52 protein-coding genes, 2 rRNA genes and 2 pseudogenes (1 of these 56 running past the window's edge) are annotated in these 56,629 nt (G+C 62.5%); 35 read left to right on the top strand and 21 right to left on the bottom strand.

Going from position 1 to position 56,629, the window contains the following annotated elements:
* Positions 1-61 precede the first annotated feature (61 nt).
* Positions 62-1,069, bottom strand: a complete 1,008-nt coding sequence (locus tag I6L37_RS04950; protein ID WP_042070623.1) for a substrate-binding domain-containing protein — start codon at positions 1,067-1,069, stop codon at positions 62-64.
* 202 nt (positions 1,070-1,271) lie between these two features.
* Between I6L37_RS04950 and galE the strand changes: the two genes are divergently transcribed.
* From galE to mgtE, 21 genes and pseudogenes are all read left to right on the top strand, one after another.
* Positions 1,272-2,285, top strand: a complete 1,014-nt coding sequence (gene galE / locus I6L37_RS04945; protein ID WP_216993416.1) for a UDP-glucose 4-epimerase GalE — start codon at positions 1,272-1,274, stop codon at positions 2,283-2,285.
* Between the two features lie 57 nt (positions 2,286-2,342).
* Positions 2,343-3,401, top strand: coding sequence for a UDP-glucose--hexose-1-phosphate uridylyltransferase (locus I6L37_RS04940; protein WP_216994123.1), 1,059 nt, complete (start codon positions 2,343-2,345; stop codon positions 3,399-3,401).
* Positions 3,398-4,387: pseudogene (gene galK, locus I6L37_RS04935) on the top strand (galactokinase); the annotation flags it as partial. The gene I6L37_RS04940 and the pseudogene galK, both read left to right, overlap by 4 nt.
* Positions 4,388-4,443: 56 nt before the next feature.
* Positions 4,444-5,865, top strand: a complete 1,422-nt coding sequence (locus tag I6L37_RS04930; RefSeq protein WP_032495448.1) for an IS66-like element ISKpn15 family transposase — start codon at positions 4,444-4,446, stop codon at positions 5,863-5,865.
* A gap of 7 nt (positions 5,866-5,872) precedes the next feature.
* Positions 5,873-6,088: pseudogene (locus I6L37_RS04925) on the top strand (galactokinase); the annotation flags it as partial.
* Positions 6,085-7,065, top strand: coding sequence for a galactose-1-epimerase (galM, locus tag I6L37_RS04920; protein ID WP_216993415.1), 981 nt, complete (start codon positions 6,085-6,087; stop codon positions 7,063-7,065). The pseudogene I6L37_RS04925 and the gene galM, both read left to right, overlap by 4 nt.
* Positions 7,066-7,197: 132 nt before the next feature.
* Positions 7,198-8,013, top strand: coding sequence for an undecaprenyl-diphosphate phosphatase (gene bacA / locus I6L37_RS04915; protein ID WP_026457483.1), 816 nt, complete (start codon positions 7,198-7,200; stop codon positions 8,011-8,013).
* Between the two features lie 416 nt (positions 8,014-8,429).
* Positions 8,430-10,175, top strand: coding sequence for an arginine--tRNA ligase (gene argS, locus I6L37_RS04910; protein WP_042070632.1), 1,746 nt, complete (start codon positions 8,430-8,432; stop codon positions 10,173-10,175).
* A gap of 3 nt (positions 10,176-10,178) precedes the next feature.
* Positions 10,179-10,988, top strand: coding sequence for an SPOR domain-containing protein (locus I6L37_RS04905; RefSeq protein ID WP_216993414.1), 810 nt, complete (start codon positions 10,179-10,181; stop codon positions 10,986-10,988).
* Between the two features lie 176 nt (positions 10,989-11,164).
* Positions 11,165-11,698, top strand: coding sequence for an ATP-dependent protease subunit HslV (hslV, locus tag I6L37_RS04900; protein ID WP_216993413.1), 534 nt, complete (start codon positions 11,165-11,167; stop codon positions 11,696-11,698).
* 60 nt (positions 11,699-11,758) lie between these two features.
* Positions 11,759-13,087, top strand: coding sequence for an HslU--HslV peptidase ATPase subunit (gene hslU, locus I6L37_RS04895; protein WP_042070635.1), 1,329 nt, complete (start codon positions 11,759-11,761; stop codon positions 13,085-13,087).
* 162 nt (positions 13,088-13,249) lie between these two features.
* The gene (locus I6L37_RS04890) at positions 13,250-13,882 is read left to right on the top strand and encodes a TetR/AcrR family transcriptional regulator (RefSeq protein WP_216993412.1); all 633 of its coding nucleotides are present in this window, start codon (positions 13,250-13,252) and stop codon (positions 13,880-13,882) included.
* The gene (gene hlyD, locus I6L37_RS04885) at positions 13,879-14,847 is read left to right on the top strand and encodes a secretion protein HlyD (protein ID WP_216993411.1); all 969 of its coding nucleotides are present in this window, start codon (positions 13,879-13,881) and stop codon (positions 14,845-14,847) included. The genes I6L37_RS04890 and hlyD overlap by 4 nt, the downstream gene beginning before the upstream one ends.
* Complete coding sequence (locus I6L37_RS04880; protein ID WP_216993410.1) at positions 14,844-16,616, top strand: ATP-binding cassette domain-containing protein; 1,773 nt, start codon at positions 14,844-14,846, stop codon at positions 16,614-16,616. Before hlyD ends, I6L37_RS04880 begins: the two co-directional genes overlap by 4 nt.
* Positions 16,613-17,728 (top strand): ABC transporter permease, encoded by a 1,116-nt coding sequence (locus I6L37_RS04875; protein ID WP_216993409.1) that lies wholly within the window; start codon positions 16,613-16,615, stop codon positions 17,726-17,728. The genes I6L37_RS04880 and I6L37_RS04875 overlap by 4 nt, the downstream gene beginning before the upstream one ends.
* A 2-nt stretch (positions 17,729-17,730) precedes the next feature.
* Positions 17,731-18,819: an ABC transporter permease gene (locus I6L37_RS04870; RefSeq protein ID WP_216993408.1), complete on the top strand. Its 1,089-nt coding sequence runs from the start codon at positions 17,731-17,733 to the stop codon at positions 18,817-18,819.
* 300 nt (positions 18,820-19,119) lie between these two features.
* Positions 19,120-21,666: a nitrite reductase large subunit NirB gene (gene nirB / locus I6L37_RS04865; protein ID WP_216993407.1), complete on the top strand. Its 2,547-nt coding sequence runs from the start codon at positions 19,120-19,122 to the stop codon at positions 21,664-21,666.
* Entirely contained in the window at positions 21,666-21,983 is a 318-nt protein-coding gene (nirD, locus tag I6L37_RS04860) for a nitrite reductase small subunit NirD (protein WP_182934228.1), read from the top strand. The genes nirB and nirD overlap by 1 nt, the downstream gene beginning before the upstream one ends.
* Positions 21,984-22,040: 57 nt before the next feature.
* Positions 22,041-22,853 carry a nitrite transporter NirC gene (nirC, locus tag I6L37_RS04855; protein ID WP_216993406.1) on the top strand — a complete coding sequence of 271 codons (813 nt, stop codon included), beginning with the start codon at positions 22,041-22,043 and terminating at the stop codon, positions 22,851-22,853.
* Positions 22,854-22,865: 12 nt separating this feature from the next.
* Positions 22,866-24,272 carry a siroheme synthase CysG gene (cysG, locus tag I6L37_RS04850; protein WP_216993405.1) on the top strand — a complete coding sequence of 469 codons (1,407 nt, stop codon included), beginning with the start codon at positions 22,866-22,868 and terminating at the stop codon, positions 24,270-24,272.
* 146 nt (positions 24,273-24,418) lie between these two features.
* The gene (mgtE, locus tag I6L37_RS04845) at positions 24,419-25,843 is read left to right on the top strand and encodes a magnesium transporter (protein ID WP_216993404.1); all 1,425 of its coding nucleotides are present in this window, start codon (positions 24,419-24,421) and stop codon (positions 25,841-25,843) included.
* 60 nt (positions 25,844-25,903) lie between these two features.
* Here mgtE and I6L37_RS04840 read toward each other — a convergent pair whose 3' ends face one another.
* Positions 25,904-26,116 carry a hypothetical protein gene (locus tag I6L37_RS04840; protein ID WP_156130576.1) on the bottom strand — a complete coding sequence of 71 codons (213 nt, stop codon included), beginning with the start codon at positions 26,114-26,116 and terminating at the stop codon, positions 25,904-25,906.
* A gap of 170 nt (positions 26,117-26,286) precedes the next feature.
* Here I6L37_RS04840 and I6L37_RS22175 point away from each other — a divergent pair, with 170 nt between their 5' ends.
* The gene (locus tag I6L37_RS22175) at positions 26,287-26,418 is read left to right on the top strand and encodes a hypothetical protein (RefSeq protein ID WP_268856164.1); all 132 of its coding nucleotides are present in this window, start codon (positions 26,287-26,289) and stop codon (positions 26,416-26,418) included.
* Between the two features lie 143 nt (positions 26,419-26,561).
* On the opposite strand, the gene lexA is transcribed toward I6L37_RS22175, so the two are convergent.
* The gene (gene lexA, locus I6L37_RS04835) at positions 26,562-27,185 is read right to left on the bottom strand and encodes a transcriptional repressor LexA (protein ID WP_042027239.1); all 624 of its coding nucleotides are present in this window, start codon (positions 27,183-27,185) and stop codon (positions 26,562-26,564) included.
* Between the two features lie 205 nt (positions 27,186-27,390).
* On the opposite strand from lexA, the gene plsB reads away from it, so the two are divergent.
* A complete protein-coding gene (gene plsB, locus I6L37_RS04830; RefSeq protein ID WP_216993403.1) occupies positions 27,391-29,814 on the top strand; it encodes a glycerol-3-phosphate 1-O-acyltransferase PlsB in 2,424 nt (807 codons plus the stop codon).
* Positions 29,815-29,872: 58 nt separating this feature from the next.
* Here the strand turns inward: plsB and ubiA are convergent, their stop codons facing one another.
* Both ubiA and I6L37_RS04820 read right to left on the bottom strand, forming a co-directional pair.
* Complete coding sequence (gene ubiA / locus I6L37_RS04825) at positions 29,873-30,742, bottom strand: 4-hydroxybenzoate octaprenyltransferase (RefSeq protein ID WP_201982746.1); 870 nt, start codon at positions 30,740-30,742, stop codon at positions 29,873-29,875.
* The gene (locus I6L37_RS04820; protein ID WP_042027235.1) at positions 30,739-31,275 is read right to left on the bottom strand and encodes a chorismate lyase; all 537 of its coding nucleotides are present in this window, start codon (positions 31,273-31,275) and stop codon (positions 30,739-30,741) included. The genes ubiA and I6L37_RS04820 overlap by 4 nt, the downstream gene beginning before the upstream one ends.
* Before the next feature lie 145 nt (positions 31,276-31,420).
* Between I6L37_RS04820 and I6L37_RS04815 the strand changes: the two genes are divergently transcribed.
* Positions 31,421-31,852: a flagellar basal body-associated FliL family protein gene (locus I6L37_RS04815; protein ID WP_216993402.1), complete on the top strand. Its 432-nt coding sequence runs from the start codon at positions 31,421-31,423 to the stop codon at positions 31,850-31,852.
* Between the two features lie 112 nt (positions 31,853-31,964).
* The gene (locus I6L37_RS04810; RefSeq protein WP_216993401.1) at positions 31,965-32,132 is read left to right on the top strand and encodes a hypothetical protein; all 168 of its coding nucleotides are present in this window, start codon (positions 31,965-31,967) and stop codon (positions 32,130-32,132) included.
* 19 nt (positions 32,133-32,151) lie between these two features.
* Here I6L37_RS04810 and I6L37_RS04805 read toward each other — a convergent pair whose 3' ends face one another.
* The 5 genes from I6L37_RS04805 to waaF form a co-directional block, all read right to left on the bottom strand.
* Positions 32,152-32,484: a DUF2799 domain-containing protein gene (locus I6L37_RS04805; protein ID WP_026458168.1), complete on the bottom strand. Its 333-nt coding sequence runs from the start codon at positions 32,482-32,484 to the stop codon at positions 32,152-32,154.
* Positions 32,485-32,621: 137 nt separating this feature from the next.
* On the bottom strand, positions 32,622-32,744 hold the full coding sequence (locus I6L37_RS22170; RefSeq protein ID WP_260391510.1) for a hypothetical protein: 123 nt from the start codon (positions 32,742-32,744) through the stop codon (positions 32,622-32,624).
* A 74-nt stretch (positions 32,745-32,818) separates the two neighbouring features.
* Positions 32,819-33,799, bottom strand: coding sequence for an MDR family oxidoreductase (locus tag I6L37_RS04800; protein WP_216993400.1), 981 nt, complete (start codon positions 33,797-33,799; stop codon positions 32,819-32,821).
* Positions 33,800-33,871: 72 nt separating this feature from the next.
* Positions 33,872-35,137 (bottom strand): lipid IV(A) 3-deoxy-D-manno-octulosonic acid transferase, encoded by a 1,266-nt coding sequence (gene waaA / locus I6L37_RS04795; protein WP_216993399.1) that lies wholly within the window; start codon positions 35,135-35,137, stop codon positions 33,872-33,874.
* Position 35,138: 1 nt separating this feature from the next.
* Positions 35,139-36,173, bottom strand: coding sequence for a lipopolysaccharide heptosyltransferase II (gene waaF / locus I6L37_RS04790; RefSeq protein ID WP_216993398.1), 1,035 nt, complete (start codon positions 36,171-36,173; stop codon positions 35,139-35,141).
* A gap of 240 nt (positions 36,174-36,413) precedes the next feature.
* On the opposite strand from waaF, the gene I6L37_RS04785 reads away from it, so the two are divergent.
* On the top strand, positions 36,414-37,190 hold the full coding sequence (locus I6L37_RS04785; protein ID WP_026457506.1) for a glycosyltransferase family 2 protein: 777 nt from the start codon (positions 36,414-36,416) through the stop codon (positions 37,188-37,190).
* Positions 37,191-37,249: 59 nt separating this feature from the next.
* Here the strand turns inward: I6L37_RS04785 and I6L37_RS04780 are convergent, their stop codons facing one another.
* Positions 37,250-38,299 carry a glycosyltransferase family 9 protein gene (locus I6L37_RS04780; RefSeq protein ID WP_026457507.1) on the bottom strand — a complete coding sequence of 350 codons (1,050 nt, stop codon included), beginning with the start codon at positions 38,297-38,299 and terminating at the stop codon, positions 37,250-37,252.
* Between the two features lie 232 nt (positions 38,300-38,531).
* On the opposite strand from I6L37_RS04780, the gene coaD reads away from it, so the two are divergent.
* On the top strand, positions 38,532-39,014 hold the full coding sequence (gene coaD / locus I6L37_RS04775) for a pantetheine-phosphate adenylyltransferase (RefSeq protein WP_201942396.1): 483 nt from the start codon (positions 38,532-38,534) through the stop codon (positions 39,012-39,014).
* Between the two features lie 48 nt (positions 39,015-39,062).
* Here coaD and I6L37_RS04770 read toward each other — a convergent pair whose 3' ends face one another.
* The 6 genes from I6L37_RS04770 to radC all read right to left on the bottom strand — a co-directional run bounded on the left by I6L37_RS04770 (position 39,063) and on the right by radC (position 42,746).
* Positions 39,063-39,962 carry a VirK/YbjX family protein gene (locus I6L37_RS04770; RefSeq protein ID WP_254203545.1) on the bottom strand — a complete coding sequence of 300 codons (900 nt, stop codon included), beginning with the start codon at positions 39,960-39,962 and terminating at the stop codon, positions 39,063-39,065.
* A 175-nt stretch (positions 39,963-40,137) separates the two neighbouring features.
* Positions 40,138-40,950 (bottom strand): bifunctional DNA-formamidopyrimidine glycosylase/DNA-(apurinic or apyrimidinic site) lyase, encoded by an 813-nt coding sequence (gene mutM / locus I6L37_RS04765; RefSeq protein WP_201982767.1) that lies wholly within the window; start codon positions 40,948-40,950, stop codon positions 40,138-40,140.
* 23 nt (positions 40,951-40,973) lie between these two features.
* Positions 40,974-41,429 carry a hypothetical protein gene (locus I6L37_RS04760; RefSeq protein ID WP_026458337.1) on the bottom strand — a complete coding sequence of 152 codons (456 nt, stop codon included), beginning with the start codon at positions 41,427-41,429 and terminating at the stop codon, positions 40,974-40,976.
* Between the two features lie 90 nt (positions 41,430-41,519).
* Positions 41,520-41,687 carry a 50S ribosomal protein L33 gene (gene rpmG, locus I6L37_RS04755; protein ID WP_005307500.1) on the bottom strand — a complete coding sequence of 56 codons (168 nt, stop codon included), beginning with the start codon at positions 41,685-41,687 and terminating at the stop codon, positions 41,520-41,522.
* An 11-nt stretch (positions 41,688-41,698) separates the two neighbouring features.
* Positions 41,699-41,935, bottom strand: a complete 237-nt coding sequence (rpmB, locus tag I6L37_RS04750; RefSeq protein WP_005307492.1) for a 50S ribosomal protein L28 — start codon at positions 41,933-41,935, stop codon at positions 41,699-41,701.
* 136 nt (positions 41,936-42,071) lie between these two features.
* Positions 42,072-42,746: a DNA repair protein RadC gene (gene radC, locus I6L37_RS04745; protein WP_042070659.1), complete on the bottom strand. Its 675-nt coding sequence runs from the start codon at positions 42,744-42,746 to the stop codon at positions 42,072-42,074.
* 148 nt (positions 42,747-42,894) lie between these two features.
* Here radC and coaBC point away from each other — a divergent pair, with 148 nt between their 5' ends.
* The 5 genes from coaBC (at position 42,895) to pgi (ending at position 48,305) form a co-directional block, all read left to right on the top strand.
* A complete protein-coding gene (coaBC, locus tag I6L37_RS04740; protein WP_216993396.1) occupies positions 42,895-44,097 on the top strand; it encodes a bifunctional phosphopantothenoylcysteine decarboxylase/phosphopantothenate--cysteine ligase CoaBC in 1,203 nt (400 codons plus the stop codon).
* A 103-nt stretch (positions 44,098-44,200) separates the two neighbouring features.
* Entirely contained in the window at positions 44,201-44,659 is a 459-nt protein-coding gene (gene dut, locus I6L37_RS04735) for a dUTP diphosphatase (RefSeq protein WP_216993395.1), read from the top strand.
* A 69-nt stretch (positions 44,660-44,728) separates the two neighbouring features.
* A complete protein-coding gene (gene slmA / locus I6L37_RS04730) occupies positions 44,729-45,325 on the top strand; it encodes a nucleoid occlusion factor SlmA (RefSeq protein WP_042027216.1) in 597 nt (198 codons plus the stop codon).
* A 157-nt stretch (positions 45,326-45,482) separates the two neighbouring features.
* The gene (locus I6L37_RS04725; protein ID WP_042070663.1) at positions 45,483-46,319 is read left to right on the top strand and encodes a mechanosensitive ion channel domain-containing protein; all 837 of its coding nucleotides are present in this window, start codon (positions 45,483-45,485) and stop codon (positions 46,317-46,319) included.
* Positions 46,320-46,655: 336 nt separating this feature from the next.
* The gene (gene pgi / locus I6L37_RS04720) at positions 46,656-48,305 is read left to right on the top strand and encodes a glucose-6-phosphate isomerase (RefSeq protein WP_216993394.1); all 1,650 of its coding nucleotides are present in this window, start codon (positions 46,656-46,658) and stop codon (positions 48,303-48,305) included.
* A gap of 164 nt (positions 48,306-48,469) precedes the next feature.
* On the opposite strand, the gene ilvC is transcribed toward pgi, so the two are convergent.
* Positions 48,470-49,951: a ketol-acid reductoisomerase gene (ilvC, locus tag I6L37_RS04715; protein ID WP_216993393.1), complete on the bottom strand. Its 1,482-nt coding sequence runs from the start codon at positions 49,949-49,951 to the stop codon at positions 48,470-48,472.
* A gap of 226 nt (positions 49,952-50,177) precedes the next feature.
* Here ilvC and ilvY point away from each other — a divergent pair, with 226 nt between their 5' ends.
* On the top strand, positions 50,178-51,071 hold the full coding sequence (gene ilvY, locus I6L37_RS04710) for an HTH-type transcriptional activator IlvY (protein WP_216993392.1): 894 nt from the start codon (positions 50,178-50,180) through the stop codon (positions 51,069-51,071).
* Here the strand turns inward: ilvY and I6L37_RS04705 are convergent.
* Positions 51,053-51,919 (bottom strand): hypothetical protein, encoded by an 867-nt coding sequence (locus tag I6L37_RS04705; protein ID WP_216993391.1) that lies wholly within the window; start codon positions 51,917-51,919, stop codon positions 51,053-51,055. The genes ilvY and I6L37_RS04705 overlap by 19 nt on opposite strands.
* A gap of 177 nt (positions 51,920-52,096) precedes the next feature.
* Here I6L37_RS04705 and I6L37_RS04700 point away from each other — a divergent pair, with 177 nt between their 5' ends.
* Both I6L37_RS04700 and I6L37_RS04695 read left to right on the top strand, forming a co-directional pair.
* Complete coding sequence (locus I6L37_RS04700; RefSeq protein WP_026457435.1) at positions 52,097-52,288, top strand: hypothetical protein; 192 nt, start codon at positions 52,097-52,099, stop codon at positions 52,286-52,288.
* A 73-nt stretch (positions 52,289-52,361) separates the two neighbouring features.
* Positions 52,362-54,935 carry a bifunctional acetate--CoA ligase family protein/GNAT family N-acetyltransferase gene (locus tag I6L37_RS04695; RefSeq protein WP_216993390.1) on the top strand — a complete coding sequence of 858 codons (2,574 nt, stop codon included), beginning with the start codon at positions 52,362-52,364 and terminating at the stop codon, positions 54,933-54,935.
* Positions 54,936-55,109: 174 nt separating this feature from the next.
* Here the strand turns inward: I6L37_RS04695 and rrf are convergent.
* Positions 55,110-55,224, bottom strand: a 5S ribosomal RNA gene (gene rrf / locus I6L37_RS04690).
* A 107-nt stretch (positions 55,225-55,331) separates the two neighbouring features.
* Positions 55,332-56,629: ribosomal RNA gene (locus tag I6L37_RS04685) — 23S ribosomal RNA — on the bottom strand; it runs 1,591 nt beyond the window's last position.

The raw sequence follows: 56,629 nt of genomic DNA, 5'->3' as shown, positions 1-56,629 counted from the left end.
AAAACCGGTAAAACTACAGCGCCATCAGCCGGGATGGTTAACCATGGCTCACTCATTCCCCCTATCCGGCCCGCACCGGCGCGACCGAATGGCGGTTGATCAGGGTCGGGGTGTAGATGCGGTTCTGCTGCGCCTCACCCTCCCCCGCGGCCAGCTGCAACGCCAGCTTGGCTGCCTGGGATGCCATCAGTTCAATGGGATAGCGCATGGTCGAGAGCTTGGGTCTGAGGTATCTGGCATAGATGATGTCATCGAAACCCACTACCGAGACCTCCTCCGGCACCCGCAGGCCATTGTCAGCCAGCACCGAGATGGCCCCTGCCGCCATGGCGTCGTTGTAAGCCACCACGGCTGTCACCCGAACCCCTTTTGCCAGCAGATTGAGCATGGCCTGCTCGCCCCCTTCCTCGTTGGGAGGCCCGCTCTCGACAAGCTCCGGATCGGCGACCAGACCCGCGTCATGCAAACCATCCTGGTACCCCTGTTGCCGCAAGGTGGAATCCTCGATGGCATGATCCGAACTGATGAAGGCGATATGGCGATGCCCCAGCTCGATCAGATGACGGGTGGCCGTGGCCGCTCCCAGCCGGTTGTTGAGGGCGATGCAACGCCCGCGAAGGGCGGGAATATCTCGGTTGATCAGCACCATGCCGGGCACCCGCATGGCGTAATCGCAGAGCTCCTCGTCGCCGAGTGCCTTACTGTGCACCACCAGCGCCTCGCAGCGCTTGCCGATCAGCAGCTCGATCGCCTCGCGCTCCTGGCGTGCCTTGTGAAAACCGTTGCCCATCAGCAGATGCAGATTCTGCTCGACAGCCACGGCAGAGACCCCCTTTACCAGGGCGCCGAAGAAGGGATCGGCCACGTCGCCCACCACCACACCCATGGTGTCGCAGGTCTGGTTCACCAGTGCCCGTGCGTTGGCATTGGGGGTATAACCCAGCTCCGCCATGGCCTGTTGTACCGCAGCACGGGATGCCGCACTGGCCTTGGGCGAGTTGTTCATCACCCGTGAAACCGTTGCCACCGACACATTCGCCAAACGGGCGACATCCTTGATAGTACTCATGCTGTTTTCACTTATTTCACAGTCCACAATGGCGCCATTATACCCAGCAAACTCATTGAAAATAGTGACGAAAGGAATATCTGTCATCATTGGGATCATAAAAACAGTGTAATCGTTTACACCGTTTTGCAAGCAAGCTCACAGTTTGCTCGCCGTCCCCTCGGCTAGACTCCTTCCAGACACGTTTTCAGTGGAGAGCAAGATGAAGGTTCTGGTCACCGGCGGCTGCGGATATATCGGCAGCCATACCTGTCTGGCCTTGCAGGCTGCAGGCATGATCCCCGTGGTTGTCGACAACCTCTGCAACAGCAAGCCCGGCGTATTGACTCGGGTAGCTGCGATCAGCGGTCAATTACCCGTTTTTTATCAAGGGGATATTCGCGACCAGGCCCTGCTTGATCGCATCTTTGCCGAACACAGTATCGATGCGGTGATCCACTTCGCCGCCCTGAAGGCCGTGGGCGAATCGACCCGCATTCCCCTCGACTACTACGAGAACAACCTGAGCGGCACCCTCACCCTGCTGCAGGCGATGAAGCGGGCCGACGTCCACAACTTGGTGTTCAGCTCCTCGGCCACCGTCTATGGCGATCCCGCCAGCCTGCCCATCCGGGAGGATTTCCCCCGCAGCGCCACCAATCCCTACGGGCGATCCAAGCTGATCATCGAGGAGATCCTGGAGGATCTGCAGGCCGCCGAGCCCCACTGGAGCATGACGCTACTGCGCTATTTCAACCCGGTCGGCGCCCACGAGTCGGGCACCATGGGGGAAGATCCCCAGGGGATCCCCAACAACCTGATGCCCTACATCACCCAGGTAGCCATCGGTCGTCGTGACTGCCTCTCGGTCTTTGGTAACGATTACCCTACCCCGGATGGCACAGGAGTACGCGACTATATCCACGTGATGGATCTCGCCGAGGGACACGTCAAGGCGTTGCAGCGCTGCGCCGGTCATGGCGGCGTACATGCCTACAACCTGGGCACGGGCCAGGGCCAGAGCGTGCTGCAACTGGTCACTGCTTTTTCTGCCGCCTGCGGCAAGCCGCTCCCCTACCGCATCGAGCCAAGACGCCCGGGCGACATCGCCGCCTGCTGGGCCGACCCGTCCAAGGCGATGTGCGAGTTGGGCTGGAAGGCCACCCGGGATGTCGCCGCCATGTGTGCCGACAGCTGGCGCTGGCAAGCCAACAACCCCAATGGCTACGAGGAGTAGGCATGCCGGCTCCCGCGGAACAATGACCTTATTTTCAATACCTTATCAGGAGAGATGATGTTCAACCCCGTCGATCATCCCCATCGCCGCTTCAATCCGCTGACCGGCCAGTATGTGCTGGTCTCTCCCCACAGGGCCAAGCGCCCCTGGCAGGGGCAGATGGAGAAGGTGAGCCAGGCCCCCCAACAAGCCCACGACCCCGACTGTTTCCTCTGTGCAGGCAACAAGCGGGTCACTGGTGACATCAACCCCGAGTATCAGGGCACCTTCGTCTTTACCAACGACTTCGCCGCCCTGATGCAGGACACCCCGGCCGCCGACACTGCCGGTGACCCCTTGCTGAAACTGGAGGCCGCCCGTGGCACCAGCCGGGTCATCTGTTTCTCGCCGGATCATGGCAAGACGCTGCCCGAGCTGCCCCTGCCTGCCATCGAGGGGGTGATCACCACCTGGATGGCGCAGGTCGCCGAGCTGTCAGAGCAGTGGGAATGGGTGCAGGTGTTTGAAAACAAAGGGGCCGTCATGGGCTGCTCCAACCCTCACCCCCATGGCCAGCTGTGGGGCAGTGACTTCCTGCCCAACGAGATCGCCCGCGAGGATCAACATCAACGCGACTGGCTGGCCGAGCACGGCCGCCCCATGCTGCTGGAGTATGTGGAGCGGGAGCTGGCCGACCGATCCCGCATCGTGGTGGAGACCGACCACTGGCTGGCGGTGGTGCCCTTCTGGGCCGCCTGGCCGTTCGAGACCCTGCTGCTGCCCAAGACTCATATTCCTTCCATGCTGGATATGACCCCGGCCCAGCAGCAGGATCTGGCGATAGCGCTCAAGGAGCTCACCAGCCGCTACGACAACCTGTTCGAATGCAGCTTCCCCTACTCCATGGGTTGGCACTTCGCGCCGCCCCGCTCGGATTGCCCCGAGGCCTGGCAGTTGCACGCCCACTTCTATCCGCCGCTTTTACGTTCAGCCAGCGTGCGCAAATTTATGGTGGGCTTCGAGATGCTGGCCGAGACCCAGCGCGACCTGACTCCGGAGCAGGCGGCCGAACGACTGCGAGCCCTCTCTTCCGTTCATTACAACCAGATCACCCCAGCCAATGAGGAAACCCCATGACCCCGAGCCAACGCGTCAGCGCCGTCTTTGCCGAACAGTTTGCCAAAGCGCCCTCCTTGCTGGTACGCGCCCCCGGCCGCGTCAACCTCATCGGCGAACACACCGACTACAACGACGGCTTCGTGCTGCCCTGCGCCATCGACTATGAAACCTGTGTCGCCATCGGCCTGCGGGATGACAGCCTGGTGCAGGTGATCGCCGCCGACTACGACAACCAGCGCGATCAGTTCGACCTGAACCAGCCCATCGAGCACCACCCCGGCCAGCGCTGGAGCGACTACATCCGCGGGGTGGTGAAATACCTGCAAGAGCGTGGTCATGCCCTGCGCGGCCTCGATCTGGTGGTCTCCGGCAACGTGCCCCAGGGGGCCGGGCTATCCTCTTCCGCCTCGCTGGAAGTAGCCATCGGCCAGGCCTTCAAGGAGGCCCAGAGTCTCGCCATCAGCCAGGCCGAGATCGCTCTCAACGGCCAGCAGGCAGAAAACCAGTTCGTCGGCTGCAACTGCGGCATCATGGATCAGATGATCTCCGCCAGTGGCAAGCAGGATCACGCCCTGCTGCTCGACTGCCGCTCGCTGGAAACCCGCCTCATCACCATGCCGGCCGATCTGGCGGTGCTGATCGTTAACTCCAACGTGCGCCGCGGCCTGGTGGACAGCGAATACAACACTCGCCGCCAGCAGTGTGAAACCGCCGCCCGTCACTACGGGGTCAAGGCGCTGCGCGACCTGGATCTGGCCGCCCTGGAGGCGGGCAAGGCCGGGCTGGATGAGGCCTGTTATCGCCGCGCCCGCCACGTAGTGGGCGAAAATGCGCGCACGCTGGCTGCCGCCGATGCGCTGGAGCGCGACGATCTGGTGCGTCTCGGCGAGCTGATGGCCCAGTCCCATGCCGCCATGCGCGATGATTTCGAGATCACGGTTCCCCCCATCGACGGCGTAAGTATTCACCGGAACAGTATTGACACAGGAAAAATGAGACGATCGTCTCTTGATCCCACTTTCCTGCTTGCTTGATCCTGCTCCTTAGATACGCTCCCCCCATGAGCAAAAACACCATGCATTCCGCGGGAATGCCCACCACTCTGGAGCAGGCCAACGAGCTGATTTATAAGCTCCTCGACCGCATCGCCGAGCTGGAGGACCGCCTCAATCAGCACAGCGGCAACTCCTCCAAGCCGCCTTCCAGCGACGGCCCCGGTGCACCGCCGCCGGCCCGCAAGCGTCCGGCGTCCGGCAAGCAACGGGGGGCGCAGCCCGGTCACAAGGGACATCGCCGCGAGCGGCATCCGCTTGATGCCCGCCTGACCCTGGTCCCGCATTACCCTGCCGCCGATTGCGCTTGCTGTGGCGGGGACATGGTGGCCCATGCCAAACCCTATCAGGTTCATCAGGTGTTCGAGCTGCCCGAGGTGAGCTATCTCGTCACCGAACACCAACTGTATCGTGCGACCTGCTCACGGTGTATCGGCACGACCCAGGCCGCACTGCCAGACAACGTCAGCAGCAGCCAGATGGGGGCCAATCTGCTCAGCTACATCGCGCTGCAAAGCGGCCAGTTTCACCAGAGCGTCAGCCAGATACAGCAGCAGCTCAAACAGCATTTCGGCCTGAGTTTTAGCCGGGGCGCCATCAGTGAGGCGCAGGGGCGGGTGAGTGCCATGCTCACCCCGACCTACCAGGCCATCAAGCAGCAGGTGCAGACGGCCACCCACGTTCATGCCGATGAGACCCGGCATCAGCGGGGTGGAGAGCGCCGCTGGATGTGGCTGGCGCTGAGCAAGATAGCCGTCTGCTTCATGACGGCCTATGGCCGTGGTCAGGAGGCGGCCAAGCGGCTGCTGGGCGCCGAGTTTGACGGGGTGCTGGTGACCGACCAGTACGCCGGCTACCGGTTTATCGACGCCGACCAGCGGCAACTGTGCTGGGCCCACGTGGCCCGCAATCTCGTGGCCATCGCCGAGAGTAGCGAGCAGTGCAACCAGCCCATCGGTGCCCGGTTGGTCTTGCTGGCGGATGCGGTGTTTCGTACCCGGCACCGTTGGGAAAGCGGTGCGTTGAGCAAGCAGAAATACCTGCGCAGGCTCGCGCGTTACCGGCAAAGCTGGCGAAGCCAGTTGGAGCGCGGCGCCCTGTTGTGCAGCAAACGCTACCGTGGACGATGCCAGTTGCTGCTGCGGGATGACGAGATGCTGTGGCGGTTTATGACTGACGACGAAATAGCGCTGACCAACAACGAGGCGGAGCGGGCGCTGCGTGGCTATGTGCTCTGGCGCAAGGGTAGCTACGGCGTGTGGTCTCACCGGGGCGAGCTGTTTCGCCAGCGCATCCTGTCGTTGGTGGAGACCGGCAAGCGATTGGGCCGCTGCCCACAGGAGTGGTTGAGGGCCGTGGTCAGGGCGTGCATCGAGAAGACAGATTATCCCATCCCGGCAGAACTGATGCCGTCAACCCCGTCCTGGTGAATAGATACTCGACGGCCTGGTGGAACTCATCAAGGCAAATATCGGCGACGAAGGTGGCGTGCGGATGACCGGCGGCGGCTTTGGCGGCTGCGTGGTCGCCCTGCTGCGCCCGGACAAGGTGGCCAGCGTGATCGCGGCGGTCGATGCCGAGTACCCGGCCCGCTTCGGCCTCAAGGCCGATTGCTATGTCTGCCGCGCCAGTGCCGGAGCAGGCAGGCTATGACGGCCTTCGAACTGGAAAACGAGGAGGGGCTGCGCCTGCGCGGCCTCGACTTCGGAGCCACCCTCACCTCCCTCACCCTGCCGGTCGCGGGGGAGCGGCGCGAGGTGTTGCTGGGCTGCGCCGATCAGGATTACCCCGACCAACAGGTGTGGCTGGGGGCCGTGGCAGGGCGCTTTGCCAACCGCATCGGCGGGGCCGAGCTGGTACGAGGGGGCGATCGCTGGCCCCTCGATGCCAACCAGCCGCCCCATTGCCTGCACGGCGGCAGGGAGGGCTTTCATCGCCGTACCTGGCAGATCAGGGAGCTTGAGGCGGATCGGGTCAGGCTGGCTTTGCTATCAAAGGCGGGGGATCAAGGCTTTCCCGGCAACCTGAGGGTGACCCTGGAGTACCGGCTGGAGCAGAGCGATCTGGTGGTGGAGTTTCGTGCCAGCACAGATGCGCCGACCCCGGTCAGCCTCACCAGCCACGCCTACTTCAATCTGGATGGCAAGCGTCCGGACGGCGGCGACGTACTCGGTCACACCATCAACCTCAATGCCGATCATTTCCTGCCCACCGACCCGAGCGGCCTGCCGCTCACGGTCACGCCGGTGGCAGGCCCCTTCGACCTGCGCCATGAACGCCCCATCGGCCAGGATTGGCTGAGCCATCCCCAGCAGCGCCAGGCCAAAGGCTACGATCACGCCTTTGTGCTGAATGGCCCCGAGCAGGAGTGGGCGGCCCGGGTGGTTTCCGCAGATCGGCAACTGGCGATGGAGGTCTACACCAACCAGCCTTCGCTGCAGTTCTACACCGGCAACTGGCTGGCCGGCACGGCGGGTCGCGATGGCCAGATTTTGCGGGATCACGACGGCTTCTGTCTGGAGGCACAGCAGTTGCCGGACAGCCCGAATCGTCCCGAACTGGGGGATGTCTGGCTGCTGCCAGGCCAGCAATACCGCCATCAGACCCGCTACCGATTCATCCGCGACTGACTTAAAGGTTTCATCATTTTTACATAGCCACCTTACTGACAATCGAGCAAGATAAGCCGCCCCGGGAGCACTCTCGGGGATTTTTTGCATCAACCCGGCTTTTACATCAACGAAGTAAGGACTTTTTGTTCGATGACTGATACCTATAGCCTGCTGGTCGCCTTTATTCTGGGCGTCGTCGAGGGGCTGACCGAGTTCCTCCCCGTCTCCTCTACCGGCCACATGATCATCGTCGGCCATCTACTGGGCTTTGAAGGGCCCAAGGCTGCTACCTTCGAAGTGGTGATCCAGCTGGGTTCCATCCTGGCGGTAGTCGCCGTCTTCTGGCGCCGTCTGTTTGGCCTCATCGGCATCCACTTCGGCCAGAAGCCGGCACCTGGCCATTCCACCCTGTCGCTGATCCACGTCATCCTCGGCATGCTGCCCGCCATCGTCATCGGTCTGGCTATCCACAGCTGGATCAAGGCCAACCTGTTTGGCCCGGTCACCGTCATGTACGCCCTGGTGGCAGGCGGCATCCTGCTGATCATCGCCGAGAAGTTCCGTCCCGCCGTCACCGCCGACACCCTGGACGACATCAGCTACAAGCAGGCGTTCGGCATCGGCCTGTTCCAGTGTCTGGCCCTCTGGCCAGGCTTCTCCCGCTCCGGCGCCACCATCAGTGGCGGCATGCTGATGGGGATCAGCCGCCACGCGGCGGCCGAGTTCTCCTTCATCATGGCGGTGCCCATGATGATGGCGGCCAGCACGCTGGATCTCTACAAGAGCCGCGACTTCCTCTCCATGGCGGATTTCCCCATGTTCGCGGTCGGCTTCATCACCGCCTTCGTGGTGGCCATGTTTGCCATCAAGACCTTCCTGGCGCTGATCCGTCGCCTCGACTTCATCCCGTTCGCCATCTACCGCTTCGTGGTGGCCTTCGCCGTCTATCTGGTGTTCGTGGCCTGACAACCTGCGCCGGCCAAGTAAAAAGGGACCATATCGGTCCCTTTTTTTGATCTCTACTACCCCTAATCTGACAGTTCCAACCAAAAAGCCTCGAACAAATCCTTCATCTCCATTACGACCGGGCAGAAGAGCAGGCTGCGCTGATCCTGTCGTCGGAGCAGGGTTGCTCCGTCATGGCAAGGAAAAAACCCTTAACAATCAGGGGAAAATAGCCTGGACAAGCCGCTTCGATATGCAGTAGAAATGGATAAGCACCATATTGCGGTTAATTTTCCGGATATTGGCGCCAAAAACAGTGAATTATCCGCCCGACTGTGAGCGGCGGGTCATCCCTATAGTTTTCTCCGGCCGATGCGGGTAAAATTCACGCCCTTATATATCAGTCATTTTTCGACGCGCAACCTTGGTGGTCAGTTATGAAAGAGCATATTCATCATCTACTTGAACAAACGGTAGCCAATCTCAAGTCAGCGGGCATCCTGCCGGCGGACCTGGAAGCCCGCGTGCAAGTAGACCGATGCAAGGAAAAAGCTCACGGCGACCTGGCCACCAACCTGGCCATGCTGCTGGCCAAACCGGCCCGCAAGAATCCCCGTGAGCTGGCTGCCGCCATCATCGAGCACCTGCCCGCCTCCGATCTGATCGCCAAGGTCGAGATCGCCGGCCCCGGCTTCATCAACTTCTTCTTCGACCCCAGCTGGCTGGCCGGTCAGGTGGAAGCCGTGGTGGCCAGTGCCAATGCCAACGTGAAGCTGCCTGCGCCGCAGACCGTGGTGGTGGACTACTCAGCCCCGAACGTGGCGAAAGAGATGGCGGTGCACCACATCCGCTCCACCGTCCTCGGTGACGTGGCCGCGCGCGCGCTGGAGTTCCTCGGCCATAAAGTGGTTCGTGCCAACCACATCGGTGACTGGGGTACCCAGTTCGGCATGCTGATCGCCTATCTGGAGAAGATGGAGAACGAGCACGCCAGCGACATGCAGCTCAAGGATCTGGAAGCCTTCTACACCCAGGCCAAGCGTCTGTATGACGAAGATGAAGCCTTCGCCGAGCGTGCCCGTAACTACGTGGTCAAGCTGCAGGGCGGTGACGAGTACTGCCGCTCCATGTGGAAGAAGCTGGTCGACATGACCATGGAGCAGAACCAGCGCAACTATGACCGCCTGAATGTCTCCCTGACCGACAAGGACATCATGGGCGAGTCCATGTACAACGACATGCTGCCGGAAATCGTGACCGACCTGAAAGCCCGCGGGCTGGCGGTCGAGAGCGAAGGGGCCACCGTCGTCTTCCTGGACGAGTTCAAGAACAAGGATGGCGAGCCCATGGGCGTCATCATCCAGAAGAGCGATGGCGGCTTCCTCTACACCACCACCGACATCGCCTGTGCCAAGTACCGTTATGAAACCCTGGGCGCCGACCGTGTCATGTACTTCATCGACTCCCGTCAGCACCAGCACCTGATGCAGGCCTGGACTATCACCCGCAAGGCGGGTTATGTGCCGGACTCCGTGCCCCTCGAGCACCACGCCTTCGGCATGATGCTGGGCAAGGATGGCCGTCCCTACAAGACCCGTTCCGGCGGCACCGTCAAGCTGGTCGACCTGCTGAACGAAGCCGAGGAGCGCGCCGCCGCCCTGCTCGAGAGCCGCAACAGCGATCTCTCCGCCGAGGAGAAGGCCGAGGTAGTCCACGCCATCGCCATGGGTGCGGTCAAGTATGCGGATCTCTCCAAGAACCGCACCACCGACTACATCTTCGACTGGGATCTGATGCTGTCGTTTGAAGGCAATACAGCCCCTTACCTGCAATACGCCTACACCCGGATCCAGTCCATCTTCCGCAAGGCCGGCATCAATGCCGAGACCCTGACCGGCAAGGTGATCCTGAGCGAAGAGGCGGAAGAGGTGTTGGCCCAGAAGCTGATCCAGTTCTCCGACGCAGTCAACGGCGTGGCGGACAAGGGCATGCCGCACCTGCTCTGTACCTATCTGTACGAGCTGTCCGGCAACTTTATGACCTTCTACGAAGCCTGCCCGATCAACAAGGATGGCGTCGACGAAGCCACTCGCCAGAGCCGTCTGCTGTTGTGCGCTGCCACCGCCAAGGTGCTGAAACTGGGCCTCGGCGTACTGGGCATCCACACCCTGGAGCGCATGTAATAGATGGCAACCCGGGATTATGTCGGCAACCGCCCGCGACGTCGGGCGGGTGGTCGCAACACCAGGAAAGCGGCGCCTCGCCGCTTTCCTGTTATCCCGGCCCTGCTGGCCGGTGCACTGCTGGCGGGTTTTGGTGCCTTCCTCTACATGATCAATGGCAAGGGCAACGATGCCCCCACCATCGAAGAGCAGGTGAAGGCCAACAAGCCCAAGGCCCAGAGCAATGGTCTGCCCCAGGAGAAGTGGAGCTACATCGAACGGCTGGAGAACAAGCAGGTCGATGTGATCGAACCGCCGCCCCAGCCGGGTGTGCCACCACCTCCGGCACCAACCGTCACCCTGCAGCCGGATAAATTGCCACAACCGGTACCGACCAATATTCCCCAGCCGGGAACGCCGCTCGGCCAGCAACCCTATCCGTCCAACCCGGCCACGGGGGCGCCGGTCGCCAGCGCCCAGGAGCAGGTGATCGACCGCAAGGCCGAACGGGAACGAATGGAACGCGAGATCCGTGCCGAGCTGGAGCGGGAACGTGCCGAAGCCGCCAAGGCCAAGGCGGCCCAGACTGCCGCCGACAACGGTCGCTACATGATGCAGTGTGCAGCCCTGCGCTCGCAGGATTCTGCCGAGTCGCTCAAGGCGCGCATCGCCTTCACCGCCGGCCTCTCCTCCAGCCTGCAGGTGATCAACGGTGCCAACGGCACCGTCTACAAGGTGATGGTGGGCCCTTTCAACGGCAAGGCGGCCGCCGATGCGGCCAACCGCAAGCTGCAAAGCTCGGGCATCAGCGGCTGCATTCCCAAGAAAGGGTAAGTGTCTCCTGACAGCGAGGGGCCGGGTTGCAAAACCCGGCCTCTCTTTTTCATGCCTGCCTTGCCCCCAGCCAACTGGCGCCCTGCGACGGGCGGGGTTGAAAAGCCCGGATGCCGTCCCCATCTCTGCTCTCATGCACACTCAGGCCGTTATTCGGCTCAAGCGAGGTAAGTAAAGTGACTACCATAGTTTCAGTTCGCCGCAACGGTCAGGTCGTCATCGGTGGCGATGGCCAGGTTTCTCTTGGCAACACCGTCATGAAGGGCAATGCCCGCAAGGTTCACCGTCTCTATAACGGCAAGGTGCTGGCAGGTTTCGCCGGCGGTACTGCCGATGCCTTCACCCTGCTCGAGCGTTTCGAAGCCAAGCTGCAGGCCCACCAGGGCAACCTGGAACGCGCCGCCGTGGCGCTGGCAAAAGACTGGCGCACCGATCGCGCCCTGCGCCGCCTCGAGGCCCTGCTGGCCGTCGCCGACGAGCACAAATCCTTCATCATCACCGGCAACGGTGACGTGGTGCAGCCGGAGCACGATCTCATCGCCATCGGCTCGGGCGGCAACTTCGCCCAGTCCGCGGCCATCGCCCTGCTGGAAAACACAGATCTGGATGCCAAGACCATTGTCGAGAAGTCCCTCAAGATTGCGGGCGACATCTGCGTCTTCACCAACGGCAACCACACCATTGAAGTGCTGGACTATAGCGACAAGTAAGTCAGCCACCCCATTTTCCAAGGGGCGGGCCCTGCCCGCCCCGGATACAGGAACGCCATCATGTCCGAGATGACCCCGAGAGAAATCGTCCACGAACTGGACCGACACATTATTGGTCAGGCCGACGCCAAGCGCGCGGTGGCCGTGGCCCTGCGCAACCGCTGGCGCCGCATGCAGCTCAATGAAGAGATGCGCCACGAGGTAACCCCGAAGAACATCCTGATGATTGGCCCGACCGGCGTCGGCAAGACCGAGATCGCCCGTCGTCTGGCCAAGCTGGCCAATGCCCCCTTCATCAAGGTCGAAGCGACCAAGTTCACCGAAGTGGGCTATGTGGGCAAGGAAGTAGACAGCATCATCCGCGATCTGACCGATGTCGCCATCAAGCTGGTGCGCGAGACCGAGATGGAGAAGATGAAATACCGCGCCGAAGAGGCCGCCGAAGAGCGCATCCTCGACGCCCTGCTGCCCAACCCACGCAACACCTGGGGCGAGGAAGAGAAGGCCGACAACTCCAACACCCGCCAGATCTTCCGCAAGAAGCTGCGTGAAGGCCAGCTGGATGACAAGGAGATCGAGCTGGACCTGGCCGCCTCCCCGATGGGCGTGGAGATCATGACCCCGCCGGGCATGGAAGAGATGGCCAACCAGCTGCAGGGCCTGTTCCAGAACCTGGGCCAGAACCAGAAGAAGAAGCGCAAGATCAAGGTCAAAGAGGCCATGAAAGTGCTGATCGAAGAGGAGGCGGCCAAGCTGGTCAACCCGGAAGAGTTGAAGCAAAAGGCCATCGCCGCAGTCGAGAACAACGGCATCGTCTTCCTCGACGAGATCGACAAGATCTGCAAGCGAGGCGAGAGCTCGGGCCCGGACGTTTCCCGTGAAGGGGTACAGCGCGACCTGCTGCCCCTGGTCGAGGGTTGCACCGTCAACACCAAGCACGGCATGGTCAAGACCGATCACATCCTGTTCGTCGCCTCCGGCGCCTTCCAGATCGCCAAGCCGTCCGACCTGATCCCCGAGCTGCAGGGTCGCCTACCGATCCGGGTCGAGCTGACCGCGCTGACCACCGAAGATTTCGAGCGGATCTTGACCGAGCCGAACGCCTCCCTGACCGATCAGTACCAGGCGCTGATGGCCACCGAAGGGGTCAAGATCGAGTTCACCAAAGATGGCATCCGCCGTCTGGCCGAAGCGGCCTGGCAGGTCAACGAGCGCACCGAGAATATCGGCGCCCGTCGTCTGCACACCGTGATGGAGCGCCTGATGGAAGACATCTCCTACGACGCCTCCGAGAAGTCCGGTCAGACCTTCGTCATCGACACCGACTACGTCAATGCCCACCTCGGCAAGCTGATTGAAGACGAGGATCTGAGCCGCTTTATCCTGTAAGGCCCGCGCCTCACACTTTCCAAACGCCTCCCTTTGTGGAGGCGTTTTTATTTTCTTGCCCTCCCCATCCCTGCTCAAAAAAAGCGCTTTCCTCTTTTACCACCTTGATTTATACATACGTATAATAATCATACAAAATCTGTATACCATGGAGAGGGCACCATGCACCCGACCCGCCAGAAACTGCTCGACACCGGCCTTGAGATTGCCACCGACAAGGGGCTACGCGGCCTCACGGTGCGCGAGCTGGCGGCCGCCGCCGGAGTGAACCTAGGCTCCTTCGTCTACCACTTCGGCAACCGCGACGCCTTCATCGACGAACTGGTGGAGCTCTGGTACGCCCCCCTCTTTGATGAGCTCAAGGCGGTGGCCGCCCGCGGCGCCTACCCCGATGCCCTCACCCAGTTCGAGGCCACCATGCAGGCGCTGATCGCCCTGGTGGGGCGCCAGCGCGGCTTCATCAACCACCTGTTTGGCGATGCCCTGGCAGGGGAAGGCGCCGCCCAGCGCTTCCTGCTCAGTCTGCCACGCCGCCACCCCCTGCTGCTGCTCGAGCAGGTGCAGCGGGCCCAGGCCGAAGGTTCGCTGGTGGCGGGCAACCCGGTGCAGCTGATGATCTTCATCATGGGGGCGGTCGGCCTGCCCCTGGTGATCGCCGGTGGCGGGCGCCAGCTCGGCTGGCTGCCCGAGCAGGCCGCCCCCTTCCTCGCCCACATCGACAACCCCGAGGCCGCCCAGCAGCGGCTGATCTGGGCCCTGCGCGGCCTGCGCCGCCCCCAAGGAGAACCCCTATGAAGCAACGCATCGCACTCTTGGCCGTGCTGCTGACCCTGATCGGTGGCTATCTCTGGTGGCAGGGGCGGCCCGCCGACGGCTCCGTCCTCTACGGCAACGTCGACATCCGCGACGTGAACCTGGCGTTTCGGGTCGACGGCCGGGTCAGCGAGGTGCTGGTGGACGAGGGGGACGCGGTGCAGGCCGGCCAGTTGCTGGCTCGCCTCGACCCGGCGCCGCTGATCCATAGCCGCGACAGCGCACAGGCCAACCTGACCGCGCTCACCGCCGCCAACGCCTTGATGCACAAGGGGTATCGCAGCGAGGAGACGGACCGCGCCCGGGCGTCCCTCAGTGCCGCCGAGGCCGCGGCTCTCGAGGCCGACAAGCAGTGGCGCCGCCAGAGCGCCTTGGCCGCCACCGGCGCCATCTCTCGCGGCCAGCTCGACACCGCCCGCTCCCAGCGGGATCAGACCCGCGCCCAGGTACGCGCCGCCCGCGAGCAGCTGGCCCAGCTCGAAACCGGCTACCGCCCCGAGGAGATCGCCCAGTCCGATGCCCAGCTGGAAGGGGCCAAGGCAACGCTTGCCAGCGCCGAGCTGGCCTTGGCCGATGCAGCCCTGACCGCCCCGAGCGACGGCATCATCCTCACCCGCGCCGTCGAGACGGGCAGCATGGTGCAGACCGGCGCCACCGCCTTCAACCTGTCACTCATCACCCCGGTCTGGGTGCGCGCCTACGTCGAGGAGCCCTGGCTCGGTCACTTCCCAAGCGGCGCCAGGGTGCAGCTCACCACCGACTCACGACCGGACCAGCCCTATCAGGGAGTGGTGGGGTTCGTGTCGTCCAGCGCCGAGTTCACGCCCAAATCGGTGGAGACGCCGGATCTTCGCACCCACCTGGTCTACCGGCTGCGCATCGTGGTGCAGGATCCGGACCCGGCCCTGCGCCAGGGAATGCCGGTCACCGTCAGGCTGGCCCCATGAGCGCCGCCATCCGGCTCGACGGGCTGACCAAGCGCTTTGGCGAGCGCGTGGCGCTGGATGCCATCTCGGCCACCATACCGGGCGGCGGCATCACGGGGCTGGTGGGGCCGGACGGGGCGGGCAAGAGCACTCTGCTGCGCCTGCTCGCCGGCCTGCTGGTACCGGAGGCCGGGCAGAGCCGGGTGCTCGGGCTCGATCCGGTGCAGGAAGGCGATGCCTTGCGCCAGCGCCTCGGCTACATGCCCCAGCAGTTCGGCCTGTATGAAGATCTCAGCGTGCTGGAGAACCTCACCCTCTACGCCGACCTGCGCGGCGTGGTGGAGCCCGAGCGCAGCCCGACGTTTGCCCGGCTACTCGCCTTCACCGATCTTGCCCGCTTCACCGCCCGCCCGGCGGGCAAGCTGTCGGGAGGGATGAAGCAGAAACTCGGGCTCGCCTGCGCCCTGCTCGGCCAGCCCGAGGTGCTGCTGCTCGACGAACCCGGGGTCGGGGTCGACCCCATCAGCCGCCGCGCCCTGTGGAAGATGGTGCGCGAACTCGCCCAGGGGGGCATGACGGTGCTCTGGAGCACCGCGTATCTGGATGAGGCGGAGCTGTGCGATCACGTGCTGCTGATGGCGGACGGTGCGGTGCGCACCAGCGGCACCCCGGCGGATCTGATGGGGGCCATGGCGAGCCGCTGCTGGCTGCTGGATGCGGGCAACCTGGACGGGCGGGCCCGGCGCGCCCTGCTGCGCCGGGCCCTGGCCCACCCGACCGTTATGGACGGCGCCGTGGCCGGGGAGCGGGTGCGCCTGCTGCTGCGCCCCGATGCAGCGCCGCCTCCCCTCGGCGAGCTGGGGCTGAGCGAGGGGTCCTTCGCACCGACCCCGGCCCGGCTGGAGGATGCCTTCATCGATCTGCTCGGCGGCGGGCCGGGCGGGGAGTCGAGCCTGGCCGCCACCATGGCCGAGGCCGAGCTGCCGCCGGGGGTCTCCCCCGAGGCGGTGATCGAGGCGCGCCACCTCACCAAGCGCTTCGGGGACTTTGCCGCCACCGACGACGTCAGCTTTGCGGTGCGCCGGGGCGAGATCTTCGGCCTGCTCGGCCCCAACGGGGCGGGCAAGTCCACCACCTTCAAGATGGAGTGCGGCCTGCTGCGCCCAAGCGGCGGCCAGGCCCTGGTGACCGGCATCGATCTCGCTCACAGCCCGTCGGCGGCGCGCCAACACCTCGGCTACATGGCCCAGAAGTTCTCCCTCTACAAGCAGCTCACCGTGGCCCAGAACCTGTCGTTCTTCGCCGGCATCTACGGCCTGTTCGGCCGCGCCCAGCAGGCGCGCATCGACGCCATGGTGGAGGCCTTCGCCCTCTGGCCCTGGCTCGGTCAGCAGGCCGAAGCCCTGCCCCTCGGGCTGCGCCAGCGCCTCTCGCTCGCCTGCGCCCTGCTGCACGCGCCGCCACTGCTGTTTCTCGACGAGCCCACGTCGGGGGTCGACCCGGTCACCCGGCGCGAGTTCTGGTCCCACATCAACGCCCTGGCCGATCACGGGGTGACCGTGCTGGTCACCACCCACTTCATGGACGAGGCGGAGTATTGCGACCGCATCGCCCTCATCTACCGCGGCAAGCTGCTGGCCCTCGGTACCCCGGACGAGCTCAAGGGGCAGGCGGCGCAGGCAATGCCCGTCAATTCGTCACAAACCATGGCCTTACCCACCACCTCTTTGCCCACCATGGAAGAGGCTTTTATCACCCTGGTCGAGCGGGCCAGCGAGGAGGACGCATGAGCATCAGCCACCGCCGTCTGCTGGCCCTGTGCCGCAAGGAGTCGCTGCAGATCGTGCGCGACCCGAGCAGCATACTGGTCGCCTTCATCATGCCGGTGGTGCTGCTGGTGGTGATGGGGTACGCCATCAACCTGGACGTGGACCACCTGCGCCTCGGAGTGTGGCGTGCCGACGGCGGGGCGCCGGCAATCCGCTTCGAGCAGGCCCTGCGCGGCTCGACCGCGCTGGAGGTGCACGGGGGCGCGAGCAAGGAAGCGCTGCTGGGGAGCCTGGAGCGCGGCGAGATCCGGGGGCTCCTGGTGATCGACGAGGGCTTCTCCCGCGCCCTGGCGGGCCAGGGGGGCAGCGCGCCGCGCATCGCCCTGCTCACCGACGGATCCGAGCCCAACACGGCGAACTTCGTCACCAACTATGTGCAGGGGATCTGGCAGGGCTGGCTTCTCAGTGAGGGCAAGCCCCGGAGCCAGCCGGTGGAGCTGCGCACCCGCGCCTGGTTCAACCCGGCACTGGTGAGCCGCAACTTCCTGGTGCCAGGCTCCATTGCCGTCGTGATGACCATCATCGGCGCCCTGCTCACCTCCCTGGTGGTGGCCCGGGAGTGGGAACGCGGCACCATGGAGGCCCTCCTCGCCACCCCGGTGACCAAGGCCGAGCTGCTGCTCTCCAAACTCATCCCCTACTACGGGCTCGGCATCGCCGCCATGTTCATCTGTTTGCTCTTCTCGGTGGTTGTGATGGGGGTGCCCTGGCGCGGCTCCCTGGCCGTCCTGTTCCTGGTCACCAGCCTGTTTCTCGGCAGCGCCCTGGGGCTCGGGTTGTTTCTCTCCACCGTGATGCGCAGCCAGTTCAACGCCGCCCAGGCGGCCCTGACGGCGGCCTTCCTGCCGGCCATGATGCTCTCGGGCTTCGTGTTCGAGATCGCCAGCATGCCACCCCTGCTGCGGGCCATCACCCACCTCATTCCGGCCCGCTACTTCGCGAGCTCCCTGCAGACCCTCTATCAGGCGGGCAACGTGATCTCGATCCTGCTGGTCAACGCCCTCTGCCTGTTGCTGCTGGCCGCGTTCTGGCTGGCCCTCACCGCCCGCAAGACGCGGCGAACCCTGGAGTAACCATGCTGACTCGACTCTGGTGGCTGGTGCGAAAAGAGCTCTCGATCCTGCTGGGCAACACCCAGGGGCGCTTCCTGCTGATCATGCCGGTGCTGCTGCAGACCGCCCTGTTCCCGTTCGCCGCCACCCTGGAGGTGACCGGCAACACGCTGGCCGTCTACAACCAGGACGGCGGCGCCGAGAGCCGCGAGCTGCTGGAGCGCCTGACCCATATGCCCGCCTTCACCACAGTGCTGCCGGTAGCGGGCGATGCCGGCGTGACGGCGGCGATCACCGAGCAGCAGGCCCTGCTGGCGCTGGTCATCCCCCCCGACTTCTCGCGCCGGCTGGCACGTGGGCAGAGCGCGCCGCTGCAGCTCATCGTCGACGGGCGCCGCTCCAACGGCGGCCAGGTGGCGGCGGGCTACATCAGCCAGGTGATCGCCCGCTGGCAGAGCGAGGGGCGCGGCGCACCCGAACTGCTGGTGCGCCACCTCTACAACCCCAACATCGAGTTTCGCTGGCACGTGCTCCCCTCCCTGGTGGCCATCATCACCACCATCGGCTGCCTCATCGTCACCGCCCTGTCGGTGGCGCGCGAACGGGAAGAGGGCACCTTCGACCAGCTGCTGGTCTCCCCCCTCACCCCGGGCTGGATCATGGCGGGCAAGGCGGTGCCCGGCATCCTGGTAGCGGTAGGACAGGGCACAATCGTCGCGCTGGCGGCCCGCTTCGTCTACGCGGTGCCGTTTTCCGGCAGCCTGACCCTGCTGCTGGCCGGCATGATCTGCTACGGCCTGGCGCTGGCCGGCATCGGGCTCTTCATCTCGTCGCTCTGTTCGACCCAGCAGCAGGCGTTTCTCGGGGTCTTCTGCTTCATGGTGCCGGCGGTGATCCTCTCGGGCTATGTCTCGCCGGTGGAGAACATGCCGCAAGTGTTCCAGTGGCTCGCCGCCATCGATCCCCTGACCCACTTCATCGTGCTGCTCAAGGGGGTCTTCCTGAAGGGGCTCGGCTGGTCGGCGGCCTGGCCGCTCCTGTGGCCGCTCATCGCCATCGGCGGCGTCAGCCTCTCCCTGGCACTCGCCCTGTTCCGTCGCCATATCGCGTGAGCAGGTCCCACAATCCCTCACTCAAGGGGTCCTGACGCAGAGTGCCGCCCCTGCCCGTCGAACACAAAATTTTTATCTTTTTCGTCAGATAGATATTCCCAACACACCCCTTTCAGGCTGTGCCGAAGCATGGTCTGAATGCTCCATCCATATACCTATTTATGTATATGATTGAATTTTCTCCAATTACCCCTGACGAGATATATAAATGGACACTTGATTTGCATCAATTGTCCGCTCCCTCCGACTGGGTAGCCTAGCCTCAGAATGTCGTTTTATTACTCCAAACTAGAGGCAATTATGAGCAAAGTCAGACTGGTCGTTGTCGGCAACGGCATGGTGGGGCACCGCTTCATCGAAGAGCTGATCGAACGGGCCGACCCGGGCCGGTACGAGATCACCGTCTTCGGTGCAGAACCCCGTCCCGCCTACGATCGCGTCCATCTCTCCTCCTACTTTTCCCACCACACCAGCGAAGATCTCTCCCTCGTCAAACCCGGTTTCTACGACAAGCACGGCATCCGCCTGCTGCTCGGCGAGGCGGTGAAAAAAATCGACAAAACGGCCCGTGAAGTGCACTCCAACAAGGGCACAGTGGTCGGTTACGACAAGCTGGTGCTGGCCACCGGATCCTATCCCTGGGTACCGCCCATTCAGGGCAGCCAGCACCACGAGTGCTTCGTCTATCGCACCATCGAGGATCTCAAAGCCATCCGCAACGCCGCCAAGAGCGGCAGGAGCGGTGTGGTGATCGGGGGCGGCCTGCTTGGCCTCGAAGCGGCCGGTGCCCTCAAGGCATTGGGTCTCGAGACCCATGTGGTGGAGTTTGCCCCTGTGCTGATGGCCGAGCAGCTCGACGGTCAGGGCGGCCAGCTGCTGCGCCGCAAGATTGAATCCATGGGCGTGCAGGTGCACACCAGCAAGAGCACCAGCGAGATCCTGATGCATGGCGGTGAGCAGGCGAAACACCGCCTCGCCTTTGCCGACGGCAGCCAGCTGGAAGTGGACGTGATGGTCTTCTCTACCGGCATCCGCCCACAAGACACCCTCGGTCGCTACGGCGATCTGGCCATCGCCGAGCGCGGTGGTATCGTCATCGACGATCACTGCCTCACCTCCGACCCCGACATCTATGCCATCGGCGAGTGTGCCGCCTGGCAGGGTCGCTTCTTCGGGCTGGTGGCGCCGGGCTACAAGATGGCCCAGATCACCGTCGACCATCTGCTGGGCGGCGACAGTCGCTTCGAAGGGGCTGACATGAGCGCCAAGCTCAAGCTGCTCGGCGTCTCCGTCGGCTCCATCGGTGATGCCCACGGCCGCACCCCGGGCAGCCACAGCTATGTGTTCCAGGACGACCAGGCCGGCGTCTACAAGAAGATAGTGGTGAGCGAGGACAACAGCCGATTGCTCGGCGCCGTGCTGGTGGGTGACGTGGAGGATTACGGCAACCTGCTGCAGATGATGCTCAACGCCCTGCCGCTGCCAAGCCACCCGGACACCCTGATCCTGCCCGCCTACGCCGGTGCCAAGCCGACCCTGGGGGTGGATGCCCTGCCGGAAAGCGCCCAGATCTGCTCCTGCTTCGACGTCTCCAAGGGCGACATCGCCCAGGCCGTCGCCGAGGGTCACACCACCCTGGCCGCCATCAAGCAGCACACCAAGGCCGGTACCGGCTGCGGCGGCTGCGTGCCCCTTATCAGCCAGGTGCTCAACGCCGAGCTGGTGAAGCAGGGCATCGAGGTCAACAACCACCTCTGCGCCCACTTCCCCCACTCCCGCCAGGAGCTGTTCCATCTGGTCAAGGTGGAGGGGATCAAGAGCTTCGACGAGCTGCTGGCCAGGCACGGCCACGGCTATGGCTGCGAGGTGTGCAAACCGACGGTCGGCTCCATCCTCGCCTCATGCTGGAACGACTATGTGCTGAGCCCGCTCAACACACCTCTGCAGGACACCAACGACATCTTCCTCGGCAACATGCAAAAGGACGGCACCTACTCCGTCATCCCGCGCATGGCCGGTGGCGAGGTGACCCCGGAAGGCCTGCTGGCGGTGGCCGAAGTGGCCCGCGACTACAAGCTCTACACCAAGATCACCGGCGCCCAGCGCATCGGCCTGTTCGGGGCCCAGAAGGATGATCTGCCCGCCATCTGGCGCAAACTGCTGGCGGCGGGTTTCGAGACCGGTCAGGCCTACGCCAAGGCGCTGCGCATGGCCAAGACCTGTGTCGGCAGCACCTGGTGCCGCTTCGGCGTACAGGACAGCGTCGGCCTCGGGGTCTTCCTCGAGAACCGCTACAAGGGCATTCGCACCCCGCACAAGATGAAGTTCGGTGTCTCCGGCTGTACCCGTGAATGTGCGGAAGCGCAGGGCAAGGATGTCGGCATCATCGCCACCGACGCGGGCTGGAACCTCTATGTGGGCGGCAACGGCGGCATGAAGCCGCGCCACGCCGATCTGCTGGCCTCGGACCTCGACCGCGAGAGCCTGATCAAGCTGATCGACCGCTTTATGATGTTCTACGTCACCAGCGCCGACAAACTGCAGCGCACCTCGGTCTGGCTCGGCAACCTGGAAGGGGGCGTCGACTACCTGCGCGAGGTGATCGTCGACGACAAGCTGGGGCTGGCCGACACCCTGGAGCGCGATATCCAGACCCTGATCGACAGCTACGAGTGCGAATGGTCGCGCACCCTCAACGAAGAGCAGGCGTTGCAGCGCTTCAGCCACTTCATCAACAGCGACAAGCGCGACCCGGACGTCCAGTTCGTCAGCGAGCGTGACCAGCACAGACCGGCGACCCCGGCCGAGCGCATCCCCGTCTACCAGATCGAGGTGGAGACAAAATGATGAAATTAGCCTGCCAACTCAATGACATACTCCCTGGCACCGGTGTATGTGCCCTGCTGGAAGGTCGCCAGATCGCCCTGTTCCGCCCAAGTGCTGCGGCCGAGGTGTTCGCTATCGACAACCGGGATCCCTTCTTCGCCGCCAACGTGCTGTCACGAGGCCTTATCTGTGAACACGACGGCGAGCTCTGGGTGGCCAGCCCCCTCAAAAAGCAGCGTTTTCGCCTGAGCGATGGCCACTGTTTCGACAACCCGGCCATGTCGGTACAGAGCTATCCCGTCGAAGTGCGCGACCAGCAGGTCTGGGTCGCCGTCTAAACCCGATTTCACTCTCTTTCGGGCTGCCTGAGGGCAGCCCTTTCAAGGACTCAAAAGATGTACACGGAAACGATCAACAAGTGCGCCGCCAACGCGGCCCGCATCAACCGCTTCGAGCGCAGCGACAAGCTCGGCTTCTGGCTCAGCTCCGCCATGGCGGGGGCCTATGTGGGCCTTGGCATCATCCTCATCTTCACCCTCGGCAACCTGGTGGAGCCCACCGTGCGACCGCTGGTGATGGGGGCCACCTTCGGCATCGCCCTGACCCTGGTGATCATCGCCGGCTCCGAGCTCTACACCGGTCACACCATGTTCCTCACCTTCGGGGTGAAGACGGGCAAGATCACCATGGGTGACCTGCTGCGCATCCTGCCGCAGACCTGGGCGGGCAACCTGCTCGGCTCCATCGCGGTGGCGCTCATCTACTCCTACGGCGGCAGCCTGCTGCCGGATGCGGGCAGCCTGGCGCACAAGGTGGCGCTGGCCAAGACCCAGGCACCGGCCCTGACCCTGTTCATGAAGGGCATCCTCTGCAACTGGCTGGTCTGCCTCGCCATCTGGATGGCGCTGCGCACCGAGGGTGCCGCCCGCTTCATCGCCATCTGGTGGTGCCTGCTGGCCTTTATCGCCTCCGGCTACGAGCACTCGGTCGCCAACATGACCCTGTTCGCCCTCTCCTGGTTCGGCGCCCACTCCGAGGCCTACACCCTGGGCGGCATCGGCCACAACCTGCTGTGGGTAACCCTGGGCAACACCGTCTCCGGCGCCCTCTTCATGGGCCTCGGCTACTGGTATGCCACCCCCAAGGCTGAGCGCCCGGTCGCGGTGAGCGACGCCGCCAGCACCGCCAGCCAGACCCAAACCGCCTGATCCGGAGGCCCCATGGACTACTTGCCCATCTTTTGCCGACTCGACAACAAACCCGTGCTGCTGGTCGGCGGCGGCGAGGTCGCGCTGCGCAAGGCGCGCCTGCTGCTGGATGCCAGCGCCCGCCTCACCGTGGTGGCGCCCGAGCTCGACTCCGAGCTGGCGGAACTGGCCGCCAACGAGAGCATCGAGTGGCTGGCCGGTGAATTCGCACCGGCACACCTGACGGGCAAGTGGCTGGTGGTGGCCGCCACCGATCGGCGCGAGGTGAACGCCCTGGTCTACCAGAGCGCCAACCAGGCGCGGATCTTTGCCAACGTGGTGGATGACCCCAAGCGCTCCAGCTTCATCATGCCGTCCATCATCGACCGCTCGCCGCTGATGGTGGCCATCTCCTCCGGCGGCAAGGCCCCGGTGCTGGCCCGGCTGCTGCGGGAGAAACTCGAAGCCATGCTGCCCCAGCACCTGGGCGCCGTGGCGGCCTTTGCCGGCAGCCTGCGGGATCGGGTCAAGGCGCGCTTCGCCAGCATGGGGGAGCGGCGCCGCTTCTGGGAGCGGCTGCTGGGGGCGGATCGCCTCGGGCAGGCGCTGGCCCGCGGCGATCACGCCTGTGCCAATCAGCTGGCCGATACCCTGTTTGCCGATGAAAGCCAGACCGGTGGCGAGGTGGTGCTGGTCGGTGCCGGCCCCGGCGATCCGGGCCTGCTCACCCTGCACGCTCTGCGCCAGATGCAGCAGGCGGACGTGGTGGTCTATGACCGCCTGGTCTCCGACGAGGTGATGGCGCTGGTGCGCCGCGACGCCAAGCGCATCTTCGTCGGCAAGCAGGCAGGCAACCACTGTGTACCTCAGGAGGGGATCAACCAGCTCCTGCTGGAGGAGGCGAAGAAGGGGCAGCGGGTGGTGCGGCTGAAGGGGGGCGACCCCTTCATCTTCGGCCGTGGCGGCGAGGAGCTGGAGACGCTTGTTGGTACTGGCATTGGCTTTCAGGTGGTACCGGGGATCACGGCGGCCAGCGGCTGCGCCGCCTATGCCGGCATTCCCCTCACCCACCGCGACCATGCCCAGAGCGTGCGCTTCGTCACCGCCCACGGCAAGGAGGGTGCCCAGGATCTCGACTGGCCATTGCTGGCAAAAGACAGGCAGACCCTGGTGTTCTACATGGGGCTTTCATCCTGCGCCACCATCCGCGAGCAGCTGCTGGCCCACGGCAAGGGGGGCGACACCCCGGTGGCGCTGATCGAGCGCGGCACCCAGCCGAGCCAGCGGGTCATTCGCGGCACCCTTGACCAGTTGCCCACGCTCGCCATCGGCGTCGAAAGCCCGGCCCTTATCATGGTGGGCTCCGTGGTGACCCTGGCCGAGCAACTTGCCTGGTTTGGACAAGGCCAACACGCCCTCTCCCGCCAGGCCCTCGCCTGAGCGGTCTTGGCATGTGAGTCATGAGGCCACCGCAAGGTGGCCTCATTTTTATCCAGCCATCACCGAATCCCGGTCATAACCTGTTGTTTTAAGTCTGGTATCCTATGGGCATTCGGCCTATCGGCCACCAGCTCAGGAATTTTTTCATGTCTCTGCCCCTCAAAAACAGCGCCAAGCAGCGCGCGGAAGACAGATCCCGCATTCTCACCCTGCTGCTGGGCGACGATGCCCTCACCGACAGTCTGATCGACCCCCAGCTTGAACAGGATGCGGGTCAGCGCGACCAGACCAGCCAGCTGAGCGGGCTGGTCAACGGCCTGCCCGCCGCCGACATCGCCGATGCCCTCGAATCCCTGCCTCCCGATGAACGCCACGCCCTCTGGCATCTGGTGAGCGAAGACAAACGCGGCCAGGTGCTGGTCGAGGCATCGGAGACGGTGTGGGAGAGCCTCATCAGCGGCATGAGCGACCGCGAGCTGCTGCATGCCCTGCGCTCCCTCGACATCGACGATCAGATCTATCTGGGCCAGTACCTGCCGCGCAACCTGATGGGGCGGCTGCTCACCTCCATGGCGCCCGTCGATCGGGATCGGGTGCGCGAGGTGATCCGCTACGGCAAGCACACGGTCGGCGCCATGATGGACTTCGAGCTCATCACGGTGCGCCCCGACGTGAACCTCGCCACCGTGCAACGTTTCCTGCGGCTGCGGGGCAAGATCCCCGCCAACACCGACAAGCTGTTTGTCATCGACAGGCGAAACCACCTGCTCGGCGAACTGGCCCTCACCACTGTGCTGCTGCACAAACCAGCCACCTTGGTGAGCGAGGTGATGGAACAGGATCCCATCACCTTTGATCCCGAAGACAACGACGAGGCGGCGGCCCGTACCTTCGAGCGGGATGACCTGCTTTCTGCCGCCGTGGTGGATGCCAAGGGCAAGCTGATGGGCCGCCTCACCGTCGAGGAGATCGTGGATGTGGTCTATGAAGAGAGCGACACCGATCTGCGCCGCATGGGGGGGATCAGCGAGGAGGAGGATGTGTTCGCACCGGTCGCCAAGGCGGTGAAGACCCGCTGGGCCTGGCTCGCCCTCAACCTCTGCACCGCCTTCGTGGCGTCGCGGGTGATCGGCCTGTTCGAGCACACCATCTCGCAACTGGTGGCGCTGGCGGCCCTGATGCCCATCGTCGCCGGGATCGGCGGCAACACAGGCAACCAGACCATCACCATGATAGTGCGGGCGCTGGCGCTGCAGCACATTCAGGCGGGCAACCTCTCCTTCCTGCTGTTGCGGGAGCTGGGGGTGGCCTTCATCAACGGTCTGGTGTGGGGCGGCATCATGGGAGTCGTCACCTTCCTGCTCTATCAGGATGCGGCGCTGGGCGCCGTGATGACGCTCGCCATGGTGCTCAACCTGCTGGTGGCGGCGCTGATGGGGGTCATCATCCCCATGACCATGAGCCGGCTGGGGCGCGATCCGGCGGTGGGGGCCAGCGTGATGATCACCGCCATCACCGACACCGGCGGCTTCTTCATCTTTCTGGGGCTGGCCACCCTGTTCCTGCTGTAAACAAGAAGGGAGCCGGCGGCTCCCTTCTTTGTCATGCTCGACTTCTGCGACAGGCGCAGCTCAGGGTCTGGCGTTACGCCCCTGCTGCCACCCCTTGCCGAGGGCACGACCGATGGGCACCACCGGGGCCAGCCGGACGCTGTCGACAGCCTGGGCACCATGACCCCGCTTGAACAACAGCACCAGGCGCACTACTTTCTCCTTCGGGCAGCCGAGCCAGAGCGCCCAGTGCGGCCCCTTGTGATGAAGCCAGAGTCCGTAAAACCAAGTCATCCGGTTTCCCTTGATAAAACGGGTGATGGAGGATTCAGGCGCCGGTACGCAGCGCTTCGAATCCCATGGCGTGTTCGATGCCATATGCCACTCCTCCTTGACTGACAGGTCACTCAGGTACGTCGACTCATCCCTTGGCAACGTCCTGCCTTGCTTCGAGTGAGATCAGGATGACCCTGGCCTATGTGCCGGCCGGCCCTGCGACACTCCCCTTCTATCCCGTGAAGGTCTGCTTGCGGTTGTCATTGTGCGGCGCTCGCCCCGTGGGGCGGAGCAGCCAGACCCTGGCGGTCTGGCCCTGATCTGAGCATATATCCGAAACGGGCGGTTTGCGGGCTGGCGCGGGGGACAAAAAGGGCGAGGTTCAGGATCTGCTTGAATTGGCAGGAAAGAGGCGCAGAAACGACACGGCCTCCCGAAGGAGGCCGTGTGGCGAGAGAGGAGATTACATCCAGTCGGCGTTGCGGATCACCCCGACCGCCAGCCCCTCGATGGTGAGATGCTGGCTGGCGAGATCCACTTCGATGGGGGAGAGCTCTTCGTTCTCCGGCAGCAGCCACACCTGACTGCCCTTGCGCTGGAAGCGTTTGACGGTGACATCCTCGTCAAGCCGCGCCACCACCACCTGGCCGTTGCGCACCTCCTGGGTCTTGTGCACCGCCAGCAGGTCACCATCCAGGATGCCGATGTTCTTCATGCTCATCCCCTGCACCCGCAGCAGGAAGTCGGCGCGCGGGTGGAACAGGGCGGGATCGACCTGATAATGGCTCTCGATATGCTCCTGGGCCAGGATGGGTTCACCGGCAGCCACCTTGCCGATCAGCGGCAGGCCGCTCTCTTCCAGCGCCTCTTCCTCTTCGAGCAGCAGACGGATGCCGCGGGACGTGCCCGGCATGATCTCGATGACCCCTTTTTTGGCCAGGGCCTTCAGATGTTCCTCGGCCGCATTGGCCGACTTGAAACCAAGCTTCTGGGCAATCTCGGCGCGAGTCGGCGGCATGCCGGTCTCGTTCATGTTCACCTTGATCAGCTCCAGCACTTCGGCCTGGCGGGGGGTAAGGGGTTTCATAGAATTGGCACCTGTCTTTTTATACAGCACACTGGCAGTATATACAGTGCAGTGGCCAAGGCAAGGCGCAGCTGACATTTGTCGCGACCAACCGGCAATTTCACCCTGTTTTGATCCCGCACGACTGAACTCATCGTACCTCTCGGCGACAAGGGGCCGGTGATTTGCTATGCTCACGCCGCATTTTTTTGGAGAGCAGACGCACATGTCCCCAGGACAGAAGATTTCCAGAGCCATCTTGCAATGGCCGGTCAGCGGCTTGGTCAATCACAAAAGCCTGCCGGAAAATCCCATCACAGAACTCAAACTGGATCCGGCCAGACCCATCGTCTATGCCCTGAAAACCAGCTCGATCACCGACCTGATGACCCTGCAGCAATGCTGCGAGGATCTCGGTCTGCCCGGCCCCTTCACGCCGCTGGAACTGAACGGCCAGCTGCTGCCGCGCTATGTCTGTCTGGATCGTCCGCCTCCCCTGTTCGGCAAGCGCAGCAAGCCGCTTCCCTTCCTGCAGGAGTTCCACCAGCTGCTGGATCTGCACAAGCAGGATCCGGCGCTGGATATCCAGGTGGTACCCGTCACCCTGTTCTGGGGCCGCGCCCCGGGCCGGGAAGGGGAAGAGGCCTCCGGCCTCAACATCATCAGCAGCTTGGCGCCGAACCGGCTGAAGAAGGCGCTCATCGTGATCCTCAAGGGTCGCGAGAACCTGGTGCGCTTCTCCCCGCCCCTCTCCCTGCGCTACATGGCAGACAAACACGGTACCGACGAGGCCATCGCCCACAAGCTGGCGCGGGTCGCCCGTACCCACTTCAGCCGCCAGCAGCTGGCGGCCACCGGACCGAAACTGCCGAACCGCAACCTGCTGTTCAAGCAGCTGCTGGATTCGAGCGTGATCCAGCAGGCCATCGCCGAAGAGGCGCAGCGGGAGAACATCAGCCTGGAGAAAGCGCAGAAACGCGCCCACAGCTACATGGACGAGATCGCCTCCGACTTCTCCTACCGGCTGATCCGCCTCGGCGAGAGCTTCCTCGGCTGGCTGTGGCACAAGCTCTATCGCGGCCTCTCGGTCAACGGCGCCGAAAAGGTGCGCCAGCTGGCCCAGGAAGGGCACGAGATCGTCTATGTGCCCTGCCATCGCAGCCACATGGACTACCTGCTGCTCTCCTATGTCATCTATCACCAGGGCATGGTGCCGCCCCATATCGCGGCGGGCATCAACCTCAACTTCTGGCCGGCGGGCCCCATCTTCCGCCACGGCGGTGCCTTCTTCATCCGCCGTACCTTCAAGGGCAACCCGCTCTACAGCACGGTGTTTCGCGAGTACCTGAACCTGCTGTTCGCCAAGGGCTACTCGGTGGAGTTCTTCACCGAGGGAGGTCGTTCGCGCACCGGCCGCCTGCTGCCGCCCAAGACCGGCATGCTGGCGATGACCCTGCAGGCCATGATGCGCGGGCTTGACCGCCCGGTCACCCTGGTACCCGTCTACCTCGGCTACGAGCATGTGATGGAGGTGAACACCTACCACAACGAGCTCAAGGGCAGCCGCAAGGAGAAGGAGAGCTTCCTGCAGGTGCTCGGCATCCTGCGCAAGCTGCGCAACTACGGCCGCGGCTTCGTCAACTTCGGCGAGCCGCTCACCCTCAACAGCTACCTGAGCGAGCATATTCCGGACTGGAAGGATCACATCGGGGAAGAGGAGCGCCCCGAATGGATGGCCGGCACGGTCAATACCCTGGCCGATCTGCTGATGACCCGTATCAACGGCGCCGCCGCCGTCAACGGCCTGACCCTGAGCGCCCTGGCACTGCTGGCCGCCGAGCGCCATGCCCTGACCCGTGACGAGTTGCAGGCCCAGCTCAACACTTATCTGGATCTGCTCAAGGCGGTGCCCTACAGTGCCCAGAGCACCATCCCGGACGAGGATGCCGACACCCTGCTGGATCAGGCGCTGGAGCTCAACAAGTTCGAGGTGAGCGAGGACAAGCTGGGCCAGATCATCAGCCTGGATCGCTACCAGGCGATCCTGCTGACCTACTACCGCAACAACATCCTCCACCTGTTTGCCATGCCCTCCCTGGTGGCGGCACTGATCGACCGCTGCGAGGGGATCTCCCGCGGCGAGATCATCGCTCGCTGCGTCGACATCTATCCGCTGCTCAAGACCGAGCTGTTCCTGCGTTACGAAGAGGAGGAGCTGCCGGAGCTTATCGATGCCCTGCTGGCCGAGCTGCAGCGCCAGCAGTTGATCGAGGCACGCGACGGCGGCTACTGGGTCAACCCGGGCAACCAGATGCGCCTGTTGCTGCTGGCCGAAAGCATCCAGGAGACCCTGCAGCGCTACGCCATCGTGCTGACCCGGGTGCTGGCCCAACCCTACATAGAGGCAGAGCAGCTGGAGGCAGACGGCCTGATGATGGCGGAGCGCCTCGGCACCCTGCACGGCATCAACGCCCCCGAGTTCTTCGACCAGAAGCTGTTCAGCACCCTGATCCACACCCTGCGCAAGGAGGGTTACCTCTCCGCCGAGAGCAAACCGGATCTGGGACGCTTCCAGGCGCTGGCGGACAACATAGTGCCGCTCCTGAGCACCAAGATCCGCCGCACCATCCGGGCCGGCAACCAGCGCTGATCCTCACTACAAATGAAGAAGGCCGCATGATGCGGCCTTCTTTTTGCTCGGGGAGTAGTCACCCCAGCAGGTAGTCGAGCACCAGCCCGGCGAACACCAGAGCCCCCACATAGTTGTTGTTGAGGAACGCCTGGAAGCAGGCCTCCCGCTGCCGTTCGCGAATGAGCCGCTGCTGATAGACGAACAGCACGGCGGCCCCCAGCAATCCCCAGTAGTAACTGCTGCCCAGCGCCATCAGCTGGCCGACCAGCAGCAGGATCAACAGGGTGGCCAGCTGCAGCACGCCGATAATCCGCTTGTCGTGACGGCCAAACAGGATGGCGCTCGACTTGAGCCCCAGCTTGAGGTCATCGTCCCTGTCCACCATGGCGTACTGGGTATCGTAGGCCACGGTCCACAGCAGGTTGGCGATAAACACCAGCCAGGCCACGGCCGGCAGTGCGTTGGCCTGCGCCGCATAGGCCATGGGGATCGACCAGGAGAAGGCCATGCCGAGCACCAGCTGGGGGATCGGAATGAACCGCTTCATGAAGGGATAGCTTACCGCCAGCAGCAGGCCGACGAACGACATGGCGATGGTGAGGGAGTTGAGGGTCAGTACTAGGCCAAACGAGATCAGGGCAAGCACGAAGAAGAGCGCCAGTGCCTCGCGGGGATCCACCTTGCCGGTCGGCAGGGGACGCCCCGAGGTGCGTTTGACGTGACCGTCGAAGTTGCGATCCGCATAGTCGTTGATGACGCAGCCGGCCGAGCGCATCAGAAACACGCCGACCACAAACACCGTCAGCACCCAGAGGTTTGGCAGTCCGCCGGCCGCCAGCCAGAGTGCCCACAGAGTCGGCCACAGCAGCAACAGGGTGCCGATGGGCTTGTCGATGCGGGCCAACTGCAGATATGCCAGACCCCGCTCCTTGGTTAACAGATTCACTCCAGCTCCTTGTCACAGACGAGAGAGGGCAGAAACAGCTCGTGAACCAGCAATGGCCACTGCCCCAGAAACAGACGGGAACGACGTCCCCAGACGATGGCGGCGGGGCAACGGGGATTGTCGGCAATGGCAAAACGGGCCAGCTGCAGATGATCACGTCGCACCGGCTCATTGCCAAACACCCGCTCCCCCAGGGGTTGCTCCCCCAGTTCGGCCAGCCCACTGCCCTGCAGCGCCGCGTCGGCCAGCAGGGTCCAGCCCAGCACGGCCGGGCCCAGATCGCCGTGGAGGATCACCTCCCGGCAGATCCCGGCAGGGGATGCAGCATCCACCAGCCACTGCTCATCGGTGGTCAACGAGACGGGGCGATTGCCCAGCCATTCGACCGAGAAGTGCCGATTGTGTTGGCGCAGACGCCGGGTCATGGAGCCGGGCTCCAGCAGCCAGGGACGCAGGCTGGCCGGCAATTCGCAACTGTCGGGGGCCAACCACCCGGTTAACGGCGTGAGGGGAACAGTCAACTCGGACTTCACAGCTTCACCATCCAGAGATTTCCGTGTTCAGGTTAAAATCCGGTTTATTATCCGTAAATCAATAGCGAAATGTAAGAACATCCGTGCTTGACGCCCCCTTTGGCAGCATCAAAAATGGTGTATCTTCCGCCGATGAGCCATCTATATGAAGATCTTCAAAATTTTGCTGGTGTTGTTGCTGAGCGTGGGCGCCCTGCAGGTACGGGCTGCCGATGAAGAACCCGCCGCCGAAGGGGCCGAGGGAGCCGCCAAACCCGGATTTGCCTACCATGCGCTCGATCCGGATATCATCACCAACTACCTGAGCAACGGCAAAACCCTCGGCTACGTCAGGGTCACGGTGGAGTTGATGGCCGAAAACGAGGCCGACCTCAAGCTGCTGGAGCAGCATGACCCCCTGATCCGCGACGCCATCATTCGCCTGATGGGCAGCAAGAGCGCCGATCAGATCAAGTCTCTGGTCAGCCGCGAGGAACTGCGCAAAGAGTGCGAGACCAAGGTCAACGAGTTGTTGCTCAAGGAGACCGGCAAGAAAGCCGTCCGCGAGCTGATCTTCACCAAGTTCCTCTATCAGTAATTTCCCACGGATCAGACGCTTATTGGCATTCAGGCCAATAAGCGTCCGGCGCCTGTTTATTCGAAATGAAAATTGATTACAATACGCTCGTCGAGTCGTAGAGGTAGTCGTTATGGGCAGCAAGACCCTGTGTGAGTGGCGTCGCCATGAGATCCCCGCGGATCTCAAGGTGCTGCGCAAAATCGTGCGCAAACCCAAATTCGTCTGCGGCAAGTGTGCCCGCAGCGCCAACGACAAGAGTTATCTGTGCCAGCCGCTGCGGTTGAAAAAAGAGGAGTAGGGAAAAATCCGACGAGGCCCTATTGATCGGTCCAGCCCTGGCGCCCCTGTTCGAACAGCCTGCGCGCCTGCATGTCGTTGGGGCAGACGCCGCGGTACTCCTCCCCGGAGCGCCCGGCCAGATAGAGATGCTCCGGGCGGCAATACCAGGCCAACCCTTTCTGATGCCCTTGCTGCCACAGCTCGCCATCCACCTTGTCGCCACACTGGGCACGATGGAACTCGATCCGCTCGGTGGTGAAGCCCAGCTTGCCGTCAGCCTCCCCCACCTCGCTCCACACCTTTTCGCAGGGATCATCGTTGGAGACACAGCCCCCCAGCAGGGCGGCAACCAGTATGACGGTGAGTCGCATAATCATCCTTGAGTGTCGTTTGAGCAGTTCATTCTAGCCAGAGCCTTGCCCCTCACCAAGCCTTCGCCCCCATTCCTGTGAGCCGCACAAAAAAATCAGGCGGGCTCAATGCCCGCCTGTTCATTTCATATCGTGGTTCACTGGTCATCGAAAGCGTCGTCATCCTGCCAGCTTTCGTCTTCCCATTGCTCCAGCTCGTCTTCCCAGGATTCCGGCTCCCATTCATCATCGAGATCGTAATCCGGCTTGTGTCCACCCATGCTCATTCTCCTTGGATAGTGCACCCGCACTCAAAGTCTATCCAGAAAAATGGGGCTCGCCAGTCAGGGAAAGATCAAAGCTTGACCAGGGTGCGACCCGCGACCTGGCCTTGCGTGATGGCCTCGGCGGCCTCGACCACCTGCTCCAGCCCTATCTCGGTCACCGCCTGCTCGAAGAAGCTGGCGGGCAGATCCCGAGCCAGGCGCTGCCACGCCTGTTGACGGCGCGCCAGTGGGCACATCACGGAGTCTACTCCCTGCAGACGCACGTTGCGCAGGATGAAGGGCATGACGGTGGTAGGCAGATCGAAGCCCCCCGCCAGACCGCAGGCCGCCACGGCGCCGCCATAGTTCATCTGGGCCAGCAGCTTGGCCAGCACCTGACTGCCGACGGTATCGACTGCCCCGGCCCACAGCTGCTTCTCCAGCGGCTTGGCAGGCTCCAGCAGTTCGCTGCGCGGCACGATGCGGCTGGCCCCCAGGGCAGTCAGCATCTCACCCTGCTCCTCGGGCCGACCGGTCAGGGCCGCTACCTTGTAGCCTTTTGCCGCCAGCAGCGCGACCGCAGTGGACCCCACCCCGCCGGCGGCGCCGGTCACCAGGACCTCGCCGCTCTCCGGGGTGAGCCCCGCCTCCTCCAGCGCCAGCACGCAGAGCATGGCGGTGAGGCCGGCGGTACCGATGCACATGGCCTGACGGGCATCCAGTCCGGCCGGCAGCGGCACCAGCCAGTCCGCCTTGACTCGCGCCTGCTCGGCCATGCCGCCCCAATGTCCTTCACCCACGCCCCAGCCGGTCAGCACCACCTGATCACCGGGCTGATAGCGGCTGTCGGCCGATTCGAGCACGGTACCGGCGAAGTCGATGCCCGGCACCAGCGGCCACTGGCGGACAATCTTGCCCTTACCAGTGATGGCCAGCCCGTCCTTGTAGTTGATGGAGCTGTAGCTCACCGCTACCCGTACTTCGCCTTCCGGCAACTGGCTCTCGGCCAGCCGGGTGAGGGTCGGAACCGTCTTGCCGTCTTGGTTTTCCAGTAACAGGGCCTTGAACATGAGTCTCTCCTCGAGATGAAGCATCAAATCAGCACAGCAGCGCATATCTGCCACGGCGCTCCGTAAATCGTCCTACTGGCTTTCGAGATCAGCCAGACAGCGGGAAAGGGTGCGGGCCAGGGCCCCCTGATTGCACAGCACCACGGCGCGGGCCTGCTCTCCCATCTCGCGACGCCGGCTCTCGTCGGCCAGCAGCGCACTCACCCTCTCCCCCAACTCGGCCGCATCGGCCACCACGGCGGCGCCACCCTGTGCCACCAGCTGGCGGGTGATGTCGCTAAAGTTGAAGTAGACGGGACCGGTCAGGCAGGGTTTGCCGAGCGCCGCCGGCTCCAGCAGGTTGTGGCCCCCCACCTTCACCAGACTGCCGCCGACGAAAGCCAGATCGGCCGCCGCCAGCATCAGCGGCAACTCGCCCATGGTATCACCCAGATAAATCTTGTCGGTTGCGGTGACCGGGGCGGCGCTGGTGCGGCGCACACAACCATAAGAGGCGCACAACTCGGCCACCCGATCGAAGCGCTCCGGGTGGCGCGGCACCAGGATAAGCAAGGCATCGGGGTGACTGGCCAGTACCAGGTCGAAGGCAGCCAGCACCTGCTCGTCCTCCCCCTGATGGGTGCTGGCGGCGATCCAGACCGGCCGCTCCGCCCCCAGTTGCTGACGCAGGGCGCGGCCCCTGGCCTGCACCTCATCACCAAACTGGATATCAAACTTGATGGAGCCGGTCACCGCCAGTCGATCGCGTTCGATGCCGAGCCGGGCGAAGCGATCGGCGTCGTCCTGATGCTGGCAGAGCAAGCGGGTCAGCGGCCGGCTGAGGGCATCAAAGGCTCCCTGAAAGCGGGCATAACGCTGGCAGGAACGCTCCGAGAGGCGGGCGTTGATGATGGTCACCGGCAGATGGCGTTTCTCGCAGGCCGCCAGCCAGTTTGGCCACAGTTCGGTCTCCATCACCCAGAGCGCGCGGGGCTTGAAGGTGTCGAGAAAGGCCGCTACCGCCCAGGGGTAATCGAGGGGCGCATAGCGGTGTACCACCAGATCGCCGAGCTTGGCTGCCTGTTCGGCGCCGGTGCGGGTGGTGGTGGTGAGCAGGATCGGCAGATCGGGCCGCTCCGCTTTCAGGGCGCGAATGAGTGGCGTGATGGCCAACGTCTCCCCCACGCTCACCGCATGGATCCAGAGCGGCGCCTCCTGATTGGTGGCGGGCAGCCGACCCAGATGCTCGGCCCAGCGTTTGCCAAAGCCGGGCTTGCCCTTCTTCGGCTTGTAGAGCGCCAGCAGCGCCAGCGGTAATCCCAGATGGATCAGCAGGTTGTAGAGCAGGCGATAGGGCATCTTACTCGCTCTGCTCCAGTTTGTTGCACGCCTCGATCACCTGCTCCGGCGGCAGATCGATCAGGCATTTGAGGTGGCCGAACTTGCAGGTGCGCTTGAAGCAGGGGCGGCATTCGATGTCGGTGTGGACTATCTCGACCCGATCCGCCAGCGGCGGGGTATAGAGCGGCGAAGTGGAGCCATAGACTCCCACCAGCGGCCGGTTGAGGGCGGCGGCGATGTGCATCAGGCCGGAGTCGTTGGAGATGACCCGACCGGCCAGCGCCATCAGGTCGATCGCCTCGTGCAGGCTGGTCTTGCCCGCCAGCACGTGGCAGTTGGGGCGAGTCAGCATGTTGACCCGATCCCGGATGGTGTTGGCTACCGCCACGTCCTTGTTCGAGCCGAAGATCCACACCTGCCAGCCCTCGTCCAGGTGCTGCTGGGCCACCACGGCGTAGTGCCCTTCCGGCCAGCGCTTGGCCGGGCCGAACTCGGCGCCGGGGCAGAGCACCAGCACGGGGCGACGCCGATCCAGCCCGAGCCGCGCCAGCGCCTTGTCCTGATTGACCAGATCGACGTGAAGCGCGGGATGGGGAATGGCCGGAATATCGGCCCGGCTCTTCATCTGCGCCTTGGGATAAGCCAGCGCCAGATAGCCCTCCACCATCAGCGGGAAGGCGGACTTGTTGCTGCGCAGATCGTTGAGCAGGCCGAAGCGCTGCTCCCCCTTCCAGCCGGTTCGCACCGGGATGCCGGCAAACCAGGGGATCAGGGCAGACTTCATGGAGTTGGGCTGGACGATGGCCTGATCGTACTTTTCGGCCGCCAGCTGTTTGCCGAGGCGGCGGCGGGCCAGCAACTTGAAGTCGCCGTGACCGAGCGGCATGGTTATCGCCTTGTCCACCTCGGGCATCCGCTCCAGCAGGGCGCAGCACCAGGCGGGCGCCATCACGTGGAGTTCGCACTCCGGGTGGTTGGCCTTGATCGCCTTGTAGAAGCTCTGGGACATCACCATGTCGCCGACCCAGGAGGGGCCGATCACCAATATTTTCATCACGCGTCTTCTCTCGGGGCTGGCCCGGCTGTTGATCATCACTGGCCGAGATTATGCCCCAAGAATGGTCGGAGAAATAACAGAAGATCCCGGTGGCCCCGCTGAACGGTTCAAAACGAGCGCCACTCAGCACACCTAGGGCCGGATGCCCCGACCATGCCCCGCCCGTCGTTTTAGGCTAGAATGGGCGCCAATTTGAGCATGGCCCGCCAGCCGGGCAGCAACCGTGAGCCCTCATCAGTGAAAAAACCGACTCTGGCCGCCGTTCTGATCGTCAAGAATGAAGCCGACAACCTGCGCAAGTGTCTCGCCTCCCTCGACGGGCTGGTGGACGAGATCGTCATCATGGATTCCGGCAGCCAGGACGACACCCCGGCCATCGCCGCCGAATTCGGCGCCCGCTTCTTCGTCAACAAGGTGTGGCCGGGATTTGGCAAGCAGCGCCGGTTGGCCCAGTCGCACGTGCAATCCGAATGGGTGCTCTGGCTGGATGCAGACGAGCGACTCACCCCCGAGCTGAAAGAGGCCATCGCCGCCGTCATGGCTAACCCGGCCAGCGACACCATCTACTCGATCCCGCGCCTCTCCTGGGTATTTGGCCGCTTCATCCGCCACAGCGGCTGGTATCCGGATCGGGTGCTGCGCCTCTATCCCAAGGCGCTCACCGGCTACAACGAGGCACTGGTGCACGAGAAGGTGGAGGTACGCGCCAACATGAAGATCGTCAACCTCCATGGCGACCTGCTCCACTTCACCTATCGGGATCTGGAGCACTATCTGGTCAAATCCGCCGGTTACGCCCGGGCCTGGGCCGATCAGCGCACCGCCCGCGGAAAGAAGGGTTCTCTCAGCCAGGGGCTGGTGCATGCGCTGGGCTGCTTCATCAAGATGTACCTGCTCAAGGCGGGTTTCCTCGATGGCAAGCAGGGGCTGCTGCTGGCCATCCTCTCCGCCCACTCCACCTTCGTCAAATACGCCGACCTCTGGGTGCGCCAGCAACCCGGGCAGCCGGAGTAACAGGCATTCCGGCACTCGCCACCGGATACGAAACAGGGCCCCGAGGGGCCCTGTTTGCATTACTGCGGGTCGTTGCCGCGCCAGAAGGGGGCGGCCCAGCGAGCCATTTCTGGCACCATGGCCTTGGGATCGAGCTGGCTCATGTCCTCCGGATGATCGCTGTCCTCCGGCGGGCTGAAGGCGAGATGACGCCCTTCACTGTTGAGCGGCTTCCAGCGCAGCGGTGTGGCGGAGCGGCGCATCGGGAAGAAGCCGATGGTCGGCACGTCCAGCGCCCCGGCGATGTGTAGCGGGCCCGTACTGCCGGCGATAAACAGGGCGGCGTTGGCCAGCACCTGACAGAACATCGGCAGCCCGTCGCTGGAGCGGTAGATCCAGCCGTTGCCGCCGTGGGCCAGCAGCTCGGCCGCCAGCTGCTCGGCCATCTTCTCCTCGCCGGGGCCGGCGGTCAGTACACACTGCAGCTCGGGGCAGGCCTGGTTCAGCTTGATGATGATGCGGGCATACTGCTCGATGGAGAGGTTGTTGGCCGAGCCGCCGCTACCGGCATGCACCATCAGCCAGGGGCGGCTGGCATCCAGCTTCAGCCTGGTGGCCAGCTGTTCGCGCACCTGTCGCAGCGCCGATGCATCAAACTGCAGGAAGGGGGTATGGGGCTCTACCACCGCCACCTGATGATCGGCCAGGAAGCGGCGGATCAGCTCCAGGTTGTACTCAGACTCGGGCTTGAGAGAGCGGGAGCGGCGCTGGATCAGGCGCTGGTTGTAGAGCACCTGGGCCAGCTTGGTGGCTGGCGCCAGGCGATAAGGGATGTGCGCCTTCCACACCAGCATGGCGTTGCGGGAGTTGGAGAAGAGGCAGATGGACGCATCGAACGCGGCCGCCTTGATGCGCGCCAGCAGCGCGCGCTGTTGCTCCTTGTCGGCACGGACACCCGGATCGATGAGCACCTCGTCAATCCAGGGACAGAGCCGGGCCAGCGGCGCCGTATAGGCGGGAACCAGGGCAGTCACATGACATTCCATGGACTCCTTGAGCATGGCGAAACTCGGCCAGGCCAGCATGAAGTCACCAATCTTGTCATTGCGAACGACCAGAATACGTTTCATAAAAAATCCCTTTGCTCCCTGTCACCAATGCAAGGAGGCTTGATGCGCGATGCGGGTATTCTTGCCTGATGCAGGGCTATTCTCAAGTGAAGACGCCAGCGTGCCCCGATTTAAGCGACCAAATTGTGCATCTTGCGCCGCTTCCTGCGGCAAACTGACGCTACCGCTCTCGCGGCAAGCCCTCAACAGACCCTATAATGCGACCAAATTTCCAGGTTGCAGGACTGCAAACATGACTACCAGGGTAATTTATCCGGGGACCTTCGACCCCGTGACCAATGGCCACGCCGACCTGATCGGCCGCGCCGCCAAGCTGTTTGACGAAGTCGTGGTCGGCGTTGCCAACAGCCCGAGCAAACGTCCGCTATTCGATCTGGCAGAACGTGTCCAACTGGTTCAGCAAGTGACCCGTCACCTGCCCAACGTCAAGGTGGTGGGGTTCTCCGGCCTGCTGGTGGATTTCGCCAGAGAGCATCAGGCCAATGTGCTGATCCGCGGCCTGCGCGCCGTCTCCGACTTCGAGTACGAATTCCAGCTGGCCAACATGAACCGCCGCCTGATGCCGGAGCTCGAAAGCGTGTTCCTCACGCCAGCGGAAGAGAACTCCTTCATCTCCTCTACCCTAGTAAAGGAGGTGGCGCTGCACGGTGGCGACATCCGCCAGTTTGTCGACCCTGTAGTAGCCCAGGCCATCGCCACCAAACTGGGCCGCTGAGCAGGGGTTCTTCGCAACAAACAGGCTACCCGAGGGTAGCCTGTTTCATCAGGGCGCCTTGCTCGCCTGGCCTTGGGGTATATCGGCAAACTGTCGCTCGATCACATCCTGCAGCTGATCGAGCCACTCGTAACGACGCCGGTACATGGCGCGCTTCCTGGACGCCACCTCCTCCAGCGGTTTGCGCAGCGCTGGCTGCAGGGCCACGAAGTTGGCATCCACATCCTCGGCACCAAACTCCTGCCACAGCTCATCATAATCGGCCAGCAAGTTACCCTTCTGTTTGCGGCTGTAGCGTTTGGCCTGAAAGACGTGGGCCCGCTTGCGCACCGCCAGCACCCGCTCGCCCCCCATGGCCCGGGCCAGTTGCAGCACCAGCATGACCAGCAGTGACTTGGGTCGCAGGCCGTGTCCTTCCCTGGTCAGCTCGCGCACCCGCGCCTGAGCCTGCTCGACTGCAGGCTCGGGCCCCTGCATGGAGCCTATCATCAGCTCGGGATGGGCAACCGATCCCGCCAGCGAGAAGGCGCAACTGTAGAGACGCAACCCCTGTGGATCGACGATGGAGAGTGCCAGCTCGGCCTCCCGGCGAAAGGTACCATCATGGCGCAGCAGGATGCTGCAATCGCTCTGGGGATAACGCCCCAGCTCGACCCCTTGCCCCAGATAGAGCGGCTCAATGAGAGTTGGATAGCGTGCCAGCAGCAGGCGATAGTGATCCTCCAGCATCTCGACCCGCTCGCGGGCGCGGGCACAGGCGAAGCGATAGGGTCGCATCGGCTTGTCGAGCAACTCGGGATAGCGGGTGGGCAACGCCTTGAGAGGGGCGGCCTGAAACAGGCTGAAGACCCGGTGCAACGACTTGCGATAAAGCAGGCTGCGCAGTACGAACTTGCCGCGGTTGAAGGTCTTGCGGGCACATCCCTCCGGATAGAGGTAACGGGCCATCCTTTTTGCGCAATAGCGCTCCTGCCGGGATAAATATTCCCAGTCTATTGATTTTACTGTCATTTTATATCTCTAACCGCCTGAACGGCCGGAATACTAGTGACAGCTGCACACAGCTTCAACAGACGGGAAATACTCTCTTACAACTTCAACGGGATCCGCCGAAAAAACAGCCTCAACGCTGGCAATGGGAGCAGAATACCGTGGTTCGCTGGCCCATTTTTATTTCGCTCAACAGGGTGTGGCAATGGTAACAGGACTGGCCACCCCGGCCATAGACCTGCAACTTCTGCACGAAATAGCCCGGCTTGCCGTCCGCGCTGGTGAAATCCTTGAGGGTAGTCCCCCCCTGTCGAATGGCTTCGGCCAGCACCCGCTTTATCTCGGCCACCAGAGTGGTCAGCCGCTCGGCGCTGATGTTGCCGGCCGCCCGTTTGGGGTGAATGCCGGCGGCAAACAGCGCCTCGTTGGCGTAAATGTTGCCAACCCCGACCACCACCTGGTTATCCATCAGGAACTGCTTGATGGCGGTGCTGCGCCCCTTGGCCCGCTCCCGCAGGTAATCGGCGTTGAAGGCGTCGGTCAGCGGCTCCGGCCCCAGCTTGGCCAGCAGGGCGTGCGCTTCGGCCGGCTCGCGGGTCCACAGCAGGGCACCGAAGCGGCGCGGATCGTTGAGCCGCAGCAGCTTGCCATTTTCGAGCTCGATATCCACGTGGTCATGTTTCTCGGCCGGCGTACCGATCTCCAGCACCCGCAGGCTGCCGGACATCCCCAGATGGAGAATGGCGGTACCAAAATCGGTCTCCAGCAACAGATACTTGGCACGACGCCGCACCCGATGGATGGTGAGATCCACCAGCTCCTGGATTTCGCCGGGCACCGGCCAACGCAGACGACCGTCCCGCACCACCACTCGGGTGACCTTGATGCCGGTGAGCCAGGGGGAGATCCCCTGACGGCTGACTTCGACTTCTGGCAATTCAGGCATGACAACCTCGCAAGCAACAGGGATCAGGGGGCGGGACGCAGCAGGCCGCGATACTGCTCGGCACTCAGCGTGAGCCAGCTGCCTGATGGCAGTTGGGCCGCGTACTGGCCATTGTTCTGGTAGAGGCCGAATGCCAGCGGATCGCTCTGGCCGGCGATCCATACCTTGAGGGTGACGGGAGCACCGCGTACCGCCTCGCCGGGGGGCAGCGACCAGCTCTGCCAACTGTCGATGCGGGCTGCCAGCTGGGCGCTGTCCAGCCCCAGGTCCGGCACGCTGCGCCAGCCCTGACCGACCCGCTCAATCTGCCAGCTCGGCCCCTGCCAGGTGAGTACCACGGCATCCGCCGGCAACAGGGGACGCGCCCGCTTGGCGCTGTTTTCCTGTTGGGCAATCTCCAACCGGTGCAGCAGGGTGATCACGATCAACACCGCCACTATGATCACGTTATTCCAGCCTTTACGGCTCAGTTTGAACATGGCAAGCCTCCCTTCGAACCGGCAGTGTACTGAATTCGGCCCATAAAAAAACCCGGCACTAGGCCGGGTTTTTGAGACAAATTCAAGTAATTACTTGATTTTGCCTTCTTTGTAGATCACATGCTGACGAACAACGGGATCAAACTTTTTGATCTCCATTTTTTCGGGCATGGTGCGCTTGTTTTTGGTAGTGGTATAGAAGTGACCAGTACCGGCGCTGGAGTTCAGGCGAATTTTCTCGCGAATACCTTTAGCCATGATCTAATTCCTTATACCTTAACACCGCTGGCGCGCAGTTCAGCCAGAACCACTTCAACGCCACGCTTGTCGATGATACGCATGCCTTTTGCGGATACGCGCAGGCTTACGAAGCGTTTTTCACTCTCAACCCAGAAACGGTGAGTGTGCAGGTTCGGCAGGAAACGACGCTTGGTAGCGTTGTTAGCGTGCGAACGGTTGTTACCAACTGCCGGGCGCTTGCCGGTTACTTGGCATACTCTAGACATGTCAGTCTCTCCAAATCTTACTTCATTGCTCGAGCAAATATCTGCCCCGCTGGCCTTCGATTGCGGGGCAAACAGAAGGCGGCATTTTATACAGCATCCGTGATCAAAGATCAACTAATACGGCGCCAGAGCACAGTTATAACCAACCGCGCTCGGCAAAAGAAACCGTGATGCCATCACCGATCACCAAGTGATCCAGCACTCTGATATCGATCAGGGCCAAGGCGGCCGTGATCCGATCCGTGATCTGGCGGTCGGCCCTACTGGGCTCGGCGACGCCGGACGGGTGATTATGCGCCAGAATCACAGCGGCTGCATTATGTTTGAGCGCGATCTGCACGATTTCTCTGGGCCAGACGCTCGCCGCATCGATGGTGCCGTAGAAAAGTTCGACAAATTGGATGACCCTGTGCTGATTATCGAGCAATAACAGCGCAAACACCTCACGCGGCCGATCCCGCAACTGGGCCTGCAGATAGTCCCGGGTCAGCTGGGGAGAAGTCAGCGCCTCGCCCCGTTGCAACCGCTCCGCCAGATGGCGCCGGGCCATCTCCAATACCGCCTGTAGTTGGGCGTATTTGGCCGGCCCCAGGCCATGGGCATCACAGAAAGCACGCTGGTCAGCCCCCAACAGGGTACGCAACGAACCGAACTGGCTGAGCAGCTGGCGGGAGAGATCCACAGCGCTCAGGCCGTTGACGCCGGTGCGCAGGAAGATGGCCAGTAGCTCGGCATCGGAGAGCGCCGCAGGCCCCTGGCGCAACAGCTTCTCCCTCGGTCGCTCATCCTCCGGCCACTCTTTGATGCTCATTTGTCTCTCCCTCGTCCTTGTTGAGAAAAAACATAGCAAAAAATCGCGGGAGCTCGGCCACAACTCCCCCAAGTCAATCTCTGTCGTCACTCCCAGCCTGTGGTATCTTAGCCGACCAGTCAGAATGAGCCGGATAGAGATACAGCAGATGAGATTGGCCGATAAACGCATCCTGTTGGGTGTCAGCGGCGGCATCGCCGCCTACAAGAGTGCCGAGCTGGTGCGCCGCCTGAAAGATCAGGGCGCCGAGGTTCGGGTGGTGATGACTCGCTCCGCCAAGGAGTTCATCACCCCGCTGACCCTGCAGGCCGTTTCCGGCCACTCGGTGGCCGACAGCCTGCTGGATCCGGCCGCCGAGGCCGGCATGGGCCACATCGAGCTGGCCAAGTGGGCCGATCTGGTACTGATCGCTCCCGCCAGCGCCAACCTGATGGCCCGCATGGCGGCCGGCATGGCCGACGAGCTGCTCACCACCCTCTGCCTGGCGACTCCGGCTACCGTGGCGCTGGCCCCGGCCATGAACCAGCAGATGTATCTCAATGCCGCCACCCAGGCCAACCTCAAGACCCTGGCCAGCCGTGGCATCCTGCTATGGGGACCGGATTCGGGCAGCCAGGCCTGCGGTGACGTGGGTCCTGGCCGGATGCTGGATCCTCTCGAACTGGTGGAACGTTGCTGCCAGCAACTGGCCGGCGAGCCACTGCTGGCAGGGGTCAAGCTGCTACTGACGGCGGGGCCGACCCGCGAGGCGCTCGATCCGGTGCGCTACATCAGCAACCACAGTTCCGGCAAGATGGGTTACGCCATCGCCCGCGCCGCCCGCGAGGCGGGGGCCGAGGTGACCCTGGTGAGCGGTCCGGTGGCGCTGGCGACCCCGAGTGGGGTGGAGCGCATCGATGTGGAGAGCGCCCTGCAGATGCATGAGGCGGTGATGAGCCGGGTTGGCGAGTGCGATCTCTTCATCGGGTGCGCCGCCGTGGCCGACTATCGCCCCGAGCAGGTGGCCAGCCAGAAGATCAAGAAAACTGGCGACAACGACCAGATGGCGCTGACCCTGGTCAAGAATCCCGACATCATCGCCGCCGTAGGGGCGCTACCAGACAAGCCGTTTACGGTGGGATTTGCCGCCGAAACCGTGGATGTGGAACAATACGCCCTCGACAAATTGCGACGCAAACGGCTGGACATGATCGCCGCCAACGACGTGTCTCGCGAAGGGCAAGGCTTCAATGCCGATGACAACGCCCTGACCGTATTCTGGCAAGGGGGTCATGCTCCGCTGCCACTGGCCGACAAGCTGACGCTGGCCCGTCATCTCGTCGCCCTGATTGCGCGCCACTACCGGCGCTGAGCGCCGGGTCGCCATGGGCTCCCGATAACACAAGACTCATGACACCCCGCCTTGCAGTGCAGAGACGGGGTGCCCACACAAGATCCAATTGAAAAAACGATTCATGACTACACAAATTGAACTGAAAATCCTGGATGCCCGTATCGGCACCGAGTACCCGCTGCCTGCCTACGCCACTCCGGGCTCTGCCGGCATGGATCTGCGTGCCCTGCTGGATGCGCCGCTGACCCTGGCCCCCGGTGATACCACCCTGGTGCCGACCGGTCTGGCCATTCACATCCAGGATCCCGGTCTGTGTGCCACCATCCTGCCCCGCTCCGGCCTCGGCCACAAACACGGCATCGTGCTGGGCAACCTGGTGGGTCTCATCGATTCCGACTATCAGGGCCAGCTGATGGTCTCGGTCTGGAACCGTGGCAAGGAGAGCTTCACCATGCAACCCGGCGAACGCATCGCCCAGCTGGTGATCATGCCGGTAGTTCAGACCAGCTTCCAACTGGTCAGTGAGTTTAACCAGAGCGAACGGGGTGAAGGCGGTTTTGGTTCCTCTGGTCGCCAATAACAAGACCACACAGCCCCTTGGGGCGATGCCTAATAACAGAATCAAGCCATTGTTTTTTTAGGGGAATCCATGGCAAGCAGTAATCAGAAACAGAGTCGGCGCGATCAGATCCTGCAAGCGCTCGCCCACATGCTGGAAACCAGTCCGGGTCAGCGTATCACCACGGCTCGCCTGGCAGCCGAGGTCGGTGTCTCTGAGGCCGCCCTCTATCGACATTTTCCCAGCAAGGCGAGGATGTTCGAGGGGCTGATCGACTTTATCGAGGATTCCCTGCTGTCACGGGTCAATCTCATCATGACGGAAGAGAAAGACACCATGGCCCGCTGCCACCACATCCTGCAGCTGCTGCTGGTCTTCGCCGAGCGCAACCCGGGCATCACCCGCATCCTCAATGGCGATGCCCTGCTGGGTGAACACGACCGGCTGCGGGATCGCATCAGCATCCTGTTTGACAAGCTGGAGACCCAGATCAAGCAGGTACTGCGGGAAAAACGGCTGCGGGAAGGCCAGGGCTTCCAGCTCGACGAGACCATGCTGGCCAATCTGTTGCTGGCCTACACCGAGGGACGGATCAGCCAGTTTGTTCGTTCCGAGTTCAAGATCAAACCGACCGCCGGGTTCGAAGATCAGTGGCAATTTATCCGCAGCCAGCTGCTGCAAAGCTGAGCCCGCAAGAACTCATATGAGAAGGGAGGCCTTGGCCTCCCTTCCTTTTTGTGGCAACTTTTTACGGTAGAAAATAAGCACCAGATGCGACCCAGTCTGTCGCACTGCAATGTTAGATTCATCCGTTATCAATCTTTAGTATCTGACAGGACCTCTTATGGAACCCGAAATCATCACCGAAGCACAGACCTGGCTGGTCAACAACCAGGGCCTGCTGATCGAGTATGCCGTCAACATCGCCGCCGCCCTGCTGACCCTGCTGGTGGGCTATATCGCCGCCAACCTGATCAGTGGTGGCGTGGTCAAGGTGATGAAAAGCCGCAAGCTCGATGCCACCATCACCGAGTTCGTCGGCAGCATCCTCAAATACGCCATCCTGGTGTTCGTGGTGATCGCGGCACTGGGTCGGGTCGGGGTACAGACCGCCTCCTTCGTGGCCATCATTGGTGCCGCCGGTCTGGCCATCGGTCTGGCACTGCAGGGGTCGCTGTCCAACTTCGCCGCCGGCTTCCTGCTCATCATCTTCCGCCCTATCAAGGCGGGCGAGTTCATCGAAGTGGCTGGCACTGCGGGCGTCGTGCAGTCCGTGCAACTGTTCACCACCACCCTCACCTCAGGCGACAACAAGATGGTCGTGGTACCGAACTCCGCCATTCTCAACGGCACCATAGTTAACTACTCGCGCATGGATACCCGTCGCGTCGACATGACCTTCGGCATCGGCTACGGCTCCGACCTGCGCAAGGCCAAGCAGATCCTTGAGCGTCTGGTGAACGAAGAGCCGCGCATCCTGAAAGATCCGGCCGCTACCATCGCCGTCGCCGCGCTGGCCGACTCCTCGGTCAATATCGTGGTGCGCCCCTGGGTGAAAACCGGTGATTACTGGGGTGTCTGGTTCGACTTCCACGAGAAGGTGAAGCTGACCTTCGATGCCGAGGGTATCGAGATCCCCTTCCCGCAGATGGTCATGCACACCGCCAAAGCCGGGGAGTGATGAATCCATCCCCTTGCTCACAATGCCAGCCTTCGGGCTGGCATTGTCGTTTTTTGGGGGCCCCGACCGCACACAACCCGCACGGCGATATGAAAACCATTTCACATTCACGGGTTGGTCCCATTCATGAGCAAGCGCAAGATCCTGCTTGCTTTCGTGACTCATAATCCCGACTTTCAGGGTGTACACTCCCCCAGTGACCCAAGGTTGTAAAAGACAATCGGTAAAACTCTGTTACATGAGCCGGCCAGCCGGCTCGCTATAATGCTCGGATAATAAGGTTTGGCGGGGCCTTGCCTGCAAGGTTCAAACACAACTTGGCATTTCAGGAATCCTATGAAAAACATCAATCCAACCCAAACCCAGGCCTGGCAGGCACTGGAAGCCCATTTTGCAGCTAACAAAGAGACTCGTCTCAAGGATCTGTTCGCGCAGGACCCGAAGCGCTTTGACAAGTTCTCCCTCACTTTCGGCGGCGACATCCTGGTGGATTACTCCAAGAACCTGATCACCGAAGAAACCCTCAAGTTACTGATTGATTTGGCCAAAGAGACCGATCTGCGCAGCGCCATCGACGCCATGTTCAACGGCGAGAAGATCAACATGACCGAAGGGCGCGCCGTGCTGCACGTGGCCCTGCGCAACCGCTCCGACCGCCCGGTCGAGGTGGACGGCAAGGACGTGATGCCGGAAGTGAACGCCGTACTGGCCAAGATGAAGGGCTTCTGCGAGAAGGTCATCTCCGGCGAGTGGAAAGGTTACACCGGCAAGCCGATCCAGCATGTGGTCAACATCGGCATCGGCGGTTCCGATCTCGGTCCCGTCATGATCACCGAAGCCCTGCGCCCCTACAAGAATCACCTGGAGATGCACTTTGTCTCCAACGTCGACGGCACCCACATCGCCGAGACCCTGAAGAAGATCGATCCGGAAACCACCTTGTTCCTGGTGGCCTCCAAGACCTTCACCACTCAGGAGACCATGACCAACGCACTGAGCGCCCGCGACTGGTTCCTGGGGCATGCCGGTGACAAGGCCCACGTTGCCAAGCACTTCGCAGCCCTCTCCACCAACGGTAAGGCCGTGGCCGAGTTCGGTATCGACACCGCCAACATGTTTGAGTTCTGGGACTGGGTCGGCGGCCGTTACTCCTCCTGGTCCGCCATCGGCATGCCTATCGCCCTGTCTGTCGGTTTCGAGAACTTCGAAGCTCTGCTGCAAGGCGCCTTCGAGATGGACATGCACTTCGCCACAGCCTCCTATGAGCAGAACGTGCCGGTGCTGCTGGCGCTGATTGGCCTGTGGTACAACAACTTCCATGGTGCCGAGTCCGAAGCCATTCTGCCGTACGACCAGTACATGCACCGTTTCCCCGCCTACTTCCAGCAGGGCAACATGGAGTCCAACGGCAAATACGTGGACCGCAACGGCAACAAGGTCGACTACCAGACCGGTCCCATCATCTGGGGTGAGCCGGGCACCAACGGCCAGCACGCCTTCTACCAGCTGATCCACCAGGGCACCAAGATGATCCCCTGTGACTTCCTGGCACCAGCCATCAGCCACAACCCCATCGGTGATCACCATCCGAAACTGCTGGCCAACTTCTTCGCCCAGACCGAGGCCCTGGCCTTCGGCAAGAGCAAGGAAGCCGTGGAGGCCGAATTCCTGGCCGCCGGCAAGACGCTGGAGCAGGTCAAGCATCTGGTGCCATTCAAGGTGTTCGAAGGCAACCGCCCGACCAACAGCATCCTGTTCAAGAGCCTGACCCCGAAAACCCTGGGTGCCCTGATCGCCATGTACGAGCACAAAATCTTCGTACAGGGCGCAATCTGGAACATCTTCAGCTTCGACCAGTGGGGCGTGGAGCTGGGCAAACAGCTGGCCAACAAGATCCTGCCGGAGCTGGGCACCGACGAGGCTGTCACCAGCCACGACTGCTCCACCAACGGCCTGATCAACACCTGGAAAGCCTGGAAGGCCTGATTTTCCCGGCTGACCTGAATGCAAAAGCCCCGCTCGATGAGCGGGGCTTTTTTATGGCTATCAATCGGTCTGCTTGCATGATCCGGAGGACTGGCCAGGTGTCCAAGCCGGGCAGTAACGGGGATCGTCATCCCCGCCCCTTCATCATCCAGCCCGATGCAGGCTTAACCGCCGACAGCGATGCGCTTCATGTCCTTCATGTAGCCACGCAGTACCTGACCGATCTTCTCGATCGGGTGGTTGCGGGTCGCCTCGTTGGCCGCCAGCAGCACCTGGTTGTCCACGCTCTGGCTCTCGGCTTGGCTGGCACCCAGGTCGCCCGCTTTCAGGGTCGGCATGAAGTGTTCACGCAGCAGCGGCACGGCGGCGTTGGCAAACAGGTAGTTGCCATATTCGGCGGTGTCGGAGATGACCACGTTCATCTCGTACAGACGCTTGCGAGCAACTGTGTTGGCGATCAGCGGCAGCTCGTGCAGGGATTCGTAGTAGGCAGACTCCTCGTAGATACCGGAGGCCACCATGGTCTCGAACGCCAGCTCGACACCCGCCTTGACCATGGCCACCATCACCACACCATTGTCGAAGTACTCCTGCTCGGCGATCTTGCCAGCATAGGCTGGGGCATTCTCGAAGGCAGACTTGCCGGTCTCTTCGCGCCAGGTCAGCAGCTTGATGTCATCCTCGGCCCAGTCGGCCATCATGCCGCGAGAGAACTCGCCGGCGATAATGTCATCCATGTGCTTCTCGAACAGCGGGCGCATCAGGGTCTTGAGCTGCTCGGAGAGCTCGAAGGCGCGCAGCTTGGCCGGGTTGGCGAGTCTGTCCATCATCAGGCTGATGCCACCCTGCTTCAGGGCTTCGGTGATGGTTTCCCAGCCGAACTGGATCAGCTTGCCGGCATAGGCCGGGTCTGTGCCCTCGGCAACCAGCTTGTCGTAACAGAGCAGGGAACCGGCCTGCAGCATGCCACAGAGGATGGTCTGCTCGCCCATCAGGTCGGATTTCACTTCCGCCACGAAGGAGGACTCCAGCACCCCGGCACGGTCGCCGCCGGTGGCGGAGGCCCACGCCTTGGCGATGGCCATGCCTTCACCCTTGGGATCGTTCTCCGGGTGGACGGCGATCAGGGTCGGCACGCCGAAGCCGCGCTTGTACTCTTCACGCACTTCAGTACCCGGGCACTTCGGCGCTACCATGACGACTGTGATGTCGGCGCGGATCTGCTGACCCTCTTCCACCACGTTGAAGCCGTGGGAGTAGCCCAGCGCAGCGCCCTGCTTCATCAGCGGCATCACGGTCTTGACCACGTCGGAGTGCTGCTTGTCCGGCGTCAGGTTCAGCACCAGATCGGCGGTCGGGATCAGCTCTTCATAGGTACCGACCGCAAAGCCGTTGTCGGTGGCCTTCTGCCAGGAGGCGCGCTTCTCGGTGATGGCGGCCTTGCGCAGGGCATAGGCGATATCCAGTCCGGAATCGCGCATGTTCAGGCCCTGGTTCAGACCCTGGGCACCACAGCCCACAATCACCACCTTCTTGCCTTTCAGCACGTCGCAGCCGTCGGCGAATTCCGCGCGCTGCATGAAACGACACTTGCCCAGCTGGGCCAACTGCTGACGCAGGTTCAAGGTGTTGAAATAGTTAGCCATGGTGATTGCTCCGTTCGGTTGATTCCATGCCGGTGACGGCGTTGTCTGAACCACTATAGCGCGGGACACATATTGCCTGAACTGATATATTCGAAACAGTACGTTGCAGGAATTGAAATGTGAGTCTGCGCAATGTCGGGCTGTTTTCCCCTCTTTTCTGAATGGGTGGAAGCGATGACCCGGGCAGATTGACTCGGCACACCAGGCCGCAGCAGGAAGAAAAAAGATGGACCTTCGCAACCTCGAGCTGTTTCTCCACCTCGCTGACTCCCTCCACTTCGGCAAGAGCGCCGATGCCATGGCGGTCAGCCCCTCCACCCTGAGCCGCGCCATCCAGCGCCTCGAGCAGGAGACCGGCTGCGTCTTGTTCGAACGGGATAACCGCTCGGTGCGCCTCACCCTGGCCGGCGAGAAACTGCGCGAGTTTGGTGGTGGATTGCTGCAGGAGTGGCGCCAGCTCAAGCAGGAGCTCAAACGCAACGACGAACCGCTGCAAGGGCGGTTGCGAGTCTTCTGCTCGGTCACCGCCAGCTACTTTCTGCTGCCCGAGGTACTGGAGCGCTTTCGCCGTCGCTACCCCCAGCTGGAGATCAAGCTGGAAACCGGCGACCCGGCGCTGGCGGTGGACAAGATCCTGGCCGATGAGGTCGATCTGGCCATCGCAGCCCGCCCGGATGCCCTGCCCGCCAAACTGGAATTTGCCAGCCTGCAGCGGGTCCCGCTGGTCTTCATCGCTCCGCGCAACGCCCCCCAACTCAACCAGTGGTTTCATCAGGGAGAACCGGACTGGGAGCGGCTGCCGCTTATCCTCTCGGAACAGGGGCTAGCCCGCAAACGCAGTGACCAGTGGTTTCGCAACAAGGGGATAGCCCCCAACATCTATGCCGAAGTGGTGGGCAACGAGGGGATCGTCGCCATGGTGGCGCTCGGCTGCGGTGTAGGACTGGTACCCGCCGCCGTCATCGATCACAGCCCAATGGGCGAGAAGGTGCGCATCGTCGAACCCAAACCGGCGCTCAAGCCATTCGACGTCGGCATAGTGGTTTCACGCAAACGGCTTGAGGAGCCCCTCATCCGCGCCTTCTGGGACACGGCACAGAATCAGGGGGCGCTGCGTTGATCCGGATTGTAGATGAGGGTTAAGTCGGCCATCATGGGCCGGCTGCTCAGCGGCAATCCGGGGTTATGCAGTTCAAAGCGCGTCCGTTGCTCCAGCTTCAGATTACGCACCGTCTTGCCAAACGACTCTTCGAATACCTGTTCAAAGGCACCTGACTGCCGCGCCCGCTGCAACCCAAGCTCAATGCGCTGCGCGAGCTCAGGGTATTTGGGCGAGACGAAGAACAGCAAGGCCAGCGGGTAACGAAAAACCAGGTGCTGCTCGATGGCCAGATAGGGGTGCGCCTTGAGCTCGTCCTCGACTTCGATGACGGAGCGCAGGAAGCAGTCGAAGCGCCGCTTGCGCAACATGTTGAACAATACGTCGTACAGGCTGCCCACCACCACCTTCAGACCATTCGCCTTGAGCAGCTCGGTATCCGGCCAGAATCTGTGCTGGCCAATGGTCAACCCGGATTGCTGCCATTGTGCCAGGGACTGGATATTGGCAAAGCGCCCCTCATCTCCCTGCCGGATCAGGCAGACCCGCCATCCCAGCAGCCCCTTGGCCAGCGGGATATGCACCGCCAGCAGATCCTGCTCCCGCTCGCTGTCCGGTGCAAACACGGCCACTTGCACCGAACCGTCACCGCTCATCTCCTTGACCACACGCCCCTGCTCCATGGGTGCGCTGGCAATCAGTCGATAGGGGCCATATTCGGGGATGGTGAGTTCGAGGGAGAGGCGCAGCAACTCGGGAACGGCGGGATTGGGATGCTGCAGCAACTGATTCCAGACACGGATCGGCTGTTCAGCTGCCACAAGGTTGGTCGTCATCAATGTGATACACAGTAGCCATGCCCTGACCATGCTCTAACACCCGGATGCCATACACCTCCCATTACTATAACGCCCTACTGTTTCGAGGGGAGTTTGGCGTGACAGATGTGTGAACCGTCACGTGTCAAATATGACAATAGGAAAAGCCGACAGATAACCGCAGACTCGGGCTGCTGACAAGGGACCGACTATTCAGGGAGAAGAGCCATGAAACAGCATCTGGTCGAGATAAAGGGGGCAACCCTGTTCGAGGAGTACCTGCAAAGCATGGGGGTCCCGAATACATTGCTGGACAGGGAACGGGATATCTATCTGCAGGATCGCCATCTGGGAGCAATCCGCCAGGTGCAGGGCGAGCTGAGATTTTATCTGCGCGCCAATGCCCTGAGCAAACAGTGATCAGGAACCGGTCACAGAACCCGCTGCAAAGAGGTATTAGACTGGTATCTTCCCCCTTTCGCCGGGAGTGCCCATGAAAGCAAGCGGTCTGGATCGTCTGTTCAAGCCTCACTCAATTGCCGTGATCGGCGCTTCTACCGACCCGCACAAGGCGGGTCATGTGATCGTCCGCCACCTGCTGGCAGGGCAGTTCAAGGGACCCATACTTCCCGTCACCCCCAAGGACAAGGCCATCGCCGGCGTGCTGGCCTATCCCGATGTTGCCAGCCTGCCGCTGGTGCCGGATCTCGCCATCATCTGCACCAAGCGGGAACGAGTCCTGCCACTGCTGGAAGCGCTCGGCCAGAAAGGCACGGGGGCTGCCATCATACTGGCAGGGGACTTTTCCGATGAGGAGCGGCGGGAGCTGAAGCGGGTCTGCCAGCAATACGGCATCCGCCTGCTGGGACCGAACAGCATGGGCATGCTGCTGCCCGGGCAAGGGATCAACGCCAGCTTCTCTCCCATCACGGCCAAGCCAGGCCAGGTCGCCTTTCTCTCCCAGTCGGCCGCCGTCAGCGCCACCATACTGGACTGGGCCAAGCAACATGAGCTTGGCTTCTCTGCCTTCATCTCCCTCGGCGATCACTGTGACATAGACTTCGGCCAGCTGCTGGATCAACTCTCCCGCGACAGCACAACCCGCGCCATCCTGCTCTATATGGACAAGCTGCACGATGCCCGCCACTTTCTCTCCGCCGCCCGGGCCGCGTCGCGCAACAAGCCCATCCTGATACTCAAAAGCGGTCGCCACAACCCAAGCCATGGCCTCGACAACGTCTATGATGCCGCCATTCGCCGCGCCGGCATGCTGCGAGTTAGAGATACCCACGAGCTGTTTGCGGCGGTAGAGACGCTGAGCCATTCGATGACCCTCAAGGGGGAGCGACTGGCCATCATCTCCAATGGCCGGGGCCTGGCCAACATGGCGGTGGATGTGCTGCTGGAGCGTGGAGGCAAACTTGCCCTCCCTCCGCTGGACATAGGCAGCGATGCAACCATCACCACCTATCAGGAGGCGCTGGACCACTTGCTGCAAGAGGAGGGCATAGACGCCATCCTGATCATCCATGCGCCTTCGCTGACCGCCCCCAGCGCGCCGCTGGCAAGCCATCTCATCACCCATCTCAAGCAGCATCCCAGAGCGCGTCGGTTCAATATCCTGACCAACTGGGCTGGGGAATATTCGGCGCAGGAGGGGCGCAGGCTGTTCACCGAGGCGGGCATTCCTACCTACCGCACACCCGAAAGCGCCATGGCCGCCTTCATGCATATGGTGGAATATCGTCGCAACCAGAAGCAGTTGATGGAAACTCCCGCCTCCCTGCAAGGCAACCAGCTCAATATCGAGTTGTGCCAACAGCTGCTTCGCCAGGCCAGAGAGCGCAACCAGTCGAGGCTGGATACCCATCTCGCCCACCCCATATTGCAAGCGGCCGGCCTCTCGACTCTGCCGACCTGGATCGTCACTGATGCCATTGAAGCCACCTTGACGGCGGAGCAGATTGGCTACCCGGTCGCGGTCAAGCTGCGTTCACCCGACATCTTCCACAAATCTGCCGTACATGGCGTGATGTTAAACCTGCGCACCTCGATGGAAGTGGCCCAAGCCGCCGACGCCATCCTGGACAGGGTTCGGCAGCACGACCCGGGCGCCCGCATCGAAGGCCTGCTGGTGCAGCGGATGGCACGCCGCAGCGGCGGCCTGGAGCTGCGGGTGCGGATCCAGCAGGATGCAGTGTTTGGCCCCGTCATCCTGCTGGGAGAATCAGGAGCCGAGCCCCAGGAGATGGTTGCGGCCCTGCCGCCACTGAATCAGGCGTTGGCTCGTTACCAAATCATCGGTGCCATGAAGAGCCGCAAGATCCGTGAGCAAGCGACGCCAGTGCGGCTGAATATCGATGCGCTCAGCCAGGTGCTCTGTCAGCTCTCCGAGCTGATACTGGCTTTTCCCGACATCCAGGAGCTGGATCTCCACCCACTGCAGACATGCGACAGCGAAATGGTGGTGCTGGATGCCAGCATCACCCTGGCCGATCCCAGCGCATCGCCACCCAATCGGCTGGCCATCCGCCCCTACCCTACCGAGCTTGAAGAGGGGGCCTGGCTCAAGGATCAGAGCCATATACTGCTGCGGCCGATCCGCCCGGAGGATGAACCGGCCCACAAGCAGTTCGTACTGCAAGTGTCCGATGAAGACAGGTACAAACGCTTCTTCGCGGATGTGGGAGAGCTGGGGCATGAAGAGCTGGCACGGATGACCCAGATAGATTACGACCGGGAGATGGCTTTTGTGGCCGTTGGCCAAGATGGTGTTTTTCAGGATCAGATCCTGGGTGTAGTTCGCGCCATCAGCACCCCGGACCACAGTGATGCGGAATTTGCCATCCTGGTACGCTCCGATTTGAAAGGGCTTGGCCTCGGTAAACTGATGATGGAGAAGATTGTTCGCTACGCCAGAGAACAGGGGATTGAACAGCTATCAGGCATGACCATGCCCAGCAATCGCGGCATGATCAATCTAGCCAAGCGCCTGGGATTCAAGGTCGAACTGCACATGGAAGAGGGGGTGGTCAATATGGTGCTTGCTTGCAGCCATGGCCATTAAACGGCATCCCATGTGTAGCCCCATCCCACACTAACCGTTTGAAATGAGCGAAATACACAAACGAAAACAGCGAAAAAAGGACTCACAAGAAACCAAAATGGCAAATATTGAGCAAGAAGCAGAATTTCAGGCAATAAAAAACCCCGCTCAGTGAGCGGGGTTTTCGCGTTGGGTGCCTGGCAGTGTCCTACTCTCGCATGGCGAATGCCACACTACCATCGGCGCTACCACGTTTCACTTCTGAGTTCGGCATGGGTTCAGGTGGTTCCACGGCGCTATGGCCGCCAGGCAAATTCTTCAATCTTGGAAAGCTGACGTGAATAACGACTGGTCGCTATCACTGAATTAGTAGTTCGCTCATTCGCTACAAGGCCCAGAACACTTCTTGGGTGTTGTATGGTTAAGCCTCACGGGTAATTAGTACGGGTTAGCTCAATGCATCGCTGCACTTACACACCCCGCCTATCAACGTTGTGGTCTCCAACGGCCCTTTAGGACCCTCAAGGGGTCAGGGATGACTCATCTCAGGGCTCGCTTCCCGCTTAGATGCTTTCAGCGGTTATCGATTCCGAACTTAGCTACCGGGCAGTGCCACTGGCGTGACAACCCGAACACCAGAGGTTCGTTCACTCCGGTCCTCTCGTACTAGGAGCAACTCCCTTCAATCATCCAACGCCCACGGCAGATAGGGACCGAACTGTCTCACGACGTTCTGAACCCAGCTCGCGTACCACTTTAAATGGCGAACAGCCATACCCTTGGGACCGACTTCAGCCCCAGGATGTGATGAGCCGACATCGAGGTGCCAAACACCGCCGTCGATATGAACTCTTGGGCGGTATCAGCCTGTTATCCCCGGAGTACCTTTTATCCGTTGAGCGATGGCCCTTCCATTCAGAACCACCGGATCACTATGACCTACTTTCGTACCTGCTCGACCTGTCCGTCTCGCAGTTAAGCTGGCTTATGCCATTGCACTAACCTCCTGATGTCCGACCAGGATTAGCCAACCTTCGTGCTCCTCCGTTACTCTTTGGGAGGAGACCGCCCCAGTCAAACTACCCACCAGGCACTGTCCGCGACCCCGATTCAGGGGCCTGCGTTAGAACATCAAACATACAAGGGTGGTATTTCAAGGACGGCTCCAGCGCAACTGGCGTCACGCCTTCAAAGCCTCCCACCTATCCTACACATGTAGGTTCAATGTTCAGTGCCAAGCTGTAGTAAAGGTTCACGGGGTCTTTCCGTCTAGCCGCGGGTACACCGCATCTTCACGGCGAATTCGATTTCACTGAGTCTCGGGTGGAGACAGCATGGCCATGGTTACACCATTCGTGCAGGTCGGAACTTACCCGACAAGGAATTTCGCTACCTTAGGACCGTTATAGTTACGGCCGCCGTTTACCGGGGCTTCGATCAAGAGCTTCGCTTGCGCTAACCCCATCAATTAACCTTCCGGCACCGGGCAGGTGTCACACCCTATACGTCCACTTTCGTGTTTGCAGAGTGCTGTGTTTTTGATAAACAGTCCCAGCCATCTGGTCACTGCGACTCCCGTCAGCTCCATCCGCAAGGGACTTCACCAACAAGAGCGTACCTTCTCCCGAAGTTACGGTACTATTTTGCCTAGTTCCTTCACCCGAGTTCTCTCAAGCGCCTTGGTATTCTCTACCCGACCACCTGTGTCGGTTTGG

The organism is Aeromonas sp. FDAARGOS 1407 (genome assembly GCF_019048725.1).
GTDB lineage: Bacteria > Pseudomonadota > Gammaproteobacteria > Enterobacterales > Aeromonadaceae > Aeromonas > Aeromonas enteropelogenes.
Note: the sequence above shows the minus strand (reverse complement) of the source record. Positions and strands in the feature narration are given on the sequence as shown.

Coding starts and splice junctions, on each gene's coding strand:
- I6L37_RS04950 (WP_042070623.1), bottom strand. CDS start 1,069: ATGAGTACTATCAAGGATGTCGCCCGTTTGGCGAATGTGTCGGTGGCA.
- galE (WP_216993416.1), top strand. CDS start 1,272: ATGAAGGTTCTGGTCACCGGCGGCTGCGGATATATCGGCAGCCATACC.
- I6L37_RS04940 (WP_216994123.1), top strand. CDS start 2,343: ATGTTCAACCCCGTCGATCATCCCCATCGCCGCTTCAATCCGCTGACC.
- I6L37_RS04930 (WP_032495448.1), top strand. CDS start 4,444: ATGAGCAAAAACACCATGCATTCCGCGGGAATGCCCACCACTCTGGAG.
- galM (WP_216993415.1), top strand. CDS start 6,085: ATGACGGCCTTCGAACTGGAAAACGAGGAGGGGCTGCGCCTGCGCGGC.
- bacA (WP_026457483.1), top strand. CDS start 7,198: ATGACTGATACCTATAGCCTGCTGGTCGCCTTTATTCTGGGCGTCGTC.
- argS (WP_042070632.1), top strand. CDS start 8,430: ATGAAAGAGCATATTCATCATCTACTTGAACAAACGGTAGCCAATCTC.
- I6L37_RS04905 (WP_216993414.1), top strand. CDS start 10,179: ATGGCAACCCGGGATTATGTCGGCAACCGCCCGCGACGTCGGGCGGGT.
- hslU (WP_042070635.1), top strand. CDS start 11,759: ATGTCCGAGATGACCCCGAGAGAAATCGTCCACGAACTGGACCGACAC.
- I6L37_RS04890 (WP_216993412.1), top strand. CDS start 13,250: ATGCACCCGACCCGCCAGAAACTGCTCGACACCGGCCTTGAGATTGCC.
- hlyD (WP_216993411.1), top strand. CDS start 13,879: ATGAAGCAACGCATCGCACTCTTGGCCGTGCTGCTGACCCTGATCGGT.
- I6L37_RS04880 (WP_216993410.1), top strand. CDS start 14,844: ATGAGCGCCGCCATCCGGCTCGACGGGCTGACCAAGCGCTTTGGCGAG.
- I6L37_RS04875 (WP_216993409.1), top strand. CDS start 16,613: ATGAGCATCAGCCACCGCCGTCTGCTGGCCCTGTGCCGCAAGGAGTCG.
- I6L37_RS04870 (WP_216993408.1), top strand. CDS start 17,731: ATGCTGACTCGACTCTGGTGGCTGGTGCGAAAAGAGCTCTCGATCCTG.
- nirB (WP_216993407.1), top strand. CDS start 19,120: ATGAGCAAAGTCAGACTGGTCGTTGTCGGCAACGGCATGGTGGGGCAC.
- nirD (WP_182934228.1), top strand. CDS start 21,666: ATGAAATTAGCCTGCCAACTCAATGACATACTCCCTGGCACCGGTGTA.
- nirC (WP_216993406.1), top strand. CDS start 22,041: ATGTACACGGAAACGATCAACAAGTGCGCCGCCAACGCGGCCCGCATC.
- cysG (WP_216993405.1), top strand. CDS start 22,866: ATGGACTACTTGCCCATCTTTTGCCGACTCGACAACAAACCCGTGCTG.
- mgtE (WP_216993404.1), top strand. CDS start 24,419: ATGTCTCTGCCCCTCAAAAACAGCGCCAAGCAGCGCGCGGAAGACAGA.
- I6L37_RS04840 (WP_156130576.1), bottom strand. CDS start 26,116: ATGACTTGGTTTTACGGACTCTGGCTTCATCACAAGGGGCCGCACTGG.
- I6L37_RS22175 (WP_268856164.1), top strand. CDS start 26,287: ATGACCCTGGCCTATGTGCCGGCCGGCCCTGCGACACTCCCCTTCTAT.
- lexA (WP_042027239.1), bottom strand. CDS start 27,185: ATGAAACCCCTTACCCCCCGCCAGGCCGAAGTGCTGGAGCTGATCAAG.
- plsB (WP_216993403.1), top strand. CDS start 27,391: ATGTCCCCAGGACAGAAGATTTCCAGAGCCATCTTGCAATGGCCGGTC.
- I6L37_RS04815 (WP_216993402.1), top strand. CDS start 31,421: ATGAAGATCTTCAAAATTTTGCTGGTGTTGTTGCTGAGCGTGGGCGCC.
- I6L37_RS04810 (WP_216993401.1), top strand. CDS start 31,965: ATGGGCAGCAAGACCCTGTGTGAGTGGCGTCGCCATGAGATCCCCGCG.
- I6L37_RS04805 (WP_026458168.1), bottom strand. CDS start 32,484: ATGCGACTCACCGTCATACTGGTTGCCGCCCTGCTGGGGGGCTGTGTC.
- I6L37_RS22170 (WP_260391510.1), bottom strand. CDS start 32,744: ATGGGTGGACACAAGCCGGATTACGATCTCGATGATGAATGGGAGCCG.
- I6L37_RS04800 (WP_216993400.1), bottom strand. CDS start 33,799: ATGTTCAAGGCCCTGTTACTGGAAAACCAAGACGGCAAGACGGTTCCG.
- waaA (WP_216993399.1), bottom strand. CDS start 35,137: ATGCCCTATCGCCTGCTCTACAACCTGCTGATCCATCTGGGATTACCG.
- waaF (WP_216993398.1), bottom strand. CDS start 36,173: ATGAAAATATTGGTGATCGGCCCCTCCTGGGTCGGCGACATGGTGATG.
- I6L37_RS04780 (WP_026457507.1), bottom strand. CDS start 38,299: ATGAAACGTATTCTGGTCGTTCGCAATGACAAGATTGGTGACTTCATG.
- coaD (WP_201942396.1), top strand. CDS start 38,532: ATGACTACCAGGGTAATTTATCCGGGGACCTTCGACCCCGTGACCAAT.
- I6L37_RS04770 (WP_254203545.1), bottom strand. CDS start 39,962: ATGGCCCGTTACCTCTATCCGGAGGGATGTGCCCGCAAGACCTTCAAC.
- mutM (WP_201982767.1), bottom strand. CDS start 40,950: ATGCCTGAATTGCCAGAAGTCGAAGTCAGCCGTCAGGGGATCTCCCCC.
- I6L37_RS04760 (WP_026458337.1), bottom strand. CDS start 41,429: ATGTTCAAACTGAGCCGTAAAGGCTGGAATAACGTGATCATAGTGGCG.
- rpmG (WP_005307500.1), bottom strand. CDS start 41,687: ATGGCTAAAGGTATTCGCGAGAAAATTCGCCTGAACTCCAGCGCCGGT.
- rpmB (WP_005307492.1), bottom strand. CDS start 41,935: ATGTCTAGAGTATGCCAAGTAACCGGCAAGCGCCCGGCAGTTGGTAAC.
- radC (WP_042070659.1), bottom strand. CDS start 42,746: ATGAGCATCAAAGAGTGGCCGGAGGATGAGCGACCGAGGGAGAAGCTG.
- coaBC (WP_216993396.1), top strand. CDS start 42,895: ATGAGATTGGCCGATAAACGCATCCTGTTGGGTGTCAGCGGCGGCATC.
- dut (WP_216993395.1), top strand. CDS start 44,201: ATGACTACACAAATTGAACTGAAAATCCTGGATGCCCGTATCGGCACC.
- slmA (WP_042027216.1), top strand. CDS start 44,729: ATGGCAAGCAGTAATCAGAAACAGAGTCGGCGCGATCAGATCCTGCAA.
- I6L37_RS04725 (WP_042070663.1), top strand. CDS start 45,483: ATGGAACCCGAAATCATCACCGAAGCACAGACCTGGCTGGTCAACAAC.
- pgi (WP_216993394.1), top strand. CDS start 46,656: ATGAAAAACATCAATCCAACCCAAACCCAGGCCTGGCAGGCACTGGAA.
- ilvC (WP_216993393.1), bottom strand. CDS start 49,951: ATGGCTAACTATTTCAACACCTTGAACCTGCGTCAGCAGTTGGCCCAG.
- ilvY (WP_216993392.1), top strand. CDS start 50,178: ATGGACCTTCGCAACCTCGAGCTGTTTCTCCACCTCGCTGACTCCCTC.
- I6L37_RS04705 (WP_216993391.1), bottom strand. CDS start 51,919: ATGGTCAGGGCATGGCTACTGTGTATCACATTGATGACGACCAACCTT.
- I6L37_RS04700 (WP_026457435.1), top strand. CDS start 52,097: ATGAAACAGCATCTGGTCGAGATAAAGGGGGCAACCCTGTTCGAGGAG.
- I6L37_RS04695 (WP_216993390.1), top strand. CDS start 52,362: ATGAAAGCAAGCGGTCTGGATCGTCTGTTCAAGCCTCACTCAATTGCC.